The following is a 57671-nucleotide window of genomic DNA, read 5'->3' on the forward strand; positions in this document are numbered from 1 at the left end:
CGCGTCCGGCGATACGACGACGGAGAACATGTTGTTGACGATCGCCTGCCGCCGCTTGGGATGATGCTGCGTGCCGCCGCCCGACAGCGCGCCGGCCAGGAGTTCGCAGGCGAGCGCCAGGCCCCAGCCCTTGTGGTCGCCGAAGGGCAGCAGCGCGCCGCGGGGCTCCTCGAACAGCGCGGCGGGATCGTTGGTGGGCTCGCCCGTCGCGTCGAGCAGGACGCCGTCCGGCGTCGGCACGCCCTTGTTGTAGGCGACCCGAACCTTGCCGACGGCCAGCTTGCTGGTGGCGAAATCGACGATTACGGGCTCCTGCCCGCGGCGGGGCACCCCGATCGAGACCGGATTGGTGCCGATGCGGGCGGCGCGGCCGCCGAACGGCGCGACCGCCGGGTCGCTGATGACGTTGACGAAGTGCAGCGAAACCAGCCCGGCGGCGGCGCATTGCTCGGACCAATGACCGATGCGGCCGATATGGTGGCTGTTGCGCAGCGACAGGATGCAGGAGCCTTTGTCCTTCGCGCGCTCGACCGCGAGCGCGACGGAGTCATGCGCGATGGACTGGCCGAGGCCCATGCCGCCGTCGCAGACGATCATCGCGCCGGTGTCCACCGCCACGGTCGGCGTGGCGTTGAGCTTCATCTCTCCGGCGGCGAAATTCGTGATGTAGGCCGGGATCATCCCGACGCCGTGGGAGTCGTGGCCGCGGAGATTGGCTTCGACCAGATGGTCGGCCACGAGGCGCTGCTCGCGCTCGTTCGAGCCGGCCGAGGCGAACAGCATCCGGACGGCGGCGCGCAGCTTGTCTTCGGAAATCCTGATCTCGTCCGCCATCCGCGCGATCCACCCTGTGCAGCGGCCCTCCGGCAGGGCCAAGGCCCTTGCATGGGCCGTTCGGGCGCACGTTACCGGCGCGGCGTCGGATGGCAAGATTGCGAGCGCGCAAATCGGGGCGCGCGAGCGCCGGGCGGATCTGCACGCCGGGCATTGCTCCGCGAGAGGGGAGCCCCGGGCCCGAGGAGGACGGCGGACCCGGGGCCTGCCGCGGCCGCGTGCGATTCAGAAGCGCGTTCCTGGATCGGTCGGCTGGCCGGGCAAATAGTCCGGTTCGGTCCCGGGAGCGTCGGGCTCGATGACCGGGGGATCCTCCACCGGATAAGGGTCTCGCGGTCCGGTGGGGCCGCGATCGGGCTCGTCCGCATCCGGGGGCGCGGGCGGCGTCTCGCCGGGGATGTAGCCGCCCGGCGTGGGCTGGCGTCCGGGCATGCCGCCCGGAGGCGGAGACGGGACCGGTCCGGGAGTCGGGACGTCGATGGCGGGTTGCGGCATCGCAGGCCTCCTGGTCGCCGTGGGGTCGTCATCATGTCGGGCTGGCTTCGGTCTGGCCGAGCCAGCCCGCATGAGGGTCAATCCCGCGGACCCGGTCCGGTTCCTGGGGTGCGGCGATCCGGGCGCCCCCGCCCCGAGCGCCGGGCCGGATTGCCATTCGGCCCCGGGAGGAGGACAGTCCGCCGAACTCGCGAACGGGATGCCGCGACAGGGAGAATGCGCATGGAGTACCGGTCTTTGGGACGCAGCGGCGTCAAGGTCTCGCCCTTGTGCCTCGGCACGATGATGTTCGGCGGCCCCACCGACGAACCGACGGCCGGCCGCATCATCGGCCGGGCCCGCGAGGCGGGCGTGAACTTCATCGACACCGCCGACATGTACACGGAAGGCCGCTCCGAGGAGGTCGTAGGGCGGGCCATCAAGGCCGACCGCAGCCGCTGGGTGCTGGCCACCAAGGTCGGCAATCCCATGGGGGATGGCCCGAACGGACGCGGTCTGTCCCGCCAATGGGTGACGCAGGCCGCGGAGGCCAGCCTGCGCCGGCTCGGGACGGACGTCATCGACATCTACTACCTGCACAAGGAAGACCACTCCACGCCTCTCGGGGAGACCGTCCGGGCGCTGGCGGACCTCGTGCGGCAGGGAAAGATCCGCTATTTCGGCGTGTCCAACCATCGCGGCTGGCGGGTGGCCGAGATCTGCCGTCTCGCCGACGAGATGGGGATCGACCGGCCGGTGGTCAGCCAGCCCTACTACAACGCCATGAACCGGATGCCCGAGGTGGAGCACCTCCCGGCCTGCGGCCATTTCGGGCTCGGCGTCGTCCCCTACAGCCCGCTCGCGCGCGGCGTGCTCACCGGCAAATACGACCCCAGCCGTCCGCCGCCGGAGGGCACGAGGGCGGGCCGGCAGGACGCCCGCATGATGCAGACCGAGTGGCGCACGGAATCGCTTGAGATCGCGCAGGAGATCAAGAGGCACGCCGAGCAGCGCGGCGCCTCCGCCGCCCATCTGGCCATCGGCTGGGTGCTGAACAACCGCCTGGTCACCGGCGTGATCGGCGGCCCGCGCACCGAGGAGCAGTGGGAGGACTACATCGCCGCCCTCTCCTACCGGTTCACCGCCGAGGACGAGGCGCTGATCGACCGGCTCGTGCCGGCCGGCCACCCGTCCACGCCGGGCTACAACGATCCCGCCTACCCGCTGGAGGGTCGCATCCCGCGCGCCTGACGGGCTTCAGCCCTCGGCGATGGGCTCCCCCCGCGCCCAGCGGGCGAGCCGGTCGCGGAAAGCCGCGGGACTGGGCAGCCGGAGCGGCGCGACCGTGGGCCCTTCGCCGATGCGAATGGCGAGGCCGCCGCGCTCCAGCACGGCTTCGAAGCCGTGCTCGTCCGTGACGTCGTCGCCCACGAAGACGGGCCGCCGTCCCCGATAGGGCTCCGACTCCAGGAACTCGTGCACGGCCCCGGCCTTGCTGGCGAAGGCGGGCAGGATCTCCAGCACGCTCTTGCCCGCCTGGAGCCGCCAGCGCGAGCCGAGGCTCTCCAAGGCGGCGGCGGCTTCCTCCACGACTTCGGATTCGAGATCCGGCGCGAGGCGCCAGTGAAGGGCGACGGAGCGGCCCTTGTCTTCCAGCAGCAGCCCGGGGCGCGGCTCGACGAAGGCGCGGAACCGGTCCACCAGCTCCCGCAATTCCGGCTCATGGTCGGTGGCCCGGGCGGCGAAGACGCCGGAGCGGCGCATCTCGACCCCGTGCAGGCCGGCGGCGTCGAACCGGTGCGGGGCGAGGAACTCGTCCAGGGTGGCGATGGGGCGGCCGCTCACCAGCGCCAGCGCCCCGCCGAAGCGGTCGCGCAGCGTCTCCAGAGTGACGCCGAGCCCGGGCGCCACCACGACGTCCTGCGGACGCGGGGCCAGCTCCACCAGGGTGCCGTCGAAGTCCAGGAACAGCGCGTAGTCGTCGGACGAGCCCTTTGGGAGCTCGGCTGCGGGGCGGGCCGGGGCTGGATCGAGGCTCATCGCGCGCGGGTTCCGGTCGGGCTCAGGGGCGTGCGGCTCGGCCGCTCGGGATGCGGCAAGGCAACGCGCCAGCACGGGCTGTGGTTCGGCGTGGCCAGAGATGCAGCCTCCATGCGCATTCCAGGGTTCGATACAACCGATTGTTGACGAGCTCTCGCTAAGGTTGCCCGCTGGACAGGCGCGGAACGACCATGCACGGGCAATCCCACCCTATCACAACGGCGCCGGGCGGCGCGCGGGCGGGGTCCATCCCCGGGCTCGACGGCCTGCGGGCGATCAGCATCCTGCTGGTCATGATCTCGCACGCGGGGCTGCAGAACCTCGTGCCCGGCGTGTTCGGCGTGACGGTGTTCTTCTGCATCAGCGGCTATCTGATCACGCGCCTCCTGCTCGACGAGTTCGACCGCACCGGCGCGATCGCCATCGGGCCTTTCTACGCGCGGCGGATGCTGCGGCTCTCGCCGCCGCTCGTCGTCTATGTGGCCGTGATGGCGGCCGTATGGTCCGCGACCGGGCATGCTGCCGACCCGCTCGGCGTGGCCGGGGCGCTGTTCTATTTCGCCAACTACCTGGCGATCTTCGCGCCGCATCGCCTGGACGGGATCGGCGGCCATCTCTGGTCGCTGGCCGTTGAGGAGCATTTCTACGCCGCCTATCCGCTGCTTTTGCTGGGCCTGCTGATCCGCGGACGCGGCGTCGTGGCGGTCCTGCTGGCGATATGCGCGGCGTCTCTCGCCTCGCGCTTCGCCGTCTCGATGCTCGCGCCGGGCGTGGCGGTCGACTACACCGGGATGGCGACCGAGTGCCGGATCGAAGGCATCCTGGCGGGCGCGATCGCCGCCCTCGCCACCCGCGGCGCAGCGGGCGCGATGCTGGCGCGCCGCCTCGGGAGCTCGAGGGCCGCGCTGGCCGCGCTGGCGGCGCTGCTGACCACCTTCCTGATCCGCGACCCGCTGTTCCGCCAGACCGTGCGCTACACCATCCAGGAGATGGCCCTCATACCAATCATCCTGGCCGTGGTGGGCGCGCCCGCCGGATCCTGGCTGGCCCGGATCATGAACAGCGCCCCGATGACGCTGACCGGCAAGCTGAGCTATTCGCTCTATCTGTGGCATCTGGCCGCCTACGACGTGGCGCTCTGGCTCGCGCCCGGCGCGGGTGCGCGCCTCGTCGGCGCTTATGCGCTCGGGATCGGACTGGCGTTCCTGACGGCCGCCGCCTCCTACTGGCTGGTCGAGCAGCCCTTCTTCGGCCTGCGTCGGCGGTTCGGGTCGCATGTCCGGCCGGCCGAGCCCGTCGGCGACCTCGCGATGCGGGCCGATCAGCCGGCCAGATCGGCGTAAAGGAGCGCATGCGCGCTCGCCGCGCGGGCGATGTCGTAGCGTTCGGCGGCGCACAGGCCTTCGGCGGCGAGGCTGCGCCGCAGGGAGCCGTCGCCCGCCACCCGCATCAGGGCCCCGGCCAGCGCGGCGGGGTCTTCCGCCGGGACGAGGAGGCCGTTGACGCCGTCGTCGATCAGCCTGGCCGGGCCGCCGACCCGGGCGGCGATCACAGGCACGCCGGCCGCCATGGCCTCGACCAGAGCCAGCCCGAACCCCTCGGCGCGCGACGGCAGGACGCTCACATCCGCCTCGGCGAGCAGGGCCTCGACGTCGAGCCGGTCCTGCACGATGCGGACGACGTCCTCGACGCCGAGGTCCCGCACCAGCCCGTGGAGATGCTCCAGCCACGGGTCGTCCGGCCGGACGGCGACGCCGGCGACGACGCAGGACGTCTCCAGGCCAGCCGCCCGGCAGAGCGCGACCGCCCGGATGAGGATGTCCTGGCCCTTGTCCTGCGCGAACCGGCCCACCTGCAGGATCCTGAGCGGGCCGGAGGCCTCGCGCCGGCGGCCGACGCCGCGAAAGCGCGACAGGTCGACCCCGTTGGGGATGTGGGTCAGGCGCGGCGCGCCGATCTGCGCGCCCTCATCGGCGGTGGCCGGCGAGATCGCCACCGTGGCCCCGACCGCAGCGCGGTAGAGCCATCGCGCCACGGCGCCATACTGCTGGGCGAGACCCTGGCAATGAAGGGTGTAGACGACCTGCAGGCCGGGCCGGACCAGCCGCAGCAGCATCGCCCATTTGCGGCTGCCCTCGTTGTGGGCGTGGACGACGTCGACGCCGTACCGGCGCACGAGGCCGGCGAGTTGGAGGACATAACCGGGATGACGATGGCCCTCGCGGCGCCCGAGGCGGTGGCAGGGCCAGCCGCAGGCCTCGAGCTCGGCCAGCATGCGCCCGTCGATCTCGTCGTTCATGATGCAGACGACATAGCGGGCGCCGGGCGCGGCCCGGGCCGCCGACAGGAGGGAGATCAGCATCCTCTCCGCGCCGCCGATGCGCAGCGACGAGATGAGGTGCATCACCACGGGCGCTGGTCGCGGCTTGGCGGCCTTCGCCTGCGTCGCGAACTCCAGGCCCAGGTTCACGCCTTGCCTCCCATTGCGGCGGCCGGAGCGCCGCCGAGGTCCGGCGACGCGGCCGTGGGCTCCTGGCCGGACTGCTCCCAGGGAGCCATCAGCACGCCCCGTAGCGAGACGCCGAACAGACTGAGCGCCGCCATATAGGCCAGGCCGAACAGAGCTCCGCCGAAACAGAGCTGCGCCGCGTAGTGCCAGGTCGCGAACCAGGTCTCCGCCACGGCGAGCGCCGCGCTGGCGGCGGCCGCGGACGCCAGCACGGCGGCGATCCGGCCCACCGGCAGGCGCATCGGCAGCACGCGGTTGGACAGGACGTAGCTCGACAGCGTCGACAGCGAGGTCGTGATCACGAAGCTCATCCCGGCGCCGTCGATGCCCCAGCGCGAGATCATCAGGATGGAGGTCACGGCCCCGACGACGGCCGGCGCCCCCATCGAGATCAGGTACAGGTCGTTGCGCTTCACGGTGTAGAAGGCGTTGTCGAAGACGAAGAACTTCGCCGAGATCATCACCGCCCCGTAGGTGATGGAGGGCAGCAGCGCCACCGCGTGCTCGCGATAGGCGGGCGGCAGCAGCAGGCCGGCCAGCTGCACGTCCAGCACGGAGATGCAGGCGGCGGCGCCGACGCAGAGCACGCAGGTGGTCACCAGCATGCCGGCCTGGAAGCGGCCCGCGGCGGCGGCGCCCTCGGCCGCGTAGCGGCGCACCAGCATCGGGAAGGTGTAGGAGTTCAGGGGCGCGATGAAGAGCTCGATCGGCTGGCGGCCGATGGCGTAGGCCGCCGCGTAGAGGCCGACCGCCGCAGCCCCGGCGTAATGGTTGATCACCAGGCGGTCGAACCACGTCATCACCCAGGTCAGCAACGCGGTGACGATGAGCGGGAAGCCGAAGCGCAGGGCCGCCATGTAGCCGACTTTCGGCAGCTTCGGCCGGGCCAGGCTGCGCAGGGTGAGCACCAGCTGTACGCCCGCGACGAGGCCGCTGGCCAGCGACAGCGCCAGCGACGGCGCGAAGTAGGAATGCGTCATGTCGGCGGCGGCCACGACCGCGACCAGGATGGCGACCGCCCGGACGCCCTCCACCACCGCGATGGCGGAGTGGCGCTTGGCGAGCTGCAGCAGAACGATGGAGAACCGCACCAGGCCGAGCCCGACCGTGTAGCTGACGAGCGCGACCCAGAACGCGAAGGTTTCGTTTGGCTCCGTCATCCGGGCGACGATCCAGGACAGGCCCACCCCCAGCGTCGTCGCCCCTCCGGAGAGAACGAGCAGCCGCCCCAGCCTGAGCGGCCGCAGGCCGTTCAATCCGGCCTCGGTGCGCAGGGAATAGATGCGGATCCAGTTGGTCAGCGCGGTGTCGAGGATCTCGCCCACGGTCACGACCAGCACGAAGAGCCCATACTGGTCGACGGGCAGCCAGCGGGTCAGCAGGATCAGCAGGATGAACATGGCGAAGCGCGGCGCGAGCGTCGCCGCCAGATAGAAGAAGTAGTCGCCGGACCTCGTTTTCACTGGCTTGCTCATGGCTGAAGTCAGGCGGCGCGTTCGTCCGGCGCGGCGGCGCCCCGCGCCGATGCGTCGGGGGCCGGTCCGCCCGCGCCGAAGCGGCGCGCGATGAGCTCCCTCGCGATCAGGACGGCGTAGATCGCGTTCGTCCGGACATAGCGCCCGGACATCTTGCGCGGCTCCTGCAGGAGCCGGTGCAGCCATTCCAGGCCGAAGCGCTGCATCACCCGCGGGGCGCGGGTGACCCGCCCGGCCACCACGTCGAAGCTGCCTCCCACCCCCATCAGGAAGGGTACGCCGAGGCTTTCGCGCCAACGGCGCATGAAGCGCTCCTTGCGGGGCGTCGGCATGGCGACGAACAAGCAATGCGCCCGGCTTTCCCGGATGAGGCCGCAGATGCGCTCCTCTTCGTCGGGTCCGAAATAGCCGTGATGGGACCCGGCGATCTTGAGGTCCGGAAAGCGGCGCAGGAGCTCCGCCTGGACATCGGCGAGAACGTCCGGCCGGGCGCCCAGCAGGAACGGGCGGAACCCGCGGTCGGCGCATTCGGCCATCAGGCGCAGGAAGAGGTCGATCCCGGCGACCCGCTCCGGCGCGCCCTGCCCCGTCGCCCGCAGCCCGTAGACGATGCCCATGCCGTCGATGCCGACGATGTCGCTGTCGCGGATGTCCTGCGCGAGCTCCGCGTCCGAGCGGGCGTTCACCAGCTTGGCGACGTTCAGGGCCACATGCTGGCAGCGCCGGCCGCTGCGCATGGCGGCGAGCGCGCAAGCGACGGTCTCGTCCATGGTGGCGACGTCCACCGGCGTGTCGAGAAGGCTCGTCCTCATGTCCAGGGCTCCCGGTGGTCAGGCGATTGCGCGCATGGCGCGAACGTTGCGGTCCAGGACCACGAAGGCCCAGATCTTGTCGGCGAAGTCGGCGCGCCCGCTCATATGCAGGTCGACGATGCGCTCCATCGCGCCCGGACGCAGGAACTCGCGCTGCCAGGTGTCGGCGAGCGTGTCGTAGACCACATCCCGCAAGCGGCCGCGGAACCAGCGCCCGAGCGGCAGGTCGAAGCCCACCTTGGGACGGTCGACGCATTCGGCCGGCAGGTAGCGGCGTGCGAGCTGGCGCAGGAGATATTTCTGCTGGCGCCCGCGCAGCAGCATGTCGTCTTCCAGCGAGGCGGCGAAATCCGCGACGCTGCGGGTCACGAAGGGCACCCGCGCCTCGATCGAGGCGTGCATGGTGGCGCGGTCGGCGGCGGTTAGCATGTCGTCGGGCAGGCGCCGGCTCTGGTCGAGGAACAGCGCGCCCTTGAGCGAGGCGACTCCGAAATCCTCCGGCTCGGCGCCGGCGAACATCTCCCGAACGAGGTGAGGCTCGAACGGCATGCTGGTCCCGGGATAGCCCTGCCGGCCGGAGGCCTGGCGCAGGAAATGGGCGACGCGCGTGCGCGGGCCCACCGCCCGGGCGGCGAATTCGGCGAGGCCCGGCGCATGGGCGCCGAGCGCGCTCAGCCGGCGCGCCAGGCGGAAGCGCCAATACTGATTATAGCCGCCGAAGAACTCGTCGGCGCCCTCGCCCGCCAGCACCACCTTGAAGCCGCTGTCGCGGGCGAACTGCGCCACCACGTATTTCAGCACGGAGGCCGGCTCGGCGTTGGCGTCGTCCATCACGGAAGGCCAGGAGTCGAGCAGGCCGAAGACGGTCTCCTCGCTCATGAACTTGACGTAGTGGCGCAAGCCATAGCGCCGGGCCACCGCCTGGGCGTAGGGGCTCTCGTCGAAGCGCCGGTCCTGGAAGCCCGCCGAGAAGCAGGCGAGGTCGGGCACGTATTTCGCCGCGATCGCGGTGACGAGGCCGGAGTCGATCCCGCCCGACAGCAGCGAGGCGACCGGCGTGTCGGCGACGAGGTGGGCCCGCACCGAGGCGTGCAGGATCCCGTCCAGCTCGTCGAGCAGCTCGCCTTCGGGACGGCGCGTCACCGGCCTGGGCCGGGCGTCGGCCCAGCGGCGCATCTCCATGGTGAAGCTGCGCAGGTCGAAGATCGCCATCCAGCCCGGCGGCACCTCGCGGACGTCCTCGAACAGGGTCCGGGGCGCATGGGCGGCGCGGGACGTGTAGTACTCCACATAGGCCTTGCGATCGATCCGCTTGGCCGAGAAGGGCATGAGCGCCTGCATGGTGGACCCGAAAGCGAAGACCTCGGGCGTGTGCAGGACGTAGGCGGGCTTCACGCCGTACCGGTCGCGGGCGACGTAGAGCTTCTGCTGCGCCTTGTTGAGATAGGCGAAGCCGAACATGCCGTCGGCCCCGTTGAGGAACGACGTCCCCTGGGTGTTCAGCCCCTTGAGCAGCACCTCCGTATCGGAGCGCGTCGCATAGGGCAGGTTCGGCTGGCGCAGCTCCTCGAAATTGTAGATCTCGCCGTTATAGGCGATGACGCCTGCGTCATCCTGCATGGGCTGGACGCCGCCCTCGTGGTCGATGATCGAGAGCCGCGTATGGACGAAGTCCACCGGGCCCACGCTCAGCGCACGGGCGTCGTCCGGGCCGCGCCGCCCGAGCGACTTCAACGCCAGCGCGGCGAAACGCTCGCTGACGCTCCGCGAGGGGTCGCGCTGGACCAGTCCTGCAAATCCGCACATGCTGGCGTCGCTTCCTATTCGTCGTTGGAGAGCTTCAGCAGCCCGACCGTGTCGACCACCACCCGCGAGGCGAGCGCGGCGCGGTCGACATTGCGGAACTTGCTGTGGGCGACCAGGATCGCGACGATGTCGGCCTCCGCCACGGCGGCGCCGAACTCCGTCAGCTCCACGTCGGGGCGGCCGGCGAGGGCCTCCGGCAGGGTGGCGATGTTCGGCTCGACGACGAGCAGGCGGCCGATCCGGCGGTCGGCCAGGTTGCGGGCGATCTCGAGGGCGGGGCTTTCGCGCAGGTCGTCCACGTTCGGCTTGTAGGCGAGGCCCAGGATGGCGATCACAGGGTCCCGAAAGCGGCCGGCGAGGCGCCCGATCCGGTTGGCGACCCGCAGCGGCTTGCCGTCGTTGACGGCGCGGGCGGCGGCGATCAGAGGCGTCTCGTCCGGCAGAGCCTGATGCAGGAACCAGGGGTCGATCGGGATGCAGTGCCCGCCCACGCCGGGGCCGGGCGAGAGGATGTCAACCCGCGGATGCAGGTTCGCCATCTTGATCACCGTCCAGGCGTCCACGCCGAGACCTTCGCACAGGATCGAGAGCTCGTTGGCGAAGGCCACGTTGACGTCGCGGAAGGCGTTTTCGGCGAGCTTGGCGCATTCCGCCTCGCGCGAGGTCGCAAGCTTCATCTGGCCCATCGCGAAGGCGGCGTAGACCTCCCGGGCGCGCAGCGCGCTGGCATGGTCCAGTCCGCCGATGATGCGGGCGTTGTCGACGAGCTCGCGCAGGGTCTGGCCGGGCAGGATCCGCTCGGGGCAATAGGCCATCAGGACGTCCGCCTGCTCGGGGAACAGGTCCGGGAACTTCAGGTCGGGCCGCAGGCTGCGTAGCTGCGCCGCCGCACGCTCGGTCGTGCCGACCGGAGACGTGGACTCGATCACGATGAGGTCGCCCCGCTTCAGGACGGGGGCGATGGAGGCCAGGGCGGCCTCGACCGCGCGCATGTCGGCCTTCTTCTCGGGAGTGATCGGCGTCGGCACCGCGATCAGGAAAGCGTCGGCGGGCTGCGGCCGGGTGGAGGCCTCGAGCTTGCCGGCCTGGACCACGGCGGCGAGAATCATGTCGAGGTCCGGCTCGGCGATGTGGGCGCGACCCTCGTTGATGCGCGCCACCGCGTCCTGCTTCAGGTCGACGCCGATCACGCTGAGCCCGCGGGAGGCGAGGAGCGCCGCGGTGGGCAGGCCCACATAGCCGAGACCGACGACGCAGATCCGCTCCAAAGCGCGCTTTCCGGCGGCGCGCGCCGGCTTGGCGGGCGGCCGATCGAGGCTGGCTTCATACACAGGCTGGGGCGCGACGAGGGTGACCATGCTGATCTCCGGAGGGGCGGTGTCCCGCAGCGTGTCGGGACGTCGAAGGCGCGTTCTGAATGGCAAGCCCGGCGCCAGGATCCGGCGTTTCAGGCTGATACAACCCAGAGGTGTATTTTCTCTCAGGCGACGATCAGCCCGCGGATGCGGGATCGCGAGCCGTCGAGAAGTTCGAGCGTGTCCTGCAGCGTCTCGCGCCGGGTGACGCCGGCGGTCACGATCAGGACGACGTCGTCCACGGCGCTGGCCAGGGGCGCCGCCGAGGAGTTGAAGGCGGGTCCGCCCGCATCGATGATGATGCGGTCGAAGCCGCGGGCCGGCGACAGCAGCGTCGCCTGGAGCTGGTCCATCGAGGGCCGGCCCTGCGCCGGGCCGGCGCCGCCGGCGGCCAGGATCCCGATTTCGGTGTCCTCGTCGACCAGGACCGCGCGGTCCAGCGTGCAACGGCGCGCCAGCACGTCGGCCAGGCCGTGCTGCGGCGTTTCGACGAGGGCGTCGGTGAAGCCGCCGCTCGGCTCGGCGTCGACGAGCAGGATGCGTCCCTCGTCCCGCGCCGCCGCGGCGGCCAGGTTGAAGGCGAGCTGGGTGCGCTGGAAGGTCGGCTCGACCGACAGGAAGAGCACGCTGCGGGCGGCCTGGCCGGCGGCCTGCGGGATGGTCTGCCCGGCGACCTGGCGCGAGCCGCGCGGGCGCAGCAGATCCATGATCCTGAAGGCGACGGCGGCGAGCGGCGACGCCGGATCGTCGAAGACGAGGGCCCGCAGCTCCGGCTTGGGGCGACGCGGGCTCGCCTTGGCGGGCGCGATCACGCCCAGCACCGGCAGGCCCGACGCGGAGGCGAACTGCGCCTTGGTGAAGAGGGTGGAGTCGGTCAGCTCCCGGCCCAGCGCCAGGCCGGCGCCGGCGAGAAGGCCGGCCATCGTCGCGCCGGCCAGCACGACCGCGCGGGACAGGCCGCTCGAGGTCTGGCTCGGGACGGCGGGCGAGATGACGCGGGAGTTGGAGGTGTCGATCCCCTGCTGCTCGGAGATCTCCTTGGCGCGCTGCAGGAAGGTCGCGTAGATCGCCCGGCTGGCCTCGGCCTGGCGCTCCAGCTCGCGCATGCGCACCATCGCCTCGCCGCTCTCGTTGCTGAGGCTCTTCAGGCGATCGAGGTTGCGGGAGAGGCTCTCCTCCGCCGAGCGGGAGCGGTCATAGTCGGCCTCCGCGGCGCGGGCCACGCGGGCGAGCTCCTGATCGAGGATCCGCCTGACGTCCCGCAGCTGCGCGGCGGCGGCGAGCGCGTCGGGATGGCGCGGGCCGAGGCGCGTGGCCTGCTCGGCCTCCACCCTGGAGGCGTCCGCCAGGCGCGAGCGCAGCTGGGCCACGACGGCCGACCCCACGGCGTCCGGCAGGTCTCCGAGCGAGAGGGGCGACTTGCGCAGCAGCTGCACCTGGTCGAACCGGGCGCGCGCGTCGGCCGTGCGCGCCCTGGCGGTGACCAGCTGCTTGCTGACCTCGGTGATCTGCTGCTCGGGGATCAGGCTGCCGCTCTGGCCGATCAGGTCGTTGCGCGAGCGGTATTCGGCGACCTTGCGCTCGGCCTCCTGCACGCGGACGCTGAGTTCGTCGATGCGCAGGGCCAGGGCCCGCGACGTGCGCTTGGCGGCTTCCAGCTTGCCGGCCGCCTCCTCCTGCAGATAGACCGTCGCGATGGCGTTGGCGATGCGGGCCGCCTTGGCGGCGTCCAGCGACCAGACCCCCACGTCGACCACGAAGCTGCGCTCGGCGCGCTTGACGGCGACGCGCTTCTCCAGCGCGGTGAGCGCCGTCAGGGCGGGATTGTCGGACGGCTTCTCGCCGGTGAATTCGGGATCCGCGTTCAGGCCCTGCTGCTCCACGACCTTGCCGAGGATGCTGGCCGAGCGCAGGACGCCCAGCGTCGTCTCGGCGTCCGAGGCGCTGAGCTCGGCCGTCTGGACGCGCAGAGTGGCGTCGGGCCGCACGACCTGGAGTTCGCGCGGATCGGCCAGGAGCTGCACGGTGCTGGCGTAGCGCGGCTTCACCATCATGGCCCCGGCGAGCCCTCCGAGCGCGCAGAGCGCGAGCGGGACGAGGAGCCACCACTTGCGGCGACGCAGGACCACGCCGGCGCCGCGCAGATCGATGGTCACCGCCTCGGAGGCCCAGCCGCGCGGACGCTCCGCATCGGTCACGGTCTGCGGGGGGACGGCTTGCCATCGATGGTGCGTGACGATGCTCATGCGCAGTCGGCTCCGGTGTCGATCATGGGCGGCGAAGCCCAGGCCGCCCCGGCAAGACCCTGAAGCGTCCCGGTTTGGGACGTTCGGCGGCCGCGGCGGCGATCCTGGTGGGAAGCCAGCAAGCGATATGCCTATCCAGGGTTGCAATTCGGCCGACTTCAACGGGCCCTTAAGGCGGGCGGCGTAGAAAGGCCGGGAGCAACGGACGGATCACAACGTTGGACCCTTCGACACAGCCGACCGCGCGCCCCCTGCGGGCGCTGGTCGTGACCCCGACCGGGTCGCACGGCCAGGGCGGCATCGATCGTCTCTATTTCTATCTGCGCCAGGCGGTGGCCACGCGGGGGATGGAGGGGGTCGAGATCTCCTATTTCGCGGCGCGCGGCGGCGCGGCGGGATGGCGTTGGCTGCCGTCCTTCCCGCTCCGCCTGATGGCGTTCCTGTGGACGCTGGCGGCGCTTCGGCCCGACATCGTCCACCTGAACCACTCCACCCATGGCAGCGCCTACCGCAAGGCCGTGCTGGCCTGGCTGGCGCGGCTCGCGGGACGCCGGGTCGTCATCCATTTCCACGGCATGGTCACGCCGGAGGACCAGGTGGCGTCGCCGCCCTGGTATCGGGCGCTGGGCCGCATGGCGCGCGGCGCCGACCGGATCGTCGTGCTCGGGCGACACTTCGCGCCCTTCTTCTCGCGGACGCTGGGCGCACGCCCCGACAGGGTTGTGGTGATCCCGAACGGCATTCCGGACTTCGCGCCCGGACCGCCCGCCGAGCGCACCGGATCGGGGCCGCCGCTGATCCTGTTCGCGGGCGAAGTGGGCCCGCGCAAAGGCGCCGACCTGATGATCGCGGCGCTGCAGCGGCTGGACGGCCTGCATGGCGACTGGCGGTGCGTGATGGCCGGCAATGGCGACCTTGCACCCTATCGCGCGCAGGCGACCGCGGCGGGGCTCGACGCCAAGCTGTCCTTCACCGGCTGGGTCGACAGCGAGGCCGTGCACCGGCTGATGCGCGAGGCCGCCATCGTGGCCCTGCCCTCCCGCGTCGAGGGCCTGCCCTTGACCTTGCTGGAGGGCGGTTGCGCGGGCGCCGCCCTGGTGGCGTCGGATGTCGGCGCCATCCCGGACATCGTGATCGAGGGAGTGACCGGAGCGGTCGTCCCCCTCGACCCGGATGCGATCGCGGCGGCGCTGGCCGAGCTGCTCCAGGATCCGGAGCGGCTGCGGCAGGCCCAGCGCGCCTCGCGCCGGATATTCGAAGAGCATTACGAGATCGGACGCTTCGCCGACAGGCTGCGCCAGCTCTATCTGGAGGTCGCGGGCCGCCCCGCCGTCACGAGCTGACGCGCAGGCCCAGCGCACGCAGCTGCACCGGATCGAAGGAGACGGCGTCGTCGGTCTCGACCAGGGCCATGCCGCCATAGCCCGTCACCGCCCAGATCGCCCAGGCGAAGCCGTTGGCCTCCGCCTCGACGCGCACGTCGGTGAGCCAGGCCTCGCGCGCCGCGTCGTCGGAGGCCCGGTAGGGTCCATAGGTGCGCGTGACGCCGAACTCGCCCAACAGGATCCTGGCCGGGTCGACGCCGTGGCGCGACGCCCAGTCGGCGACCGCGCGGAAGTCGCGCCAGACGGCGCGCCGGTCGAAGCCGGAATCCATGTAAGCTGCGGCCGCGGCCTTCGCTCCGCGCAGGGCGACGCCGCGCTGCAGCACGTTGAGGCTCGTATCCTCGGCGACGTTGCGGGCGACGCGGTCGAGCACGGCCGCCCTGTCTCCCCCGCCGGCCGGATAGGGCAGGTTCGAAAGATAGCGCCAATAGCGGGCTTCGCCCTGGTCTCCCTTGACGCCCTGGTGGGTGAACACGTGCGGGGCGTAGTAGTGGAAGGTCCACCACACGTCGCTGCCGCGAAACGGCGCGGGATCGAGCGCGAGCAGGCCGTCCTTGTCGCCGCCCCGGGCGCCGGAGAGGACGATCGGCAGGAGCGGCGCCGCCGCCCTCGCCTTGGCGTGCAGCGTGACCAGCATGGCCTGCCAGCGCGCCGCGGTGGCCCCGTCCCAGCCATATTGCGGCTCGTTCATGAGCTCAAGCGCCAGCCGGGGCGAGCGCATCTCGGCCAGCAGGCCGGCGGTGCGGGCCATCAGCTGCGCATAGGCCAGGAACAATGGGCCGTCGATCGCCTTGGTGATGAGTTCAGGCGCATAGGCCGGGACCTGGCTGACGGGGTGGAAATCGACGATCACCGCGAAGCCATGATCCAACAGGCGGCGCACGGCGGCGCGCAGCATGGCGTCGAGCGCGACGCGTCGCTCGCCCTCGAACTGCAGGAAGGGGCCAGGGTCCACGGTGAGGCGGATGAAGTCGATCCCGGCCTTCGACAGGTTGACCAGGATCGCGTCCGGCGTCTCGTAGGTCTTGCCCGAGAAGGGCGGGAAGGCGAACCGGTCCTTGTCGGCCGGGTCCACCCTGGCCCAGTTCATCATGTTGTGGATGCTGGCGCCGCGGCGAAACAGCGGCGCTCCGGCATAGGCTCTGCCGCCCGCGGCGGCCGCCAGCGCGGCGCCGGCCAGTCCGGCGAGCGCCTGCCTGCGATCGAGCCCGCTCATGCCGGCCATCCGCGGCCGGGCGCGTCGTCGCGCCGGTAGGCGAGGCAGAGAACAACCATCATGACGATCGCCTGATTTTTCGAGGACAGGGTGTTGTTGGAGAGCGCGCAGAGCAGGAAGGCGACGACGCCGAGCGTGGCGCGCCAGTCCGAGCCGGCGGCGAGCCGCCACAGGCTCAGCAGGATCGTGCAGAACAGGGCCGCCGCGCCCAGCGCGCCGAACTGGAAGACGAACATCACCACGGGGCTCTCGATGAACTCGAAGCCGAGCTTCTCGAAGGCGAGCTTCTTGATCCAGAGCGGGTCCGCCCCGAGCAGGATGTCGCGCCAGTCGACGAGGCCGAAGATGCGGTAGATCTCGACGCGCGCATTGGCGCTGTCGTCGACATAGCCGTCGGTGATGAAGCGCTCCAGCAGGCCCAGCTGAGCCATCACGGGCAGCGCGATCGGGACGAGGCAGACCAGGCCCAGCAGGATCAGCCCGCGCGTCTTCAGCCGCTGAGCCGGATCGGGATTGGCGAGCGGCATGGTCAGGGCGCTGACCAGCGCCACCCCGGCCGCCAGGAGCGCGCCGGTCCGGGCGCCGGCCGCGAAGGCGGCCACGACCAGCAGGAGCATGGCGGCGGCCTTGGCCCAGCCGGGCCATCGGGTGGCCATCACGAAGGCGATCGAGCCGGCGTTGAACAGCCCCACCACGAGCGGATGCGAGGTGAGGCCGGTCGGGCGGAAGCCGTTCTCCACATACGGATAGGGCAAGAGCCGCAGGCCGACGGCTTTCTCGGCGATGGCGACGAGCGAACTCAGCGCCATGAAGATCAGCAGGGCGTCGCCGATGCGCCGCCGGCTGCCGGGCGGCAGCACGAACATCAGCGCGCAGGCGAGCGCCGAACTCACATAGGTGTCCACCAGGAACCCGGCCGACACGCTGTTTCCGGCGAGGACCACGACGGCCGTGAGCGCGGCGATCACCGCAAGCAGCCAGCCGAACTGGCGCAGGATCCGCACCTCGGCGGGAAGCAGCGCGATGCGGGTGGTCAGCAGCGCCAACGCCAGCAGTCCGGCTCCCAGATAGGTGCCGACATGGATCTTCTCGAGCACCGAGCCGCCGTCGCTCGAATAGTCGATCACGGCGTTGAGCAGGTTCTCCGACAGCACGAAGCGCGACAGCAGCGCCGCGCCGACGCCCCAGGCCAGCACCGCCGCGACCAGCGGGCGGTCGTCCTCGGCGCGCCACGGCGCCGCGAGGCCGGGCGAGGCGGCGAGCCCCGCGCTCGCCAGCGCCGAGCGGCGCGCTGTCAGGGCCGTGCGGCGGGCCGCGCGGCTCTCAGAACGCATTGCGGTAGGGCCGGAGAGAGAACAGGGTCAGGGCCAGGATCTTGAGGTCGAGCCGCAGGGACCAGATCTCGACATATTCCAGGTCCCGCTCGACGCGGGCGCGCATCTTGTCGAGCGTGTCCGTCTCGCCGCGCAGGCCGTGCACCTGCGCCCAGCCGGTGATGCCGGGCTTGACCGAATGGCGCCGCGCATAGCCGGGCAGCTGCGCCTCGTAGAGGTAATTGTGCGCGACGGCGTGGGGACGCGGGCCAACCAGCGACATCTCCCCGCTGATCACGTTGATGAGCTGCGGCAGCTCGTCGATGCTGAAGCGCCGCAGATGCCGGCCGAGGCGCGTCACGCGCGGATCGTGGCGGGCGGCCTGCGGCCCATGCCCGGCCTCGTCCATGGTGGTCATGGTCCGGAATTTCAGGATGCGGAACGTCGCGTGGTCGAGCCCGTGCCGCCTCTGCCGGAAGAAGATCGGCCCGGGGCTGTCCAGCTTGATCGCAAGGGCGATGACGAGGAAGAGGGGCCAGAGGACGGCGAGCCCGAGCGTCGCGATCGCCAGATCTAGCGCCCGCTTGGCGGCGCGAGCCCCGAAGCGGGACCTGGCCCGCGGCAGATCCCAGTATTTCGCCGGCGTCTCGGCGCTGAAACTGTGCGAACTCCGGACGTATCGCGCCGTCTCCGTCCTGCTTCGGAACGGTGTCGGGCTGAAAACCGGCTGGATCTGCTCGGACATGGGTCATTCCCGTTGTTGCGACGGGAAGGCTGCAACCCGCATGCCTTTTTCAACCTGGGGTTGGTGAACGGCGGGCAGACCCAGGGGCGGCGCCCGGGCCGGGGTAGACCACCGTTCCACTCGCATGGGCGCATTTCTGCTTGAGGCCCGAAGATCAACGGCAGCCTGGTCGAGCATTGCGCGTGTTGTGTTCTTTCTGTTCTTATGGCTAGTCTGCGCCGCCGTCTCGCACCGTGGGCGCGGCGGGGAGTACGTCGAATGAGGATCGCTCTGCGGCTGCCAGGTCGCCTGACCTTGCGCTGGCACGCCGATCTGATCGACCGGCTCGCCGCTCAGGGCCATGAGATCGACGTCCTGCCCGGCACCGGGGCTGACGCCTTGCCGCCGGAGCTGCGGCTCCTGGCCTGGTTCGAGCGCCACGTGTTCGGCAGGGCCCTGGAGAGCCTCGATCCCGCCCCCAGGCCGGGGGCCGCGGCCGCAGGCGGGCACGACCTCGTCGTGGACCTGACGGGCTCAGACGGCCCCGGGGACGGGACCCCCGTGCTGCAGCCCCGCTTCGACGGCTCGGCCGAGTGGAGCCATCTCTATGACGCGCTGCTGCGCGAGCGCCCGCCGACGATCGAGATCGTCAGGGCGCCGGAGGGCCTCGTCGCCCAGCGGGGCGAGGCGGCGGTGTCGCGGCCCGCCTTGCTGTCCACCAGCCTCGACGCCGTGCTGACGCGGACCTCGGTCCTTATCGCGGCCGCGGTGCGGGTGGCGGAGGAAGGCGGCCCGGCCGTCCCATCCCCGGCGTGGCCGGACGCGAAGCCCGGGCGGCCGCTCGCCTTCGCGGCGCGGCATCTCGCGCAGGGCGCCATGCGCAAGCTGCGCCAGCGCGTGGAGCGCCCGGCGCATTGGCGCATCGGCTGGAGGCCCGTCGCGGCCGGCGGCGGCGTGCTGGACAGGCTGGCCTGGCCCGCCGACGGCTATCGCTGGCTCGATACCGGCGCTGCGGATTATGCGGCCGATCCGTTCGTCCTCGACCATGAGGGCGTCGTCCACGTCTTCTGCGAGGTCTTCGCCTATGCGGACCCGATCGGAAAGATCGCCGTGTTCACGATCGGGCCGGACGGGACGCCCGGCGCGCTGCGGACCGTCCTGGAACGGCCCTACCACCTCTCCTACCCGATGGTGTTCCGGCGCGACGGCCAGATCTGGATGATCCCAGAGACCTATCAGAACCGCACCGTTGAGCTCTATCGGGCGGAGCGCTTTCCAGACGTCTGGACCCTGGAAGCGGTGCTGTTCGAGGGTGTCGAGCTTTCGGACGTCACCCTGGCCGAGCATGACGGCAGGTTCTGGCTGTTCGCCAGCGACAGCGCCCGCGGCGCGACCAGCTGGGACTGCCTCAGCCTGTTCATGGCCCAGGACATCCGCGGGCCCTGGCGGCCGCACCCGGCCAATCCCGTGCTGGTGGACGCGCGCGCGGCCCGGCCGGCCGGCTTCATGGAGCGCCGCGGCGGCGCCCTGCTCAGGCCCGCCCAGGACTGCCGCGCCGGCTACGGGGCCGGGCTCTCCATCTGCCGCGTCGACCGGCTGGACCCGGAGGGCTACGCCCAGACCGTGCTGGCCACGCTCAGGCCCATGGGGGCGCGCGACACCGGCGCGCATACGGTGAATGTCGGCGGCGGGTTCGAGGTGATCGACCATTGCGGGCCGATGCGCCGCGTCTGAGCGCGGCGCGGCCCGAGGCGCTCAGACCGCGACGGCGGCCATCAGGCGCTCGCGGCGGATCGAGGGGCGCAGCGCGGCGGGATGGCCGCAACAGATCATCAAGTCCTCGACGATCCGCTCGGCCGCCGCGCCGTCGCCGAACGGGTTGGCGCCCTGCGCCATGGCGGCGTAGCGGCGGCGATCGTCCAGGAGGTCGTGGACATGCGCCACGATGACGTCGGGGTCCGTCGAGACCAGCCGCGCGACCCCGGCCTCGATCGCCTCCATGCGCTCGCTGGTGTCGCGCATCACCAGCACGGGCTTGCCCAAAGCGGGCGCCTCCTCCTGCACGCCGCCGGAGTCCGTCAGGATCAGACTGGCGCGGGTCATGAGATAGACGAAGCTGCGGTAGTCCTGCGGCTCGATCAGGTGGATGTTGTCGATCCCGGACAGGATGTCGAAGACGGGCTGGCGCACATTGGGGTTGAGGTGGACCGGGTACACGATCTGCACGTCCTCGCGGGCCGACAGGGCGCGCAGGGCCTGGCAGATCCGGACGAACCCGTCGCCGAAGCTTTCGCGGCGGTGGCCCGTGACGAGCACCAGGCGCTTGCCGGGGACCAGCCAGGAGAACCGCTCCTCCAGCGCCCGGCGTTGCGGGCCGGGCGCCGTGACGTCCTCGGCCACGAGCAGCAGCGCGTCGATGACGGAGTTGCCGGTGACCAGGATGGACGAGCCCGGATAGCCCTCCGCCAGCAGCGCCCGGCGGGCCTTTTCGGTCGGGGCGTAATGGCGGTCGGTGACGACGGCGGTCACGCGCCGGTTCGCCTCCTCGGGCCACGGGCTGGCCATGTCGCCGGTCCGCAGGCCGGCTTCCACATGGCCGACCCTGCTGCGGTTGAAGAAGGCCGAAAGCGCGGCGGCCGTGCTGGTGGCGGTGTCGCCCTGCACGAGGACGAAGTCGGGGCGGTACGACCGCATGATCGGGTCGAGCCCGGTCAGCACCCGCGCCGAGATGTCGGCCAGCGTCTGCCCGCCGGTCATGATGTCGAGGTCGTCGTCGGGGCGCAGGTTGAAGATCGCGAGCGTCTCGTCGAGCATCTGGCGGTGCTGACCGGTCACGCAGACCCGCGACTCGACGCCGGGAGCGGCCCGCAGGGCCCGCACGATGGGGGCCATCTTGATGGCCTCGGGACGAGTCCCGAACACGGAAAGGATACGCATGCGCCAGCCTCGATCGCGCCGGCCGACAGGGCCGGTTCTCGTTCGAGGCTGCAGCAGCAATCCGCGAGCCAGGATTTTCGCGTGCAACAACTCTAGGTTGTGTCTCGAAAGGCGCTGATCCGCCCCCGCGGCCGCGCCCGGATGGGACGCGGCGTTCCGCTTCGAGACAGGCGGGCCGACATTCCGGCCCCGGATGTCACGCGCTCAGCGCCTCCAGGCCCCGCCAGTCGAACTCCACGCCGTGGCCGGGGCGATCAGGCGCCAGCGCCATCCCGTCCTCGATCCGGAGCGGGTGGGCGATGTAGCGCTCCAGGCCGAAGCCGTGCGCCTCCAGGTAGGAGCGGTTCGGGCAGGCGGCCAGCAGGTGGACGGTGACGTCGTGCGCGCCATGCGACGTCACCGGCAGCCCGAAGGCCTCCGCCAGATGCGCGATCTTCATGAAGGCGGTGACGCCGCCGCAATTCGTCACGTCCGGCTCGGGATAGCTGACCGCGTCGGCGGCGACGTAGTTCCGGAACTCCCACAAGGAGCGGAGATTCTCGCCCGTCGCGATCGGCAGGCCGCCCTCGCGCAGCACGCGCGCGTGGCCGGCGATGTCGTCGGGCGAACAGGGCTCCTCCAGCCAGGTCAGGTCATGGGGCGCGAAGGCCCGGGCGGCGCGGATCGCCTGGTCGGCGGACCATTTCATGTTGGCGTCCACCATCAGCGGGAAGCCGTCGCCCAGCTTCTCGCGCATCGCCGCGACGCGCTGGACGTCTTCCGACAGGCGGGCCCGGCCGACCTTCATCTTGATCGCCCGGAAGCCCTTGGCGAGATTTCCGTCGGTCTGCTCGAGCAGCTTGTCCAGCGGCAGGTCGAGGTCGATCCCGCCGGCGTAGCAGGGCACGCGCGGGTCGAACCCGCCGAGCAGCGCCCAGAGCGGGACGCCGGCCCGCTGGGCCTTGAGGTCCCACAAGGCCATGTCGAAGGCCGAGATGGCCAGCACGGTCGGGCCGCCGCGGCCGCCGTAATGCAGGGCCCACCACAGGTGGTTCCAGAGATGCTCGATCCGGTCCGCGTCCTGGCCGGCCACGATCGGGGCGATCTCGCGCGACAGGACGTCGGCCACAGCGCCGCCGTTGCGTCCGACCGTATAGGTGTAGCCGACCCCCTCATGGCCCTCGGCGTCGGCGACGCGGGCGGTCACGAGTTCGAAGGCGCTCATCTCGCCGTGGGTGGAGTCCGTCAGGACGACCGGGAGCGGGATGCGGTAGAAGCCCGTCACGACGGTGCGGATGGCGGCCATGGTGTTCCTCCGGCTTGGCGCTTCGGCGTTCCGCCTCGCGCTTGGGTTGGGCGGAGACTATCGCCTCGACGCCGGGTGGCAACGTCCCCCACCGCAAGGCTGGACAGCGTCGGGCGGATCGGGTTTGCATGGCCGCGATGTCGCTGCCTCCCCTCACCTTCGTCCTCGGCGGCGCGCGCTCCGGCAAGAGCCGGCGCGCCGAAGAGCTCGTCACGGCTGAACCCGGGCCGTGGCGCTACGTCGCGACCGGCCAGGCCTTCGACGCCGAGATGGAGGAGCGCATCGCCCTCCACAAGGACCGCCGCGGGCCGGGATGGCTGACCCGCGAAGCGCCCGTCGATCTGCCCGGGGCGCTCGAAGAGCTCGGCGCGGAGCCGCAGCCCATCCTGGTCGACTGCCTGACGCTGTGGCTCACGAACCTCATGCTGGGCGAGCACGACATCGCCCACGCCGTCGCCCGGCTCGATCACGCGCTCGACCGAAGCCGCGCGCCCGTCGTGATGGTGAGCAACGAAGTCGGGCTCGGAATCGTGCCGGAGAACCGGCTCGCCCGCGCCTTTCGGGACGAAGCCGGCCGGCTTCACCAGCGCGTGGCGGCGCGGGCGGACCGCGTCCTCTTCATGGTGGCGGGCCTGCCCCTGACCGTGAAGGACGGTCAGCCCGGCTGAGGCTCGGCCTCGCCCGCCTCCGCCGGCGCCCCGGACAGCGCCACGGCGGCATGGCCGGGAATGCGCCAATGCGTGGGGCTCTCGATCACGGGCGTCCCCGCTCCCCCATAGGCCGGCGCGTCGCTCGACCACAGGCAGCGCCACAGGCGGCCCTCCGGCGGCGCCGCGAGCGGCTCGGCCAGCGACGGCCGCACGAGGTCGCGGCCGAAATTGACCAGCAGGAGCCGGTCGTCGCCGTCCTGGCCGAAGAACCGCAACAGGAACGCCTCCGAACCCAGCACCGCGCCGTCGACGCCGAGCGCGCCCTGGCCGGCGAAGACGGGATCCTCTCGCCGCAACCGCAGGAGGTCGCGGTGGAGGGCCAGGGTCGCGCCGTTCCGCTCACATTCGTCCCAGTCGAGCTTGCAGGCCTCGAAGGCGGCGGGGTCCTCCGGGGACAAAAGCGCCAGCCCGGCTTCGGCCGCCACGCTCTGGAACTGGTCGAGAAAGCCGCGCCGGCCCTTGCGGACCAGCTCGGCCAATTCGGGCGTGTGGTCGGCGAAATAGATGAAAGGCCTGGTCGAGCCGAACTCCTGGCCCTGGAACAGCATCGGCGTTCCGGGCATCAGCAAGGTCAACGCCGTCGCGGCCCGCAGCCGGCCGGGGCTGGTGCGCCGGGCCAGACGCTCGCCGGGGGCGTGATTGGCGACCTGGTCGTGGTTCTCCAGGAACACCACGAACTGCGCCGGCCGCACGCCGCCCGCCGGCGCGCCGCGGCGCTTGGCCTGCCAGGCGTAGAACTGGCCCTGGAACAGGAAGCCGTATTTCGCGGCCGAGACGAACTCCTGCGGCGAGCCCTCGTGGTCCTTGAAATAGGCCTCCGCCCGCCCGGTCAGCGCCACGATGGCGGAGTGGTGGAAGTCGTCGTTCCAGAGCGCGTCGAAACCGTAGCCGCCGATGTCGAAGGGACGCATGAGGCGCGCGTGCTGGGGCTCGTTCTCGCCGACGATGATCACGCTCCGGCCCGGCGCGGCCTCGCGGGCGGCCCTGGTGAGGCCGGCGAGGATGTGCTCCGGGCTGTCGTCCATGATGGCCTGGGTGGCGTCGACGCGCAGTCCGTCGAAGTGGAACTCGTCGATCCAGTAGGCCGCGTTGGCGAGGACGAACTCGCGCACCCCGGCGCCGCCCTCGCCGTCGAAATTGACCGACTCGCCCCATTCGTTGGCGTGCTTGTCCGACGTGTAGGGCGCAAAGCAGTTCAGGTAGCAGCCGTCCGGCCCGAAATGGTTGTAGACCACGTCATGGATCACCCCCATGCCGAGGCCATGCGCGGCGTCGATGAAGGCGCGCAGGTCGTCGGGGGATCCATAAAGTCTCGTCGGGGCGAACAGGTCGACGCCGTCATAGCCCCAGCCGAAGCGGCCCGGAAACTCGTTGACCGGCATCATCTCGATGACGGTGACGCCGAGCTCTTTGAGAAAGGGCAGCTTCAGGGCCGCCGCGGCCCAGGAGCCTTCGGGCGTGAAGGTCCCCACATGGAGTTCGTAGAGAACCTGCCCATGCAGCTCCACGCCGGCCCAGCCGGCGTCCTTCCAGCGGTAGCGCGCCGGATCGACGACTTGCGAGGGCCCATGCGGCCCCTCGGGCTGGAACCGCGAGGCAGGGTCGGGATAGCGCTTCTCCCCGTCGATCTCGTAGCGGTAGCGCAGGCCCGCGCCGGCGTCGGCGGCCAGCCCGGAGAAGTAGCCGTCCGGCTCGGTCGTGAGGGGAACCACCGGGCCGTCCTCGACGGCGACCGCGATGGATCGCGCGCGCGGAGCCCAGACGCGGAAGTGCACGCCTGCGTCGACCAGTTCCGCGCCGACAGGAAAACGCCTGCCCGCCGCGGCCTCGCTGCGCCACGTCGTCATGTCCCGATCATCTCCCGCCAAAGGCTGGTGCGCGGGCTGAGAACCCGGAATGCGAAGCACAGGTTCCGAGCCGCCGGGTGGAACCGGACGGGCGGGCGCCGCATTCGCCCCGGACGCTGGACAGTTCACGACGCCAGGACGGCTCGCCCGAGCCCGCCCTGCATCGCCTTCAGGAGAACCGCATGGCTGAGCGGACATGGTGGAAGCGCGGGATCGTCTATCAGATCTATCCGCGCTCCTTCCAGGACATGAACGGCGACGGGGTCGGGGACCTGGAGGGGATCCGGCGCCGCCTCGACCACCTCGCGTGGCTCGGCGTCGATGCGCTCTGGATTTCGCCGATCTATCCGTCCCCCATGGCGGATGGCGGGTACGACGTCTCCGATTACCGCGACATCGATCCGCTCTTCGGCTCGCTGGACGATTTCGACCGGCTGGTGGCCGAGGCGCATGAGCGCGGGCTCAAGCTGATCCTCGACTTCGTGCCGAACCACTCGTCGAGCCAGCACGCCTGGTTCCGGGAGAGCCGCTCGTCGCGGACCAACCCCAAGCGCGACTGGTACATCTGGCGCGATCCGGCCCCGGGCGGCGGGCCGCCCAACAACTGGATCAGCAATTTCGGCGGCAGCGCGTGGACGTTCGACGAGGCCACGGGCCAGTACTACTACCACGCCTTCCTCAAGGAGCAGCCGGACCTGAACTGGCGCAATCCCGAGCTGCGCGAGGCGATGTTCGACACGCTGCGCTTCTGGCTGGAGCGGGGCGTGGACGGCTTCCGGGTCGACGTGATCTGGCATCTGATGAAGGACCCGGAGATGCGGGACAACCCGCCCAATCCGGGCTTCGCGCCCGGCCAGCCGGACATCAACAGGCTGCTGCAGATCCATTCGGCCGACCACCCGGACATCTACGGCGTCATCGCCGGCATGCGGAAGGTCCTGGACGGCTATCCGGACCGGGTGCTGATCGGCGAGATCTATCTGCCCATCGAGCGGCTGGTGACCTATTACGGCCCGGACCTGACCGGCGCGCACCTGCCCTTCAACTTCCAGCTCATCCACACGACGTGGCGCGCGCGCGACATTGAGGCGCTGGTGCGCGAATACGAGGGCAAGCTGCCGGAGGGCGGCTGGCCGAACTGGGTGCTCAGCAACCACGACCAGCCCCGCATCGCGGCCCGGGTCGGGCAGGCGCAGGCCCGCGTCGCCGCCATGCTGCTGCTGACGCTGCGCGGGACGCCGACGCTCTATTACGGCGACGAACTGGGGCTGCCGGCGGTGCACATCCCTCGCGACCGGGTGCAGGATCCCTGGGAGAAGAACGAGCCGGGGATCGGCATCGGCCGCGACCCGTCGCGCACGCCGATGCCGTGGGACCGGTCGCCCAACGCCGGGTTCTCGAGCGTCGAGCCCTGGCTGCCGCTGAACCAGGACTGGCATTCACGCAACGTCGCGGCGATGCGGGACGAACCCGCCTCGATCCTGACCCTGACCCGAGATCTCATCGCGCTGAGGCGAGAGAGGAAATCCCTGATGGTGGGACGTTACGCGCCCGTTCTGGTCACCGACGAGGTGTTCGTCTATCTGCGCGAGGCCGGCGACGAGCGGGTCATGGCCGCGCTGAACCTCACCGGAGATCCCCAGACGGTCCAGCTGCCGGATCACCTGCAGGGCGGCCACGTGCTCGTCTCCACCCTGGCGCAGGTTCCGGCGAACCCGGTGGGCGGCGCGCTCACCTTGCGCGGGCACGAAGGCCTGCTCATCGAGCTGACGCGGCAGGCGGCCTGAGCGGGCCGCTCGGCCGACCGCGGCGGGACGGAACCGCAGGATCGGGGGCCGTGTTGAGACGAGCGGCGGCGAGCGCCGTGACCGGAACACGCCATGGCCACGCCCCAGGATCCGAAGGCTCCCCTCCCGTCCAGCTCCGAATCCGCGGGCGCGCAACTGATGGACGCCAAAGCCACTCCGGTGCTGAAGCATCCGGAGGCCGAGGCCTTCTACATCGAGGCGCTGACCGAACTGACGCAGCTCGGCACGCCCTATCTGCTGGCCGGCACCTATGCGCTGAGCGCCTATACGGGGATCTCGCGCCCCACCAAGGACCTCGACATCTTCTGCAAGGCCGGCGACTACCAGCGCATCCTGGCCCATTTCCAGTCGATCGGCTACGCGGTCGAGATCGAGGACGAGCGCTGGCTCGGCAAGGTCTACAAGGGCCAGCACTTCTTCGACGTGATCTTCGCCTCTTCCAACAGCACCATGCCGGTCGGGGATTCCTGGTTCGAGCACGCCCGTCAGATCGAGGTGATGGGTCTGCCGGTCCGCATCGTGGGGCCGACCGAGCTCGTCTATTCCAAGTGCTTCATCCAGTTGCGGCACCGCTATGACGGGGCCGACGTGGCGCACACCATCCTGAAGGCGCACGACCAGATCGACTGGCGCCGCCTGCTGGCCCACATGGAGGTCCACTGGGAGGTGCTGCTCATCCATCTCCTGAACTTTAGGTGGGTCTACCCGACCGAGCGCGACAAGGTCCCGCGCTGGATCGTCGACGAGCTCCTGGACCGCCTGTCCAACCAGCGCCAGCTGCCGCCGCCGCAGATGAAGGTCTGCCGCGGCCGCATGTTCTCGCGCATCGACTACGAGATCGACGTCAAGGAATGGGGTTTCGCGGATGTCGGAGGAGAAGGCGAGTGGCGCAATGAGTGAGGACGGCGCGGACGGCTCCGTTGAGCGGATCACGGTCGCGGCCGTGGGCGACCTGCATGTCAAGGAGACGGCCCCCGGCGCCTACCGCGACATGTTTGGGGAGATCTCCAAAGCGGCGGACGCGCTGGTCCTCGCCGGGGATCTCACCGACCTCGGCAAGGCGCGCGAGGCCGAACTCCTCGCCGCGGACCTGAAGGCCTGCTCGATCCCCGTCATCGCGGTGCTGGGCAACCACGACCATGAGTGCGGCGACGTGGAGGCCTTGCGGCGCATCCTGCGGGAGGCGGGGGTGATCCTGCTCGAAGGCCAGACCTGCGAGGTCAAGGGCGTCGGCTTCGTGGGGGTGAAAGGCTATGGCGGCGGCTTCGGCCGGCGCATGCTGGGCTCCTTCGGGGAGAGCGCCACCAAGAGCTTCGTCAACGAGGCGATGAACGAGGCGATGCTGCTGGAGAACGGCCTCAGGCAGGTGCGCAGCAAGCGCGCCATGGTGGTGCTGCACTACGCCCCGATCGCCGAGACCGTGGAGGGCGAGCCTGAGGAGATCTACCCCTTCCTCGGCTGCTCGCGGCTGGCTGAGACCATCGACCGGTTCAAGGTGACGTCGGTCGTGCACGGCCACGCCCACCGGGGACGCTACGAAGGCAAGACGCCGGCCGGCATCCCCGTCTTCAACGTGGCGATGCACATCGAGAAGCCGACGGGCAAACCTTACGCGCTGCTGCAGCTCTGACCGTCAGCGCCGCCCGACGCCCGCCCTGGCCAAGGGCGGCCGGTACGGCGCGGCGGCGTAGCCGGAGCCCGCGACGGGGCGGTCCTCGCGGGTCCGGAACGCGGCCGCAAGGTCGTTCAGGGACCGGATCTGGGCGCTGAGCGAGTCGGACGAGGCGGCGCTCTGCTCGGCCAGCGCGGCGTTCTGCTGCGTCATCTCGTCGAGCTGCGACACCGCCTTGGTGATCTCCTCGATGCCGGTGGCCTGCTCCAGCGAGGCGGCGGAGATCTCCGACACCCTGGACGCGACCGTGACGGAGGCCTCGACGATCCGCCCCAGGGCGCCGCCCGCCGCGCGGACCAGCTCGACCCCTTTGGTCACCTCGGCGTTGGACGCGGCGATCAGGCCGGTGATGTCCTTGGCGGCCTCGCTCGACCGTTGCGCCAGGGAGCGCACCTCCGAGGCGACCACGGCGAAGCCCTTGCCCGCCTCTCCCGCCCGGGCCGCCTCGACGGCGGCGTTGAGGGCCAGGAGGTTCGTCTGGAACGCGATGTCCTCGATCACGGTCGTGATGTCGGAGATCTTGCGGCTGGTCTGGTCGATGCTGGACATCGCCTCGACGGCGCGCGACACGATGGCCCCGCCTTCCTGCGCGACGCCGCGCGCCTGCTCGGCGATGGCGCAGACCTTGGCCGAGGATTCCGCGCTGGCGCGGACGGAGGCGGCCAGTTCCTCCACGGTGGACGCGGTCTGCTCGAGCGAGGAGGCCTGGGCCTCGGTCCGGCGCGACAGGTCCTGCGCGCCCTCGTTGATCTCGCGCGCCGCGCCGGTCACCTCGGTCGACATGGCCTGGATCTGGCCCACCGTCTCGGCGAGGCGGGCGACCGTGCGGTTGATGCTTTCGCTGAGTTCGCCCAGTCCGCCGCCGTAGTTCTCGGCGACCACCGCCGTGAGGTCGCCGTTCGCCACGAGCCCGAGAACGGACGCGAAGTCGTTCACGGCCGTCTCCACGCGCGACGACATGGCGTTCAGCCCGGCGCTCATGTCGCGGGCGAAGCCCTGCTTGTCTTCGGTCCTGATCCGCTTGGAGAAGTCGCCTTCGGACGCCGCCGTCGCGATGGCCGAGAGCTCCTGGTCGGCGGCCAGCATCTCGGTGACGTCGTCCCAGATGAGCATGGCGCCGAGGCGCTCGCCGTCCGGGCCGGTGATCGGACTGACGATGATCTCGAAGGTCCGGGCCGACGCCCTGATCCGCTGGCGGTGCACCCCGTTCAGGCCGCCGATCATGTCCCTCACCCGGCTGGGATCGCGGTGGAACACGTCCATGCGCGAGCCCACCACGGCGTCGGGCTCGAAGCCCGGCACCATGGCCCTGAACTCGTCCGCATGGCGGCGCATGAGCCCCAGCACCGAGGCGTTCGCATAGACGATCACGCCCTCATTGTCGGCGGCGATGACGTTGATCGGGCAGTGGTCAAGGGCCGCGCGAACCCGCGCCGCCTCCAGGCTCGCCTGGCGGAACCCCTGGATCTCGCCGGCGAGCTCGCCCAGTTCGTCGCCGATGTGCGCCTGCCTGACGCGGTCCAGTTCGCCGGCGCCCTTGCGGTCGAGCAGGGCCGTGCGGATCGACAGGATTCCGGCGATGACGCCCCGGCGCATCCACGCCAGCATCAGCAGGAGCGACGCCAGGATGAGGCCGCCCGACACGATGCTGGTGGTCTGAAGGGAGTCCTGGCTGGCGTGCGTGTCGCGCTCGGCTCGATCGTTCGCCGCCTGGATCATGTCGCCCATCTTGTCCATGGCGCTCGCCAGATCCTCGAAGGTGAGGTCGAAGCTGGGCAGCTTGGTCTCAGCGGCGGCGGGATCCGCGAAGGCCAGGGCGATGAGCTCCCGGACCTTGCGCGTATATGTCTTGGTCAGCGCCAGGAGAGCCGGCTTGGCCGCCCCCACCTCTTCCGACACGCCCGTGTCGGGGATGTCGGCGATGTTTTTCTCCAGTTCGGCGATCGTCTTGTCCAGGTCCTTGGTGGCCTCGCTCGTCGATGCGCTCCTGCGAGCGCCGTCGTGAAGCGCGATGAAGACCATGCTGCGCAAGGTGTCGTGCTGCATGTCGGCCTGGGTCTGCCGGCGCAGGATGGCCGTCATCGCGCCCATTCTTTCGACCGAGCGTTTGGCTGCCCCGACCGTGACCACGGTGGTGAGGACCGCCGTCAGACACACGGCCGCCATCGCCGAGAAGGCCAGAATGGCCTTGGTGCTCAGCCTGAAACGAGTCTTCATCCTAAGGCCCTGCTGAAATGATCAGCCGGATCTTACCGATTGATGGTTCCCAAAGGCTTAAGCGTCACCCGCCAGAGCTTGAGACGCGATCCAGGATCAGCGTCCCGAGCGGCGGGCAGGTGAGCATCAGCGAGAAGGGCTGGCCGTGGCTCTCCTGCTCGACGGCTTCGATCCCGCCGAGATTGCCGAGCCCGCTGCCGCCATAGATGTCCGCGTCGGTGTTGACCACCTCGCGCCAGAACCCGCCCGCCGGGGCGCCGATGCGGTAGCCCGCTCGCGGCACGGGCGTGAAGTTGCACACGACGATGACGGGCCGGTCCCGGTCCTTGCCGAAGCGCGCGAAGGCGAGCACCGAGTTGTCCCGGTCGTCGGCGACCAGCCAGGAGAAGCCCTGCCCCTCGGCGTCGCCTTCGTGCAGCGCCGGAATGGTGCGGTAGGCCCGGTTGAGGTCGCGCACCAGCGCCTGCACGCCCCGATGGAGCGGATCGGAGATCAGATGCCAATCCAGGCTGGCGTCGTGGTTCCACTCCCGCTCCTGAGCGAACTCCCCGCCCATGAACAGGAGCTTCTTGCCCGGATGTCCCCACATGAAGCCGAAATAGGCGCGCAGATTGGCGAAGCGCTGCCAGCGGTCGCCGGGCATCTTGCCCAGCAGGGAGCCCTTGCCGTGCACCACCTCGTCATGGCTGAGCGGCAGCACGAAGTTCTCCGTGAAGGCGTAGAGCATCCCGAAGGTCAGGTCGTGATGGTGATAGCGGCGGTGGATCGGCTCCTTGGTCATGTAGCGGAGCGTGTCGTGCATCCAGCCCATGTTCCACTTGAAGCCGAAGCCGAGGCCGCCGGTGTAGGTGGGGTGGGACACGCCCGGCCACGCCGTGGACTCCTCGGCGACCGTGATCGCGCCCGGCGCGACCGAGTAGGCGGTCTCATTCATCCGCCTCAGGAAGTCGATCGCCTCGAGGTTCTCGTTCCCGCCATAGCGGTTGGGCACCCACTCGCCCTGCTTGCGCGAATAGTCGAGATACAGCATCGAGGCCACCGCATCGACGCGCAGACCGTCGAGATGGTAGCGCTCCAGCCAGAATCGGGCGTTGGCGACCAGGAAGGACGCGACCTCCTGGCGGCCGAAATTGTAGATGTAGGTGCCCCAGTCCTGGTGAAAGCCCTGGCGCGGATCGGCGTGCTCGTAGAGATGCGTGCCGTCGAAATTGCCCAGGCCGTGCGGATCGTTGGGGAAATGCGCCGGCACCCAGTCCAGCAGGATGCCGAGGCCCGCATTGTGGGCGGCTTCGACGAAGAAGGCGAAATCCTCCGGCGAACCGAACCGGCTGGTCGGCGCGAACAGGGAGACCGGCTGGTAGCCCCATGACCCGTCGAACGGAAACTCCGTGATCGGCAGCAGTTCGATATGGGTGAAACCCATGTCGCGCACATAGGGCACGAGCCGCTCGGCCATCTCGCGATAGGTGAGGAAACGGTCGCCCTCCTCCGGGATCCTGGCCCAGGAGCCCAGATGGCATTCATAGATGGAGATCGGCTTCGACCGGGGGTCGCCGTCCCCGCGCCTGGCCATCCAGTCGGCGTCGGACCACTCCTGGACGGGCTGTCCGTGCAAGAGGGACGCGGTGGCGGGCGGACGTTCCGCCGCGAAGGCGACGGGATCCGCCTTGAGCGGCAGCAGGCCGCCATTGTGGGAGCGGATCTCGAACTTGTAGCGGCCGCCGGCCGGAACCTCGGGCAGGAACAGCTCCCAGATCCCCGCCTGGTGGCGCAGGCGCATGGGGTGACGGCGGCCATCCCAGCCGTTGAAGTCGCCCACGACGCTGACCCGGCTGGCGTTGGGCGCCCACACCGCCACGGCGAAGCCCTCGACGCCGCCGATCGTGCGCCGGTGCGCGCCGAGCGCCCGGTAGACCGTGTCGCTGCCCGGGCTTGCGATGTGGATCAGCTCCTCCTCGCCCAGCACGTTCATGAAGGAATAGGGGTCGTACGCGACCGAGGTGGAGTCGGCGGTCTCGATGCGCAGCCTGTAGCCGGGCCGCCCGCCCGACTCGAAGCGGCCGGTGAAGAAGCCGGCGGGATGGCGACGCTGCATGGCGGCCAGCTCTGTCTCGCCGTCGACGCCGACGATCCAGACTCGCAGCGCCTGCGGCAACATGGCGCGGACCTCCCATAGGCCGGGCGCGACCTCGTGGGGTCCGAGCACGGCGAACGGGTCTCCATGGGAGGCGTGCGCGACCGCCGCGATCGCCTCGGCGGAGAGATCCCGCGGGGCGGAGCCGCCGCCGGCCTGTCCGGTCGCCGCGGGCTGCAGGACGCTGGCCGCCTCCCGGCCCGACGCGGCGCCGCCCCGATCATTCGGATGGGACCGCATGGCGGCGGTCTGATCGGCGCCATCCTTGTCGTTCGTGTTTCGGCCCGACATCAGCGCACCACCTCGCCATTCAGGATACCCAGGACTCCGCGGACCGGGATCTCGATCCAGTCGGGCCTGTTGTCGGCCTCGTAGCCGATCTCGTAGAGCGCCTTGGAGAGCAGCTGCAGACGCAGCAGCGAGGTCCGGGTCGCGTCGTCCCCCACCCACGCCGCGCCGCCCTGGGCGATCTCGGCGTAGGCGGCCAGGAAGACGCGCTCGACCAGGATCAGCACGTCCTTGGCGGCGACCTCGACGCGCCCCGCCCCGTCCGGCAGCCTGGCCCGGATGTCGCGCACCGCCGTCTCCACCGCATAGGCGAAGGACCGCAGCATCCCGGCGACGTCGCGCAGGGGCGTCGACTTCATCCGGCGTTCGTGCGGCGGGCGCGACGGCTCGCCCTCGAAATCGACGATCAGCACGTCGTCGCGCACGATCAGCACCTGGCCGAGGTGATAGTCGCCATGGACGCGCGTCTTCGTCGCGTTCACGGGCTCGCGCGTCAGCTTTCCGATCAGGTCGTAGACGTCCTGCCGCCGCTCGCGCAGGTCGGCGATGGCGTGCGCGGCGCGCTCGTCGGGCGCGACGGTCCGGTCCAGCCCCGCGAAGGCCCGGTCCGCCAAAGCGCGGGCGTCGCGCGCGACCTCCTCGACATCCGCCAGGGTGAGCGGCTCGGCCGCGAAGGCCGGGTTGGAGGTGGGCGTGGCGAAGGCGAGGTGCATCTCGGCCGTGCGCCGGCCGAGGATGCGGGTGTAGGGCATGTAGGCCGCGAAGGTCTCATCGATGGGATCGGCGACCTCGGGAGCGACCAGCGCCAGGGTCTCGAATTCGCGCGTCAGCGCGTTCAGGGTCCAGGACCACGCGTCGCCCTGGTTGCGGACGAAGCGCTGGGCGATGGCGAGCGCCGTGCTCGAGCCGTCCGGCGCGACGGACTCCAGCGACCCCAGATAGGGCGGCGTCGCCGTGAACCCGGCCTCCTCGGTCAGGAAGCGGGCCACCTCGACCTCGGGATGCACCCCCGATTCGATGCGGCGGTAGAGCTTCAGCAGAAGGGAGTCGCCGAAGGCGATCGACGAATTGCTCTGCTCGGCCCCCAGCCGGCGCACCTCGAGCGACGACAGATCCTCCATCTCGGTCAGGGCGGGCGTCCCGGCGAAGCGGAGCGTCGCGCCTTCGCGCGTGCCGAGCGTCTCGTTGCGCCGCATGGCCTCGACCAGAGCGAGCGCGAAGTCGGGCGTGGCGTCCGCATCAACGGCGAGCCCGGTGCGGGCGCCCCGGCGCACGCGCGCCACCGCGTAGCCGAGGAGGCCCTCGTCCTCCCGGTTCTCCTGGATCGCCAGCGGGGTGAAGTAATCCTGCCGCTCGCCGTCGGAGAGTTCGACCGACAGGCGCGGCAGCAGGTAGCTGCGGCCCTGAGCGGTGAACAGGGCGTTGTCCTTGACCTCCACGCGCGCGATGCGGCGGCCCTTGCCGGCGAACCAGCGGCGGCTCGGCAGGAAGGACGGCGCGACCGTGCGCTCGAAGCCGGCGCGCTCGCGCCCGGCCAGCAGGCTATCGGCGTCGCCCGTCAGCACCAGCGTGAAGAGCTCCGGGACGGGCTTGGGTCCGAAGCGGGTTTCGGCGCTCTCGGCCGAGGCGCGGATCTCGAACCAATAGAACCCGTAGGCCGGCAGCGTCAGCAGGTAAGGCAGGTCGCCGATCGGCGGGAACACCGATCCGGAGGTCATCTCCACCGGCGACGCGCCCTTGAACTCCGCCATGTCGAGTTCGACGGCCTGCGGCGCGCGCGAGACGTTGACGACGCACAGCACGCGCTCGTCGCCGAACTCGCGCAGATAGGCCAGCACCCGGCGGTTGGACGGGTAGAGGAAGCGCAGAGATCCGCGACCGAACACCTTGTGCGAGCGCCGCACCGCGATCATCCGGCGGGCCCAGTTCAGCAGGCTCGCCGGGGTCCCGAGCTGCGCCTCGACATTGACGGCCTGGTATCCGTGGAGCGGGTCCTGGACGGCTGGCAGGAACAGGCGGGCCGGGTCGGCGCGGCTGAAGCCGCCATTGCGGTCCGGAGACCACTGCATCGGCGTGCGCACGCCGTCACGATCGCCGAGATAGATGTTGTCGCCCATCCCGATCTCGTCGCCGTAATAGAGAACCGGCGTCCCCGGCATCGACAGCAGCAGCGAGTTCATCAGCTCGATCTTGCGCCTGTCGTTCTCCAGGAGCGGCGAGAGGCGCCGCCGGATGCCGAGATTGATCCGGGCGCGGCGCTCGGAGGCGTAGAAGCTCCACAGATAGTCGCGCTCCTGGTCGGTCACCATTTCGAGCGTCAGCTCGTCGTGGTTGCGCAGGAAGATGGCCCATTGCGCGCCTTCCGGGATCTCCGGCGTCTGGCGCATGATGTCGGTCACCGGATGCCGGTCTTCCTGGGCGATCGCCATGTACATGCGCGGCATAAGCGGGAAGTGGAACGCCATGTGGCATTCGTCGCCGTCGCCGAAATACTGGGCGGTCTCCTCCGGCCACTGGTTGGCCTCGGCCAGCAGCATGCGGTCCGGATAGCTCTCGTCCAGGGCGGCGCGGATCTTCTTGATGACCGTATGGGTCTCGGGAAGGTTCTCGCAATTGGTGCCGTCGCGCTCGATCAGATACGGGATGGCGTCGAGCCGCAGGCCGTCCACGCCCATGTCGAGCCAGAACCTCATCACGTCGATGACGGCCTCCAGCACGCGCGGATTGTCGAAGTTGAGGTCCGGCTGGTGGCTGTAGAAGCGGTGCCAGTAATACGCCTTGGCGACCGGATCCCAGGTCCAGTTGGAGGGCTCGGTGTCGAGGAAGATGATGCGGGTGTCGACATATTTCCGGTCCGTGTCGGACCAGACGTAGAAGTCGCGGGCGTTCGACCCCGGACGGGCGCGCCGGGCGCGCTGGAACCAGGGGTGCTGGTCCGAGGTGTGGTTGATCACCAGCTCGGTGATGACCCGCAGGCCCCGGTCGTGGGCGGCGCGCACGAAGCGACGGAAGTCGCGCATCGTCCCGTAGGACGGGTTCACGTCGCGGTATTCGGAGATGTCGTAGCCGTCGTCCTTCAGGGGCGACGGATAGAACGGCATGACCCAGAGCGCCGTGACCCCGAGATCCTTGACGTAGTCGAGGCGCCGGGTCAGGCCCTCGAAGTCGCCGACGCCGTCGTCATTGGCGTCGAAGAACGACTTCACATGCACCTGGTAGATGATGGCGTCCTTGTACCACTGGGGGTCGCTGCGATCGATCATTCCGGCCCCTCTCAGCCCTGCTTCTTCAGACGCCAGATCACGACCGAGCGGTCGACAGGATCCAGCGCGATCTGATGTGACTTGCCGTGCAGCCTGAACCGGTAGCCCAGGAGCAGGTCCTCGACATCCAGCGCGCCGGAATCAGGCAGGCCGAACTCCCAGAGCGGGATCTCGTAGACGCAGTCCTGGCGGGCGTGCGGGTCGAGATTGACCATCACGAAGACGCATTCGGACTTGTCGGCCGCCCATTTGGCGTAGGCGATGATGTTGTCGTTCCACGCGTTCAGGAACGTGACGTTGCGGAAGTCCCGCATGGCCGCGTGCTCGCGGCGGATGCGGTTCAGCGCCCTGATATGGTCCTTGAGGTGCCCGGGCTTGTCGAAGTCCCAGGCCCTGATCTCGTATTTCTCGCTGTCGAGATACTCTTCCTTGCCCGGCAGGGCGGCGGCTTCGGCGATTTCGAAGCCGTTATAGACGCCCCAGACGCTGGAGAGCGTGGCGGCGAGCGTCGAGCGCACGATGAATCCCGCCCGGCCGCTGGTCTGAAGGTAGACCGGGTTGATGTCCGGCGTGTTGGCGAAGAAGTTCGGGCGGTAATATTCGCCCATCTCGCCGGCCAGCTCGAGCGCGTAGTCCGTCAGCTCCCACTTCAGATTGCGCCAGGTGAAGTACGTGTAGGACTGCTGGAAGCCGATCTTGGCCAGCTTCTTCATCATCTTGGGCCGGGTGAACGCCTCGGCCAGGAACAGCACGTCAGGATGCCGCTCATTGATGTCCCGGATCACCCATTCCCAGAACGGAATCGGCTTGGTGTGCGGGTTGTCGACGCGGAAGATCTTCACGCCGTGCCCGATCCAGTACAGGAAAGCGTCGCGCAGCGCGTACCAGAGGTCCGGAAAGGCGTCCCCATAAAAGTGGACGTTGACGATGTCCTCGTATTTCTTCGGCGGGTTCTCGGCGAACCGGATGGTCCCGTCCGGGCGCCACTCGAACCACTCCGGATGCTCCTTGATCCAGGGATGGTCGGGCGAGCACTGGACCGCGAAGTCGAGCGCGATCTCCAGGCCATGGTCGCGTGCGGCGGCGACGAGCCGGTCGAAGTCGTCGATCGTGCCGAGTTCGGGATGGATGGCGGTGTGGCCGCCCTCCTCCGAGCCGATGGCGTAGACGCTGCCCGGATCGTTGCGGCCGGCCGTCAGCGCGTTGTTGCGCCCCTTGCGGTTGGTGCGCCCGATCGGATGGATCGGGGTGAAGTAGAGCACGTCGAAGCCCAGGTCGCGCACATAGGGAAGGCGCGCGATCACGTCGTCGAAGGTGCCGTGGCGGACCGGATCGCCCGACTGGGAGCGCGGGAAGAGCTCGTACCAGGCCGAGAAGCGCGCGGCCTCGCGGTCCGCGACCACCGGCAGGACGCGGGGGTAGCGGGACAGGTTGGCGCGCTCGCCGAGCCGGTCCATGAACGCCGCCGTCTCGTCCGAGAACAACACGTCGAGCCGGGCCGGGTCGCGCTCGGGATGGGCGTCCAGCGCCTGCACGAGCCGGGCGTGGGTCTGGGCGTCGGGGCCGCCGGCCTCGACGGCGCGGAGCAGCTTTTCTCCCTCGAACAGCTCGAGCGAGACGTCCTGGCCGGCGTCCCGCTTCTTGGCGACGTCCCGCGCCCAGGACGCGTAAGGATCGCGCCAGCCCTCGATGGTGAACAGCCAGCGCGTGTTCTGGTCGAGGAGGAAGCTCCCGCTCCAGCGGTCGTTGTCGACGAAGGTCATCGGCGTGCGGCGCCACCGCGTCTCGTCATGGGGGCGGTAGAGCAGTTCGGCCCGCACGACGTCGTGGCCGTCGCTGAAAATGTCGGCCTCGACGGTGAACAGGTCGCCCACCACGCGCTTGGCGGCGCTCGCGCCGGCGTCGATCTCGGGCGAAACGCCCTCGATGACGACGCGCCCTTCCCCGCGGGGAGGCGCGCCGGCGATGGATTTCGGGGAGCGGACCGCGCGCGGAGGCGTGGATCGCGTCTGACTACGAGGTGGGTTCATGTGATGCTCTCAGAACGGCAATCGGAAAGCGCGAGAAGAGTTCCGCCATCGGCGCAGGCTCGCCTGAGGCGCGCAGCCGCTCGCCGGTGACGACGTCGCGCCATGTCCCTTCGGGAAGCGTGATCGTGGTCCCGGCCCAGGCTGCGCGGCGCGGGAGCAGCCCCTCCCCGTCCAGCAGCTTCGCCGCCAGACGCGGCAGCACGACGACGACGGCCTCAGACCCTGCGCTGCGTGCGAAGGCGAGCACATGGGCGGCGCGCGCGCCTTCGGCCCGGAGCGGCCGGTAGTCGCCGGATCCGTACAGTTCGGGCGAAGCGGCGCGGTCCGCCAGCAGGGCGCGGGTCAGCGCCTGCTTGACGCGGCCGTCCGGCCACGAGGCCAGCAGCTCCTGCGGCTTCGCCGCGCCGCCCAGGGCCTTGGACCGGGCCCGATAGTCCACGGGACGGCGGTTGTCGGGATCGACGAGCGAGAGGTCCCAGAACTCGGTCCCCTGGTAGAAGTCCGGCACGCCCGGCATGGCGCATTTCAGGGCCGTTCGGGCCAGCGACGTCAGCGCGCCGCGCTGGGCGAGCCGCCTGGCGAGCGGCCGCAACGCCGCAAGCGCCTGGCCTTTCGGCGACAGGATGGCCGAGATCCACTCCCTGGCGGCCGCCTCATAGGCCGCGTCGGGCTCCAGCCAGCTCGAGCGGCGCTTGGACTCGCGAAGCGCCTTTTCGACATAGCCGTGCAGGCGCTCCCGGAAGGACGCGAGCGCCTTGCGGTCGTCGCCGTCCAGAAGCTCGACGGGCCAGGCGCCCAGGATCGTCTGCAGGATCATCCAGCGGTCATTGGCGTCCGGCGTCTGGCCCTTCGGCCCGCTCGTGACGGCGGAGGCCGTCAGCCGCTCGGTCTCGGCGAGCGCCTCGGCCCAGGCCTGCGGCTCTTCGGCCAGCGCGATCAGGCGCGCGCGGGCGTCCTCGCCGCGCTTGGTGTCGTGGGTCGCCGTCGCCGTCATGGCGTTCGGCCAGTCGCGGGCGCGTTCCTGCATCGCCTCATGGAACGCGTCCACCGACAGGCCGAAATGGGAGGGATCGCCTCCCACCTCGTTCAGGGCGAGCAGCCGGACGTGGCGATAGAACAGCGTATCCTCCAGGCCCTTGGCCATCACCGGGCCGGTGAGCTGCTGGAAGCGGCGCCGGATGCGGGCCGCGACCGCCGGATTTCGCCGGGGCGTCCGCCCGTCGTCGAGCAGGACGGAACGGACGAACGCGCAGGCGGCCTCTCCGGCCGGGCCGAGGCGCGATTTCGCCTCCTCGACCACCCGGTCCAGCAGCGCCACGTCCTCCGCCGCCGGATCGCCCTCCCCCAGATAGGTCCGGTAGACCGGGAAGGCCGCCACCATGGCGACGACCGCGCGGCGCAGCCGGGCGGCCACGAGATCGCGGGTGTTCCGGTCGGCGGCGGCCAGGGCGGCGAGATCCAGCACGATGGCTTCCCGTTCGCTGGCGAAGCTCGTCTCCAAAAGCTCGGTCTTGGCCGCGTTGAGTTGCTCGCCGGGGGGCCGCGGGTCGGCGCGGACATCGTCGTAGAGCGCGTCCAGCGCCGCCTCGGCCGCCGGGTCGACGAACACGCCGTCGAGCGGGCCCATGACGTCGTATCCCGTCGTGCCGGCGAGCGGCCAAGGGCGCAGCCGCTCGCCGGGCTCCAGGATCTTCTCGGCGACGATGAAGACGCGGTCGCCGACCGCCCTGCGAAGGTCCCGCAGATAGGCTTCGGGGTCGGCGAGGCCGTCGATATGGTCGATCCGCAGCCCCTGGATGCGGCCTTCCCGCACGAGCCTGACGATCAGCGCATGGGCGCGATCGAACACCGCCGGAATCTCGACCCGCAAGCCGGCCAGCGTGTTGACGTCGAAAAAGCGGCGGTAGTTCAGGTCGCTCGAGGCGAGGCGCCATTCGGCGAGCCGCCAGGCCTGGGCCTCCAGCAGGCGGTGCAGCGCTTCGAACCCGCCGCTGTCCCCGGGAGAGCCGCTGAACGCCTCCATCGCGGCGTCGACGGCCTTGCGCAAGCCGCGGGAGCGCCCGATCTGCTCGACCAGGCCGCCGGCCAGCAACGCGGCGCGCTCGTACACGGCCTCGCCCTGCGCGGCGTCGCGCGCCAGGCTGCGCAGCCCGTCCGCGACCCCGAGCAGCGCCGCGCGGTCGGCCGAACCCGGGCGCATCCCGGCCGCCGCCTGGTCTAGGATCACCGGCCATGTCAGCGGCCCGACCGGGATCCGCTCGTCATGGAAGGCGACGCAGAACCCGCCCATGGCGGGCTCGAAGACGAGGCGGAGTTCGCCGGCCTCCAGGGACTCCCCGTAAGGCCGGCCGAGCACAGGCAGAAGGATCTTGCCGTCGAGGCCGGGACGGTCCCAGTCCACGTCGAAAGCCTGCGAGTCTGGGGAGATCGGCCCCCAGGCCAGCATCGAGCGCCAGAGCGGGTTGTCCTTGCCCACGCCCATGTGGTTCGGGACGATGTCGACGACGAGGCCGAGGCCGTTCGCCCTGAGGGCGTCCGAGAAGCGGCGGAACCCCTCCTCGCCCCCGAGCTCCGGATTGATCAGCCCGTGATCGACGATGTCGTAGCCGTGGGTGGACCCCGGCCGCGCCTTCTGGATCGGCGACGCATAGGCGTGGCTGATCCCGAGCCGGATGAGGTCCGGCGCGACCTTGACGGCGTCGTCGAACGTGAACCCGGCGTGGAACTGAAATCGATAGGTGGCGCGCGGCGTGGCGGAGGCCGTCGCGGAGGCGGCGAGGCCCTCCCCCCTTCCCTCCTGTTTCAGCTCCTGCGCCAGCCGGGCCAGCGGGCCGTCTGGGGCGACGATCTCGGCGATGGTCTTGGACGTGCGGCGCCGCCAGTTGGGATAGCCGCCGACCAGCCCCGGCATGTTGGCCTGGTTCACGTCGCCGGCCACGTCCTCGACCTGCAGGGCCAGGAGGGACGACGGCGTCCGGGCCAGGAAGCGCGACGCGGCCGCCACGGGCGGAGCCGCCGGGGGCGCTTCCGTCCGGGCCAGCCCCTCGGCCGCGAGCGAGGCGAGGAAGCGCTCGCGTTCGGTGACGCGAAGGTCGCGGTCCTTGGCCGCCCGGTCCGCGTCATAGATGCCGAAGGCCTCGCGCAAATCGACGTCGAGCCCCCGCCACCATCCGGCGAAGGTGGGCAGGTCATGCGTCGACAAGGCCGCCATGGCGGCCCTGGGATAGGCTGCGGGCGGCTTAAAGCCTGCTTCGTCCTGCTCGAAGAAGAAGATCCGGTAGCTCAGGACGCCGGAAGCCATGATGGCGTCCGAGAACCCCTCCGGGGCGGTGCCGAGATCCTCGGCGATGACCAGGCACTGCGCCCGGTGGCTCTCGATGCGCAGCGACGCCAGAAGGGCCTCGAACGGATAGTCCAGATAGGCCCCGTCGGCCGCGCCGGCGCCGGGCGGGATCAGGAACAGGCGCGCAAGCTGGAACGCGTGGTCGATCCTGACCGCGCCGGCGTGGCGGGCGTTTGCGGCGACCAGCGCGCGGAAGCCCGCCAGGCCCTGCTCGGCCAGGGTGATCGGGTTGAAGGCCGGCAGGCCCCAGTTCTGGCCCTGCGGGCCGAGGAGGTCGGGCGGCGCGCCCACGGCGAAATCCGGCACGAAGCGGTCCGGCGCGGACCAGAGCTCCGAGCCGCCCCGGTCGGGGCCCACCGCGAGGTCTCGGTAGAGGCCGAGCCCCATGCCGGAGGCGCGCGCCGCCTCGGCGGCGGCGCCGAGCTGGCGATCGGCGAGCCATTGCAGCCATTGATGATGGGCGATGCGGTCCTGGTTCTCACGCCGGAAGGCCTCGACGGCGGCGCTTCGCACGTCCCGCAGGTCGTCCGGCCAGGCGCCGGGCCAGGCCGCGCCCTGGCTTCGCTGCTGCTCGCTGAGGGCCTCGAAGGCCGCATGGAGCGCCAGCGGCTCGCCGCCCTGCTCCCGGAACCGCTGGAAGTCGGCGTCCCGCAGCCAGCCCGACCCGTCGCCCCACAGCGCCTCGAGCGCGGCGCGCCGCGGCGCCCAGACCTGCTCGTAGTCCACAAGGCTGGCCGAACGCAGGCGTTCCAATGACGGATCGGGCGCGGGGCGGCCCCGCCTCCCGGGCGCCTGGACGGCCTGCGGATCGATGTAGAGCGTCTCCAGGAACAGCCGCGACGACGGCGAGTAGGGGGAGAACTTCGTCCGGTCGGACGGAAAAAGGGCATGGACCGGGCTCAGCCCCAGGAACGAGGCGCCGTGGCGGCCGGCGCCGGCGGCGAGCTCCGCCACCGCCGTGTAGTCGCCCACGCCTCCGTCGCGCTCGGTGCGCAGGCCGTAGAGCTGGGCGGTCAGTCCCCACCAGCGCTCGCCTTTCTCCAGGGCGTCCGGGCGCCAACAGCTTTCGGGCGCGGCGATCAGGGTGGCGACGTGGCGTTCGCCTCCTGCTGCGATCTCCAGCCGGTGATATCCCATCGGCAGCGGCGGCAGCGCAAGGGCGCCGCCCGCCTCCGGGTCCATGCGGCCCTCCTGGGCGCCGCCGGCCTCCAGGAGGAGCGTCCAGGTCGCGCCCGGCAGAGGCGTACGAAGCGTCAGCGTCCAGGCGCGATCCATCGGCGCGACGACCAGCGCCGGCACGGGACCGGCCCGCAGCTCGCGGACCCGGCGCGCGCTTTCGCGCACTTGCGACGGCGATCCGACCGGCAGCCCCAGCGCCTCGAGCAAGGCGCGGCGGGTCTCCAGCGGCGTCTCGACCGGCGCCCCATAGGCGTCCGAATAGCCTTGGGCGACGCCCGCGAGCGTCGCCAGCTTGGCGACCTCCGCGTCGAATCCCTGGGCCGAAGGAGCGGTCCCGGCCGAGCGCCGGGCGGCTTTTTCCGCTGATTTCGCCTTTGCGGCGGATCGCGTCGAGGAGCGGGCGGGACCCTTCACGGGCGAACTCCAATCAGAACTTCGGCGGGCGGCGGCGCGGGGCGGGTCACGCCGCCGCGGACGCCGCCACGTGCTGGAAAATGACGAAGGAGCGGGCCAGGAGCTCGCAGGCGCCGCCGGGTTCGAGAACCGGCGGTGCACCACGCACGAGACCGTCCGGAAGTTCCGTGCCGAACACCTTCACCCACCGCCCGCCGCGCAGGTTCGGGGTGAGGGTGAAGCTCACGTCCTCCGGCGATGCGTTGAAGATCATGAGCAGCCGTTGCCCGGGATCGGCGTTGCCGATCTGGACGCCCAGCGTGCGACGCATGGGTTCGGCCCAGTCCTGGCGCGTCATCTCGCGCCCCTCCGGGGCGAGCCAAAAGACGTCGCGAAGGCCCGTCTCGCGGTTCAGGGAGCCGGTCGGGTAGCTGCGGGGCCGGAAGGCGTCGTGACGCTTGCGGAACGCCACGATGGCCGCGACGAAGTCCGGCAAGGCCGGATCGGCCGCCTCGCCGGCGCGCCAGTCGAACCAGCTCGTCTCGTTGTCCTGGCAATAGGGATTGTTGTTGCCGCCCTGCGTGCGCGAGAGTTCGTCGCCCATCAGCAGCATCGGGGCGCCGAGCGACACCATCACGGTGGCGAGCAGATTGCGCTTCTGGCGCGCCCTCAGGACGGCGATGTCGGGATCGTCGGTGGGACCCTCGACGCCGCAGTTCCAGGACAGGTTGTGCGGATGGCCGTCTTGCCCGCCTTCCTGGTTCGCCTCGTTGTGGCGCTCGTTGTAGCTGACGAGGTCCTCCAGGGTGAAGCCGTCATGCGACGCCACGAACTGGATCGAGGCCCAGGGCTGGCGGCCATTGTGCTCGAAGATCTCGCGCGACCCCATGATGACGCGCGCCAGGGCCGGCAGCTGGCCGGGGTCGCCGCGCCAGTAGGACCGCACCGTGTCGCGGAACTGGTCGTTCCACTCCGACCAGCCCGGGGGGAAGCCGCCGAGCCGGTAGCCGCCCTCGCCAAGGTCCCAGGGTTCGGCGATCAGCTTGACCCGGTTGAGCACCGGGTCCTGGTTGACGGCGCGCAGGAAGCCGGCGCGCTCCCACACGTCGTAGCTGTCGCGGGCCAGCGTGGAGGCGAGGTCGAAGCGGAAGCCGTCGACGTGATAGGCCTCGACCCAGTGCCGCAGGCTGTCCAGCACCATCTGGAGGACGCGCGGATGGCCGAGGTCGAGCGTGTTGCCGGTCCCGGTGGCGTCCCAGCAGAAGCGCGGATTGTCGGGGACGAGCTTGTAGTAGCTGGCGTTGTCGATGCCGCGCCAGGACAGCGTCGGACCCAGATGGCTGCCCTCGGCGGTGTGGTTGTAGACCACGTCCAGCAGCACCTCGATCCCGGCTGCGTGAAGCGCCGCGATGGCGGCCTTCAGGCCGTATACGCCGTCCTCGCCCATATAGCGCGGCTCGGGCGCGAAATAGGACAGGGTGGAATAGCCCCAATAGTTTCGCAGCCCCTTCTCGACCAGGAACCGGTCGTCCGAAAAAGCCTGGATCGGCATCAGCTCGACCGCCGTGATCCCGAGCCGGACGAGGTGGTCGATCACCGCCGGATGGGCCAGCGCGTCATAGGTGCCCCGAAGGGAGGGCTGAATGTCGGGATGAAGCTGGGTCAGGCTCTTGACGTGGGCCTCGTAGATCACGGTGTCGCGCATCGGCGTGCGCGGGGGCCGGTCGTCGCCCCAGGTCGCCGCCGGGTCCTCGACGACGCATTTGGGCATCATGGGGGCGCTGTCTCGCCGGTCCATCGTGAGGTCGCCGCGGTGCGCCCCGGCCCGGTAGCCGAACAGGGCGTCATGCCAGCGGATCCGTCCCGAGAGCAGGCGGGCGTAGGGGTCCAGCAGCAGCTTGTGAGGGTTGAATCGATGGCCGGCCTGGGGATCGTAGCGGCCGTATACGCGATAGCCGTAGAGCTGGCCCGGCCGCAGGCCCTGGACATAGACGTGGAACACCTGGTCGGTGCGGGACGGCATGCGGATGCGGCGCGCCTCGCGGCGGCCGGTGGCGTCGAACAGGCAGAGATCCACGGCGGTCGCATGGGCCGAGAACAGGGCGAAGTTCACGCCCGTTCCGTCCCACGTCGCCCCGAGGGGCATGGGGAGCCCCTCCTCGATCCGAACCATCCACCCCCCTGAAGCGCGACCCGATCGTACAAGGAACGATCGAGAGCCGGATCAGTTGCGTCGATAGCCTGTCCAGGACGGTCCGAATTGCGCGGCCGCGCTGGGAAGCGCGGTGTCCAGCGTTTCGGCCCGCTCCACCGGAGCCTGAAGGACGTGGGTCGGCTCCTCGGCGAGCGCGGCCAGGAACGCGGCGCACCAGTGATCGACCGTGTTGGCGCGCAGCTTCTCCATCATGGCGGCCCACCGCTCCTTGCGCTCCTCGAGCGGCATCTGCAGCGCGCGCACGATGGCGTTGGCCGTGGCCTCCGTGTCGTAGGGGTTCACCAGCAGGGCCGAATCTAGCTCCGCGGCCGCTCCGGCGAAGCGCGACAGCACCAGCACGCCGGGGTCGGTGGCGCGCTGGGACGCCACATATTCCTTCGCGACCAGGTTCATGCCGTCGCGCAGCGGCGTCACCATGCCGACGCGGGCGGAGCGATACAGGCCGGCCAGCGACGTGCGGCTCACCGCCTTGTTGATGTAGCGCACCGGGGTCCAGTCGACGTCGCCGAACTTGCCGTTGGTCCAGCCGGCCTGCTCGGCGACCTCGTGCTGCATCTTGAGATATTCGGGCACTTCCGAGCGCGATTTCGGCGTGATCTGCAGGAACGTCACCTTGTTGCGCATCTGCGGGAAGCGCTCCAGCATGCAGGAGAACGCCTCGATGCGCTGGCGGATGCCCTTGGAGTAGTCGAGACGGTCGACCCCGATGATGAGGTGCTTGTCCTCCATGCTGACCCGCATGCGGCGCACCAGTGAGTTCGACTTCGCCTCGCGGGCCTCCTGCCGGAACAGGTCCGTCTCGATCCCGATCGGGAAGGCCCCGACCCGGAAGACGCGCCCGTCCGCCTCCCAGCGGTCGTCGGCGACCTTGCGCGCCATGTTCTCCTGCTCGAGGCAGCGGGTGAAGTTCTCCGCGTCGCGCCGGGTCTGGAATCCGACGAGGTCGTAGCGCGTCAATCCGCTGAGCACGGTCTGGTACGCCGGAAGCGCGCTGGAGACGTCGTAGGGCGCCCAGGGGATGTGCAGGAAGAAGCCCATCCGGTTCTCGAAGCCCATCTGGCGCAGATAGGCGGCGAGCGGAATGAAATGGTAGTCGTGGATCCAGACCACGTCGTCGGGCTTGAGCAAGGTCGCGAGGCGGCGGGCGAAGGATTCGTTCACCCGGAAATAGCCGGCCGTGTCGTTGCTGGCGATCTCGGTGAGGTCCAGCCGGTAGTGGCACACGGGCCAGAGCGCGCGGTTGGCGAAGCCGGCATAGTATTCGTCCACGTCGCGTTGCGTCAGGTCCATCACGGCGTAGCTGACGCGCCCGAAATCATGGACCTGGAGCGGCCGCTCCTCCTCCGACACGTTGCCGGACCAGCCGAACCAGAAGCCGCCATTCTGCTGCAGGGCGGCGTTGAGCGCGACCGCGAGGCCGCCCGCGGCCGGGGAACCGGAATCCGACGGAACGGGAACGCGGTTCGACACGACGACCAACCGTCCGCCTCCCGATGTCTGCTGTCGTTTGGGAAACAGAGGCTCGGGAGAGGTCACCGGTTCAAAACGCACCATCGGTCGGCCGTGATCTGCGGAGGTCATGCTCGCACAACGTCTTTCCAAGAGGTTCGTTGCAGTCTGGTCCGGGGACGAACGCCATTCGCGGCGTCTACGACACAAGTTGTGCAACCGATTGCGGCCATTCTGGAGCGGAGCCGCGATCGGGTCGGCGTCGCACCGCGTCTCACGGCGGCGGAACCGCAAGCTTCGCCCCGCATTCGCCAGCCGTGACGGCGATCATGGCGCACCCGGTCCCGAGGCGGAACACCTGATGACGGAAGACATGCTGGACGTCCTGGTCGTGGGCGGCGGTCCCGCGGGCCTCAGCGCCGCGCTGGTGCTCGGGCGCTGCCGACGCAGGGTGCTGCTGTGCGACTCGGGCGAGCCGCGAAACCAGGCGTCCGCCCATGTCAGCGGCTATCTGAGCCGGGACGGCTGCCGCCCGGCCGACCTCCGGGCCGTGGGCCGGCGCCAGCTGGAGCCCTATGACAGCGTCACGGTCCGGGACATGGCCGTGGAGGACGTGGTCCGCGAAGATTCGGACTTCCGGGCGACGCTGGCGGACGGCTCCACCGTCCGGGCGAAGCGGATCCTCCTGGCGACCGGGCTTAAGGACACGTTCCCGGCGCTGGACGGCGCCGAACGCCTGTTCGGAAAGGGCGTCTGGACCTGCCCCTATTGCGACGGCTGGGAGCTGCGCGAGCAGCCCCTCGCAGTCTACGGCGCCGGGCCGGAGATCGTCGGCTTCGCCCTGGAGCTTCGCCTGTGGAGCGCCGACATCGCGCTGCTGACCGACGGCCCCTCCGGGATCGGGCCCGGCGACCTCGACCTTCTGGAGCGGGCCGGCGTCCGCGTCATCGAGGAAGCCGTCGAGACCCTCGAAGGCGAGAGCGAGCTGGAGCGGGTGCGCTTCCGCAGCGGCGAGACGCTGGACCGCAAGGCGCTGTTCTTCCTGGCCGACGCGCATCAGCGATCGGCGCTGGTGGAGCGTCTCGGCTGCGAGCTCGGCCGCAAGGGCACCGCCGAGACGTCCGACTACGAGAAGACCAACGTGCCCGGCGTCTTCGTGGCCGGCGACGCGTCGCGGCGGGTCCAGTTCGCCATCGTGGCCGCCGCGGAAGGCGCGATGGCGGCCTTCGCGATCAACACCGAGCTGCTGCACGAGGAACGGGCCGCCCTGAGCCGGGCGCGCTAGCCGGAACCGCTCGCGAGGGCGGTCGTTCTCAGGGCGCGCATGGAGGACCGACATCATGGCGACAGCCGACCCGACCCACCCCACACAGAAGCCGAGCGCTCCCACCACCTCCCAGGTGCGGCACGCGATCGACAGCGGCCAGACCGGCGACAAGGTCGCGGTGAGCGACCCCGCCGCGGCGCCGCTGGGCGCGGACGACGAAGCCGCAGGCCGGCCCCCGTCCGCGGCCGAGCGCGCCAAGGCGCATCGCGACGAGACCCAGGGCCGCTGGCGGATGTGGCGGCGGCACGACCAGGAGCATCGCCGCGAGAAATGGGTGACGCCGGCCTTCATGGCGATGCTGGCCCTGATGGCGCTGGCCGTGGTGGTGGGCGTCTACAGCCTCGCCTGAAAGTGCCGGCCCAGAGGCCTTCGGGCCGGCGCTTGCCGGCGGCCCCCCTGCGGCCCCATCCTCCTCGCGTCCGTCGCCCTCTCACCCCCGAACGGAGACCTACATGCCCGTCACGGTGCTCGGCATCTCTGGAAGCCTGCGCAAGGACTCCTACAACAGCGCCGCCCTGCGGGCCGCGGCGGAGATCGCCCCGGAAGGACTGACCATCCAGACCGCCGGGATCGGCGACCTGCCGCTCTACAATGACGACATCCGCCAGTCCGGCTACCCGGCCCCGGTGCAGGCCCTGCGCGACGCCGTGAAGCAGGCGGACGGTCTTCTGATCGTCACGCCCGAGTATAATTATTCGATCTCCGGCGTGCTCAAGAACGCCATCGACTGGGTGTCCCGGCCTCCCGAGCAGCCTTTCGACGGCAAGCCGGTCGCCATCATGAGCGTCAGCCCCGGACTCTTCGGCGGCGCCCGGGCGCAATATCACCTTCGCCAGATGTTCGTGTACCTGAACGGCGACGTCCTGAACCGGCCGGAGGTGATGATCGGGACCTGCGCCTCCAAGTTCGACAAGGAGGGCCGCCTGACGGACGAGACCACGCGCGACTTCGTCCGCAAGCTCCTGCAGGCCCTCAAGGCCAGGGTCGAGCAGCGGCGCTGACGAGGGAAACCACGATGGCGGCGCGGGCGGCTGTGGTCGCAATGGCGGCGGCTTGGACCCTCGCGCTGGCCTGTCCGGCGGCGTCGGAGGGCCCGGCGGCGCCGCAAGCTGAGCCCGCGGCGGCGAGGGAGCCCGCGAAAGCGGAGGCCCCGTCTCCGGCGGCCGACGCGATCTGCCTTCTGATCGAGGCGGCGGCGGGCTCGCACGGGCTTCCGGTGCCGTTCTTCACGCGGCTGATCGGCCAGGAGAGCAGCTTTCGGGCCGATGTCGAAGGCCCGGTGACGCGCTCCGGCGACCGGGCGCAGGGCATCGCGCAGTTCATGCCCAAGACAGCGGCGGAGCGCGGCCTCCTCGACCCCTTCGATCCCGTGCAGGCGCTGCCGCGCTCGGCGGACTTCCTGCGCGAGCTGAAGGACCGCTTCGGCAATTGGGGCCTCGCGGCCGCGGCCTACAACGCCGGACCGAACCGGGTCCAGGCCTGGCTCGACGGGACGGGAGGACTGCCCTTCGAGACGCGCAACTACGTCGAGCGCATCACCGGCCATCCGGCCGAGGACTGGGCCGCCGCCCGCAAGGGCGACATGAAGACGCCTGACGCGGCGCCGACGCCCAACGAGAGCTGCGAGACGGTGCGCGCGATGCTGCGCACCCGGCCCAACACCTATGTGGCCGCGCTGCAGCGGCGGGTGCTGGAGGGCGCGGCCCGGCCCTGGGGCGTGCAGCTGAGCGCAGGCTTCTCGCGCGCCCAGGCGCTGACCATCTTCTCGCGCGCCGAGAAGCGCTTCGCCTCGATCCTGGCCGGGAAGGACACGCTGATCCTGAGGTCGTCCCTGCGCAGCCGCGGCACGCGCGCCTTCTACCAGGTGAGGGTCGGGGAGTCGTCGCGCCAGGCGGCGGACGCCCTGTGCGAGCGGCTGCGCGGGGCCGGCGGGGCCTGTATGGTGCTGCGGAACGCCCTGGTCAGGCGCTCGCGCTCGGCGTCGTCCGGCTGATCGGGCTCGGACCGGCGACGAGCCGCCGCCTTGCGCGACGGGCGCCGGGCGCCCATTGTCGCTTCGGCGATCAGCATCGGGAGACGAGGATGAGCGGGACGGCGGCGACTGGCGGAACACAGGGCGACAACCCGCTCCTGCAGGCCTGGACCACGCCCTTTCGGCTTCCGCCCTTCGACCTGATCCGGGCCGAGCATTTCAGGCCGGCCTTCGATGCGGCGCTGGCCCGCAACAAGGCCGAGATCGAGGCGATCGCCAACGATCCGGCCGAGCCCAGCTTCGCCAACACCATCGAAGCGCTGGAGCGTTCGGGAGAATTGCTCGACCGCGTGGGCGGCGTTTTCTGGAACCTCACCGGCGCGCACACCAATCCCGAGTTGCAGGGCGTCGAGCGCGAGATGTCGCCCAGGCTGGCCAAGCACTACAGCGACATCGCGATGAACGCGGCCCTGTTCGGCCGCATCGAGGCTCTGCACGCCCGCATCGACGAGCTCGGCCTCACCGACGAGCAGCGCCGGGTGCTGGAGCTCTCCCACAAGCAGTTCGTGCGCGCCGGCGCGCAGCTGCAGGGCCCGGCCCGGGCGCGCCTCGCCGACATCGTGGAGCGCCTCGCCACGCTGGGCACGCAGTTCAGCCAGAACGTGCTGGCCGACGAATCCGGGTATCGGCTGCCGCTGGAGACGGAGGAGGACAGGGCCGGCCTGCCGGATTGGCTGATCGCCTCCGCCCTGCGGGCGGGCGAGGAGGCCGGCCGCCCCGGCGTGCCGGTCATCACCCTGTCGCGCTCCAGCATCGAGCCCTTCCTGCAGTTCTCCACCAACCGCGCCCTGCGCGAGAAGGCGTTCGAGGCCTGGACGCGCCGTGGCGAGATGGGCGGGGCCACCGACAACCGCGCGATCGTGGCCGAGACCCTGAAGCTGCGCGCCGAGCGTGCGCGGCTGCTGGGCTACCCGACCTTCGCCGCCTACAAGCTCGACAACACCATGGCGAAAACGCCGGGCGCCGTGCAGGACCTGCTCGACCGGGTCTGGGTCCACGCCAAGGGCCGCGCCGCCGAGGAGCGGTCCGACCTGGAGGACATGGTGCGCCAGGAGGGCGGCAACTTCGCCATCGGGCCGCATGACTGGCGCCACTACGCCGCCAAGGCGCGCAAGGCCAAGCACGACCTCGACGAGGCCGAGCTCAAGCCCTACCTGCAGCTGGAGAAGATGATCGAGGCCGCCTTCGACACCGCGACGCGGTTGTTCGGCGTCCGCTTCGTCGCCCTCCCGGACGCGCCGGTGTACCATCCGGACGTCCGCGCCTGGGAGGTGCTGGACGAGGCCGGCCAGCATGTGGCGGTGTTCCTGGGCGACTACTTCGCCAGGCCCTCGAAGCGCTCGGGCGCCTGGATGAGCGCCTATCGGGGGCAGGAGAAGCTCACCGGAGACGTGCGCCCGATCATCGTCAACGTGATGAACTTTTCGAAGGGCGCGGAGGGCGAGCCGACTCTGCTCAGCTTCGATGATGCGCGCACCCTGTTTCACGAGTTCGGCCACGGCCTGCACGGCATGCTGTCCGACGTCACCTACCCGTCCATCTCGGGCACCAGCGTGTCGCGGGACTTCGTGGAGTTCCCGTCGCAGCTCTACGAGCACTGGCTGATGCAGCCGGAGGTCCTGCGGCGCTTCGCCCTTCACGCCGAGACGGGCGAGCCCATGCCGGAGGCCCTGCTGCAGCGGGTGCTGGCGGCGCGCAACTTCAACCAGGGCTTCGCGACGGTGGAATATACGTCCTCGGCGCTGGTCGACCTCGCTTTCCACTCGCTCGAGAACGCCGACGACATCGACCCCATCGCGTTCGAGCGGAGCGTGCTGGAGCGCCTCGGCATGCCGAGCGAGATCGTGATGCGCCACCGCACGCCGCATTTCTCCCACGTCTTCTCGGGGGACGGCTATTCGTCCGGCTACTACTCCTATCTCTGGTCGGAGGTTCTGGACGCCGACGGCTTCGCGGCCTTCGAGGAGGCAGGCGACGTCTTCGCGCCCGGCGTGGCCGAGCGGCTCAAGCAATTCGTCTACTCGGCCGGCGGGCGCCAGGATCCGGCCGACGCCTACCGGGCTTTCCGCGGCCGCGATCCCGAGGTCCAGGCCCTGCTGCGCAAGCGCGGGTTCCTGGGCGACGGCGACGCGCCGGCGCCGGCGGGGGATGCGTAGGGCGCGTCCTACTCGGCCGCCATGGGCAGGCGGTCCATGCTCTGGGCGGTCGCGGGGCCCGGAACGGGCGAGGCCTGCTCCGGCTCGTCCCGCTCGCCGACGAAGCGGCCGAGCGCCCAGCGGAAGAAGCGGCCGACGTCGTCCATCACCAGATAGACGGCGGGCACGAAGACCAGCGACAGCAGCGTCGACACGACGAGGCCGCCGATGACCGCAATCGCCATGGGCGAGCGGAACTCGCCGCCGTCTCCGATCCCGAGCGCGCTCGGGACCATGCCGGCCGCCATCGCGATGGTGGTCATCACGATGGGCCGCGCGCGCTTGCGGCCCGCGTCCACGATGGCGTGCACGCGGTCGACGCCCTTGCGGCGCTCCTCGATGGCGAAGTCGACCAGCATGATGGCGTTCTTGGTGACGATGCCCATCAGCATCAGCAGGCCGATGACGACCGGCATGCTGATCGGCCGGTGGGTGAGCAGCAGCGCCAGCACGACGCCGCCGAAGGACAGCGGCAGCGAGAACAGGATGGTGACCGGCTGCAGGAATCCGCCGAACAGGATCACCAGCACGCCGAAGACCATCATCAGGCCCGCCCCCATGGCGAGCGCGAAGCCCTGGAACACCTCCTCCATGACCTCCGCGTCGCCGGAGGTGCGGATGCTGACCCCGGGAGGCAGCGCCTGGGCGGTCGGCAGCTTCATGATGCTCTCGATGACCTCGCCCAGCGCGTCGGTGCCGTAGAGGTCCGCCTCCAGGGCGACCTTCCTGACGCGGTCGTAACGGTCGATGCTGGTCGGGCCCTGCCCGAAGCCGATCTCCGCGACGGTCGCGAGAGGCACGGAGCCGCCCCTTGCGGTCGGCGCCCTCAGGGCCTCGATCATGCCCTGGTCGGCCCGGTAGCGCTCGTCGAGCTGCACCCGGATCGGGACCTGCCGGTCGCCGGCGTTGAACTTGGCGAGGTTGGCCGAGATGTCGCCCAGGGTCGCCACCCGCACCGTCTCGGCGATGGTGTCGGTGGAGACGCCCAGATCGGCGGCCAGGTCGGTGCGCGGGCGGATGCGGATCTCGGGCCTGTCCAGCGCCGCGGTCGAAACCACGCCCTGAAGCGTCGGCAGCTGGCGCATCTCGCTCTGCATGCGGGCGGCGACGTCGTTCACCACCTTGACGTCGTCGCCGGTCACCAGCAGCGACAGGCCGCGCTGGCCGTTCTCGTTGAGCAGCCAGAAGCGGATGTCCGGGATCTTCGCCAGGCTCTGCAGGATCTCGCGCTCGAGACCCTTCTGGTTGATCGTCCTGTCGTCCTTGTGGACGTAGTTGACCACGAGCGTCGCCTTGCGCACCTCGCCGCCGCCCTGCGGCAGGCGGCCGCCGTCGACGAAGACGCTTTGCACCTCGGGCCGCTCGCGCAGCATGCGGGTGACCGAATCGGTGACGGCCCGCGTGTCGGCGAGGCGCGAGCCGGGCGGCAGCTCGACCACATAGAGAGACCGGGCCGAATCCTCCCCCGGCAGGAAGCCGGAGGGAAGCAGGCCGGTGCTGTAGATCGAGGCCGCGAAGAACAGGACGCCGAGGCCGACGGTGGCGAAGCGGTGGCGGGCCGACCACGAGACCAGCCTCGTGTAGCCGCGCATCACCGCGCCCTCGGCCTCGTGCGCGTCCGGCTTGGCGCGCATGAAATAGGCCGCCAGCATCGGCGTCAGCAGGCGCGCCACCAGGAGCGAGATGAACACCGCGACCGCGACGGTGAGGCCGAACTGCTTGAAATACTGGCCCGCGATGCCGCCCATGAAGCTGACCGGGGCGAACACCGCCATGATCGTGAAGGTGATGGCGATGACGGCGAGGCCGATCTCGTCGGCCGCCTCGATGGCGGCCCGATAGGCCGTCTTGCCCATCCGCATGTGCCTGACGATGTTCTCGATCTCGACGATGGCGTCGTCCACCAGGATGCCGGTGACCAGCGTGATGGCCAGAAGGCTGACGAGGTTCAGAGAGAAGCCCATCGCGTCCATGGCCCAGAAGGTCGGGATGATGGACAGCGGCAGCGCGATGGCGGCGACGAGCGTAGCGCGCCAGTCCCGCAGGAAGATGAGCACGACCAGCACCGCCAGCACCGCGCCTTCCAGCAGGGTGTCCATGGCGGAATGGTAGTTGCCGAGCGTGTAGGTGACGTAGCTGTCGATGAGGGTCAGCTTCACGTCAGGGCGCCGGGCCTGGAGCTGGTCGATGCGCTTGGCCACCGCGGCCGAGAGGTCGGCGTCGCTCGCGCCCTTGGCGCGCGACACCGCGAAGCCCACCACCGGCTCGCCGTTGAAGCGCGCGAAGGTGCGGCTTTCGGCGGCCGAATCCGTCACGGTCCCGAGTTCGTCCAGGCGCACCTTGCGGCCGCCGGGCAGCGCGATGCTGATGGCCGCCAGCTCCTGCACGGTGGCGGCGCCCGCCAGCGTCCGGATGGACTGCTCGCGCGCGCCGACCTCGCCCCGGCCGCCGGCCAGGTCGACATGGGTGGCGCGCAGCTGCCTGTTGACGTCCGCCGCGGTGACGCCGAGCGACAGCAGCCGGTCGGGATCGAGGGCGACGCGGATCTCGCGGTCCACGCCGCCGATGCGCTCGACCTTGGAGACGCCCTTCACCGCCTGCAGCTCGCGGGCGACGACGTCGTCCACGTACCAGGACACGTCCTCGGTGGAGAGCGCGGGCGCGGATGCCGCATAGGTGACGATCGGCAGGCCGGCGATGTCGATGCGCTGGGTGATCGGCTCGTCGATGCTGCGCGGCAGGTCCGCCCGGATGCGGGCGATGGCGTCTTTCACGTCGTTCAGGGCGCGGTCGCTGTTCACCTCCAGGCGAAACTCGACCGTGGTGGTCGAATTGCCGTCCGTCACGGACGAGATGATGTGCTTGACGCCGTTCACGCCCGAGATGGCGTTCTCGACCTTCTTGGTGACCTGCGTCTCCAGCTCGGACGGAGCCGCGCCGGACTGGGTCACCGACACCGAGATGATCGGGATGTCGATGTTGGGGAAGCGCGTGATCGGCAGCTTCATGAAGCTGACCACGCCCAGGATCATCATCACGATGAACAGGGCGATGGAGGGGATCGGCTTGCGGATCGCCCAGGCGGAGACGTTGAGGGCCATCACTGGGCTCCGGACGAGGCGGGGACAGGCGCGTCGGCGGCCGCGACGGGCCGGACGACCCGCACCGCGTCGCCCTGGCGCAGGAAGCCGGCGGCGCGGGCCACCACGGGCTCGCCCTCGGCCAGCCCCGAGGAGATCTCCGCGTATCCGCCGGCCACGATGCCGGTCTTCACGGGGCGGACCTCGACCTTGTCGTCGCGCACGACATGGACCGAGACGCCGTCCTGGCCGAAGATCAGCGCCGATGTCGGCACCGCGACGGCGTCGCGGCGGGCCAGCACGATCTCGCCGCGCGCAAAGGCGCCGACCCGCAGGTCCGGGCTTTGCGGAAGGCGGATGCGCACGCGCCCGACCCGCGACACGCGGTCCACCTCGGCCGGCAGCAGGCGCACCGTTCCCTGGATGAATTCTCCGTCCCGCACCTTGATGGACGCCGGAGCGCCGACCTTCAGCTGCGCCAGATGGATCTCCAGCACCTCCGCCTCGAGCTCCACATCGTTGTTGGCGATGATGCGGAACAGCGGCTCGCCGGCCAGGGCGCTGAGGCCGCCGAGCTTGACGGTGCGGCGGCTGACCACGCCCGCCGCGGGGGCGCGGATCTCGGTCCGGGCGAGCTTGACCTCGAGCTCCTTGCGCTGGGCCGCGGTCTGCGCGCGGTCGGCCTGGGCCACCGCGAGCCCGTCGCGGGCCGCGGCGAGGCGGCCATCGGCGACGCGGGCGGCCGATAGGCGCTGGTCGAGGATCTCCTGCGTGACGTTGCCGGACTTCAGAAGCGACTGGGCGCGCCCGAGCGCCGCCTGCGCCTCGACCTGCGCGGCCTCGGCCTGGACGATCTGGCTGCGCGCCTGGGCGATCGCGGCTTCGGCGCGCGCCGAGGCCGCGTCGTTCTGGGCGAGTTGCGTGTCGATCGTGTCGCGCGAGAGCCGGGCCAGGACCTGACCGGCCTTCACGGCGTCGCCCTCGTCGGCGAGGAGCTCGATCACCCGCAGGCCGTCGGTCTCGGCCGACACCAGCACCTCGTCGCGCGCGGCGAGCGTGCCGGACACGACGACGCGCTCGGCCATCTCGCGGCGGGTCGCCTGGGCGACCGTCACGGCGGGGATCGCCAGGGACGTCGCGGGAGCGGCGGCCTGCACCGCGGGCGCGGCCTGCGCCGCAAGCGCCGGCGCGGCGGGCGACAGGGCCAGGACGGACGCCAGGGCGGCGTAACGGGAACGGACGACGGGCGTCATGATGGGGCCTCGGAAGAAGCGGTCGAAGAAGGGTCGCGGGGGGATGTCTCGAGGGCCGGCCGGACTTGCCCGGTGAAGACGGCCCGGAACACCGCCATGGCGTTGGCGAGTTCGCGCTCACCGTCGAAATTCGGGTCCAAGGCGCGGCGCTTGAAGAGGCCGTCCGCCATCGTGAACAGCACCGTGCAGGCGAAGCGCGCGTCGACTTCGGCCGGAAGTTGTCCGGAGCCCTTGGCGGCCTCCACCATGGCGGCCAGCAACGTGCTGAGTTCGCCGTCGATGGCCCCACAGGCGGCGCCCACGGTGGGATTGCGGGTCGCCTCCGACCAGATCTCCAGCAGGACGACGGACTTCTCCCGCGGGGCGTCGACGATGTGCTTGCGGCCGAGATGCTCCAGCGCCTCGAAGAAGCCCATGGCGGCCCCGGCGCGGGTGAAGTCGGCCGCGACCTCCTGGCGGTCGCGCTCGGACAGGCCAGCCACGATGGCGTCCTTGGAGCGGAAATAGCGGTAGAGGTTGCCGGCGCTCATCTGCGCCTCGGCCGCCACGTCCTGCATGGTGGTGCGGTGGAAGCCGGCGCGCGCGAAGCAGCGCTCGGCCGCATCGAGGATGCGGACGTGCCGATCGGGGGAGGCGACGTCTTCGAGGATCATGAGCCTGCAACTGAGAATGAACGTTCATTCTCAGTACCCGGATCCTTGACGCGCGTCAAGTTGGTAGGGCGGGACCACCAATCCGGGCTTCCAATCGTCCGGCGTTCCACTAACCTGCGCTGCATTGAGAGGTCCGCAATGGGCCCCGCCCGCCCGCTCCGGCGGTGCGGAA

Annotated in this window: 38 protein-coding genes (1 of these 38 only partly in view); 13 read left to right on the top strand and 25 right to left on the bottom strand. The window is 70.5% G+C overall.

The genetic code is table 11. From position 1 onward, the window contains the following. Nucleotides 1-834: the 5' portion of a malate/lactate/ureidoglycolate dehydrogenase gene (locus tag ACYVO7_RS01025; RefSeq protein WP_460447995.1), read on the bottom strand. 240 nt of this gene lie to the left of the window's left edge; the window shows 834 of its 1074 coding nt (coding positions 1-834); it begins with the start codon at nucleotides 832-834; its stop codon lies beyond the left edge, outside the window. A 225-nt stretch (nucleotides 835-1059) separates the two neighbouring features. Beyond that, a complete protein-coding gene (locus ACYVO7_RS01030) occupies nucleotides 1060-1266 on the bottom strand; it encodes a hypothetical protein (RefSeq protein ID WP_460448530.1) in 207 nt (68 codons plus the stop codon). A 285-nt stretch (nucleotides 1267-1551) separates the two neighbouring features. On the opposite strand from ACYVO7_RS01030, the gene ACYVO7_RS01035 reads away from it, so the two are divergent. Beyond that, on the top strand, nucleotides 1552-2559 hold the full coding sequence (locus tag ACYVO7_RS01035) for an aldo/keto reductase (protein WP_460447996.1): 1008 nt from the start codon (nucleotides 1552-1554) through the stop codon (nucleotides 2557-2559). A gap of 6 nt (nucleotides 2560-2565) precedes the next feature. Here ACYVO7_RS01035 and otsB read toward each other — a convergent pair whose 3' ends face one another. Beyond that, nucleotides 2566-3348: a trehalose-phosphatase gene (gene otsB, locus ACYVO7_RS01040; RefSeq protein ID WP_460447997.1), complete on the bottom strand. Its 783-nt coding sequence runs from the start codon at nucleotides 3346-3348 to the stop codon at nucleotides 2566-2568. 191 nt (nucleotides 3349-3539) lie between these two features. On the opposite strand from otsB, the gene ACYVO7_RS01045 reads away from it, so the two are divergent. Next, entirely contained in the window at nucleotides 3540-4691 is a 1152-nt protein-coding gene (locus tag ACYVO7_RS01045) for an acyltransferase family protein (RefSeq protein WP_460447998.1), read from the top strand. Here the strand turns inward: ACYVO7_RS01045 and ACYVO7_RS01050 are convergent. The 6 genes from ACYVO7_RS01050 to ACYVO7_RS01075 form a co-directional block, all read right to left on the bottom strand. After that, nucleotides 4670-5818, bottom strand: coding sequence for a glycosyltransferase (locus ACYVO7_RS01050; protein ID WP_460447999.1), 1149 nt, complete (start codon nucleotides 5816-5818; stop codon nucleotides 4670-4672). The genes ACYVO7_RS01045 and ACYVO7_RS01050 overlap by 22 nt on opposite strands. Further along, nucleotides 5815-7320, bottom strand: coding sequence for a lipopolysaccharide biosynthesis protein (locus ACYVO7_RS01055; protein ID WP_460448000.1), 1506 nt, complete (start codon nucleotides 7318-7320; stop codon nucleotides 5815-5817). The genes ACYVO7_RS01050 and ACYVO7_RS01055 overlap by 4 nt, the downstream gene beginning before the upstream one ends. A 20-nt stretch (nucleotides 7321-7340) precedes the next feature. Then, entirely contained in the window at nucleotides 7341-8144 is an 804-nt protein-coding gene (locus ACYVO7_RS01060; protein ID WP_460448001.1) for a WecB/TagA/CpsF family glycosyltransferase, read from the bottom strand. Between the two features lie 18 nt (nucleotides 8145-8162). Then, nucleotides 8163-9950 (bottom strand): asparagine synthase (glutamine-hydrolyzing), encoded by a 1788-nt coding sequence (gene asnB / locus ACYVO7_RS01065; RefSeq protein ID WP_460448002.1) that lies wholly within the window; start codon nucleotides 9948-9950, stop codon nucleotides 8163-8165. Nucleotides 9951-9964: 14 nt separating this feature from the next. Then, on the bottom strand, nucleotides 9965-11308 hold the full coding sequence (gene wecC, locus ACYVO7_RS01070) for a UDP-N-acetyl-D-mannosamine dehydrogenase (RefSeq protein WP_460448003.1): 1344 nt from the start codon (nucleotides 11306-11308) through the stop codon (nucleotides 9965-9967). 122 nt (nucleotides 11309-11430) lie between these two features. Beyond that, nucleotides 11431-13551 carry a GumC family protein gene (locus ACYVO7_RS01075; RefSeq protein WP_460448004.1) on the bottom strand — a complete coding sequence of 707 codons (2121 nt, stop codon included), beginning with the start codon at nucleotides 13549-13551 and terminating at the stop codon, nucleotides 11431-11433. 218 nt (nucleotides 13552-13769) lie between these two features. On the opposite strand from ACYVO7_RS01075, the gene ACYVO7_RS01080 reads away from it, so the two are divergent. Next, nucleotides 13770-14894, top strand: a complete 1125-nt coding sequence (locus tag ACYVO7_RS01080) for a glycosyltransferase family 4 protein (protein WP_460448005.1) — start codon at nucleotides 13770-13772, stop codon at nucleotides 14892-14894. Here the strand turns inward: ACYVO7_RS01080 and ACYVO7_RS01085 are convergent. From ACYVO7_RS01085 to ACYVO7_RS01095, 3 genes are read right to left on the bottom strand one after another with little or no spacing between them, the layout of a single operon-like run. Next, the gene (locus tag ACYVO7_RS01085; protein WP_460448006.1) at nucleotides 14884-16152 is read right to left on the bottom strand and encodes a glycoside hydrolase family 5 protein; all 1269 of its coding nucleotides are present in this window, start codon (nucleotides 16150-16152) and stop codon (nucleotides 14884-14886) included. The genes ACYVO7_RS01080 and ACYVO7_RS01085 overlap by 11 nt on opposite strands. Then, complete coding sequence (locus ACYVO7_RS01090) at nucleotides 16149-17486, bottom strand: VpsF family polysaccharide biosynthesis protein (protein WP_460448007.1); 1338 nt, start codon at nucleotides 17484-17486, stop codon at nucleotides 16149-16151. The genes ACYVO7_RS01085 and ACYVO7_RS01090 overlap by 4 nt, the downstream gene beginning before the upstream one ends. Continuing rightward, nucleotides 17476-18210 (bottom strand): exopolysaccharide biosynthesis polyprenyl glycosylphosphotransferase, encoded by a 735-nt coding sequence (locus ACYVO7_RS01095; RefSeq protein WP_460448008.1) that lies wholly within the window; start codon nucleotides 18208-18210, stop codon nucleotides 17476-17478. Before ACYVO7_RS01095 ends, ACYVO7_RS01090 begins: the two co-directional genes overlap by 11 nt. Nucleotides 18211-18468: 258 nt before the next feature. On the opposite strand from ACYVO7_RS01095, the gene ACYVO7_RS01100 reads away from it, so the two are divergent. Further along, nucleotides 18469-19923 carry a glucosamine inositolphosphorylceramide transferase family protein gene (locus ACYVO7_RS01100; RefSeq protein ID WP_460448009.1) on the top strand — a complete coding sequence of 485 codons (1455 nt, stop codon included), beginning with the start codon at nucleotides 18469-18471 and terminating at the stop codon, nucleotides 19921-19923. 21 nt (nucleotides 19924-19944) lie between these two features. On the opposite strand, the gene wecB is transcribed toward ACYVO7_RS01100, so the two are convergent. Further along, nucleotides 19945-21126: a non-hydrolyzing UDP-N-acetylglucosamine 2-epimerase gene (wecB, locus tag ACYVO7_RS01105; RefSeq protein ID WP_460448010.1), complete on the bottom strand. Its 1182-nt coding sequence runs from the start codon at nucleotides 21124-21126 to the stop codon at nucleotides 19945-19947. 196 nt (nucleotides 21127-21322) lie between these two features. Next, a complete protein-coding gene (locus ACYVO7_RS01110; RefSeq protein WP_460448011.1) occupies nucleotides 21323-22411 on the bottom strand; it encodes a mandelate racemase/muconate lactonizing enzyme family protein in 1089 nt (362 codons plus the stop codon). A gap of 128 nt (nucleotides 22412-22539) precedes the next feature. Here ACYVO7_RS01110 and cobU point away from each other — a divergent pair, with 128 nt between their 5' ends. Next, nucleotides 22540-23079, top strand: a complete 540-nt coding sequence (cobU, locus tag ACYVO7_RS01115; RefSeq protein ID WP_460448012.1) for a bifunctional adenosylcobinamide kinase/adenosylcobinamide-phosphate guanylyltransferase — start codon at nucleotides 22540-22542, stop codon at nucleotides 23077-23079. Here cobU and treZ read toward each other — a convergent pair. Next, nucleotides 23067-24968 (bottom strand): malto-oligosyltrehalose trehalohydrolase, encoded by a 1902-nt coding sequence (gene treZ, locus ACYVO7_RS01120; RefSeq protein WP_460448013.1) that lies wholly within the window; start codon nucleotides 24966-24968, stop codon nucleotides 23067-23069. The genes cobU and treZ overlap by 13 nt on opposite strands. A 182-nt stretch (nucleotides 24969-25150) precedes the next feature. On the opposite strand from treZ, the gene ACYVO7_RS01125 reads away from it, so the two are divergent. From ACYVO7_RS01125 to ACYVO7_RS01135, 3 genes are all read left to right on the top strand, one after another. After that, nucleotides 25151-26755, top strand: a complete 1605-nt coding sequence (locus ACYVO7_RS01125; protein ID WP_460448014.1) for an alpha-amylase family glycosyl hydrolase — start codon at nucleotides 25151-25153, stop codon at nucleotides 26753-26755. A 159-nt stretch (nucleotides 26756-26914) separates the two neighbouring features. Continuing rightward, nucleotides 26915-27676, top strand: coding sequence for a nucleotidyltransferase family protein (locus ACYVO7_RS01130; RefSeq protein ID WP_406856303.1), 762 nt, complete (start codon nucleotides 26915-26917; stop codon nucleotides 27674-27676). Next, nucleotides 27669-28406, top strand: a complete 738-nt coding sequence (locus tag ACYVO7_RS01135; RefSeq protein ID WP_460448015.1) for a metallophosphoesterase family protein — start codon at nucleotides 27669-27671, stop codon at nucleotides 28404-28406. Before ACYVO7_RS01130 ends, ACYVO7_RS01135 begins: the two co-directional genes overlap by 8 nt. Before the next feature lie 3 nt (nucleotides 28407-28409). Here the strand turns inward: ACYVO7_RS01135 and ACYVO7_RS01140 are convergent, their stop codons facing one another. From ACYVO7_RS01140 to otsA, 7 genes are all read right to left on the bottom strand, one after another. Next, nucleotides 28410-30665 (bottom strand): methyl-accepting chemotaxis protein, encoded by a 2256-nt coding sequence (locus tag ACYVO7_RS01140; protein ID WP_460448016.1) that lies wholly within the window; start codon nucleotides 30663-30665, stop codon nucleotides 28410-28412. Nucleotides 30666-30729: 64 nt separating this feature from the next. Next, a complete protein-coding gene (gene glgB / locus ACYVO7_RS01145) occupies nucleotides 30730-33039 on the bottom strand; it encodes a 1,4-alpha-glucan branching protein GlgB (RefSeq protein ID WP_460448017.1) in 2310 nt (769 codons plus the stop codon). Nucleotides 33040-33089: 50 nt separating this feature from the next. Beyond that, nucleotides 33090-36350: a maltose alpha-D-glucosyltransferase gene (gene treS, locus ACYVO7_RS01150; protein WP_460448018.1), complete on the bottom strand. Its 3261-nt coding sequence runs from the start codon at nucleotides 36348-36350 to the stop codon at nucleotides 33090-33092. Nucleotides 36351-36361: 11 nt separating this feature from the next. After that, entirely contained in the window at nucleotides 36362-38380 is a 2019-nt protein-coding gene (locus ACYVO7_RS01155; protein ID WP_460448019.1) for an alpha-1,4-glucan--maltose-1-phosphate maltosyltransferase, read from the bottom strand. Further along, on the bottom strand, nucleotides 38364-43193 hold the full coding sequence (gene treY / locus ACYVO7_RS01160; protein WP_460448531.1) for a malto-oligosyltrehalose synthase: 4830 nt from the start codon (nucleotides 43191-43193) through the stop codon (nucleotides 38364-38366). Before treY ends, ACYVO7_RS01155 begins: the two co-directional genes overlap by 17 nt. Nucleotides 43194-43362: 169 nt before the next feature. Next, nucleotides 43363-45468, bottom strand: coding sequence for a glycogen debranching protein GlgX (gene glgX / locus ACYVO7_RS01165; RefSeq protein WP_460448020.1), 2106 nt, complete (start codon nucleotides 45466-45468; stop codon nucleotides 43363-43365). 51 nt (nucleotides 45469-45519) lie between these two features. Beyond that, nucleotides 45520-46980, bottom strand: a complete 1461-nt coding sequence (gene otsA / locus ACYVO7_RS01170) for an alpha,alpha-trehalose-phosphate synthase (UDP-forming) (protein ID WP_460448021.1) — start codon at nucleotides 46978-46980, stop codon at nucleotides 45520-45522. Nucleotides 46981-47320: 340 nt separating this feature from the next. Here otsA and ACYVO7_RS01175 point away from each other — a divergent pair, with 340 nt between their 5' ends. The 5 genes from ACYVO7_RS01175 (at nucleotide 47321) to ACYVO7_RS01195 (ending at nucleotide 52474) form a co-directional block, all read left to right on the top strand. Beyond that, on the top strand, nucleotides 47321-48244 hold the full coding sequence (locus ACYVO7_RS01175) for an NAD(P)/FAD-dependent oxidoreductase (RefSeq protein ID WP_460448022.1): 924 nt from the start codon (nucleotides 47321-47323) through the stop codon (nucleotides 48242-48244). 55 nt (nucleotides 48245-48299) lie between these two features. After that, complete coding sequence (locus tag ACYVO7_RS01180) at nucleotides 48300-48635, top strand: hypothetical protein (RefSeq protein WP_460448023.1); 336 nt, start codon at nucleotides 48300-48302, stop codon at nucleotides 48633-48635. 103 nt (nucleotides 48636-48738) lie between these two features. Next, nucleotides 48739-49287 carry an NADPH-dependent FMN reductase gene (locus ACYVO7_RS01185; RefSeq protein WP_460448024.1) on the top strand — a complete coding sequence of 183 codons (549 nt, stop codon included), beginning with the start codon at nucleotides 48739-48741 and terminating at the stop codon, nucleotides 49285-49287. A gap of 14 nt (nucleotides 49288-49301) precedes the next feature. Next, entirely contained in the window at nucleotides 49302-50279 is a 978-nt protein-coding gene (locus ACYVO7_RS01190) for a transglycosylase SLT domain-containing protein (RefSeq protein ID WP_460448025.1), read from the top strand. 89 nt (nucleotides 50280-50368) lie between these two features. Next, on the top strand, nucleotides 50369-52474 hold the full coding sequence (locus ACYVO7_RS01195; RefSeq protein WP_460448026.1) for a M3 family metallopeptidase: 2106 nt from the start codon (nucleotides 50369-50371) through the stop codon (nucleotides 52472-52474). A gap of 8 nt (nucleotides 52475-52482) precedes the next feature. Here ACYVO7_RS01195 and ACYVO7_RS01200 read toward each other — a convergent pair whose 3' ends face one another. Genes ACYVO7_RS01200 through ACYVO7_RS01210 form a run of 3 tightly spaced genes read right to left on the bottom strand, consistent with a single transcriptional unit; the run spans nucleotide 52483 to nucleotide 57499 of the window. Next, on the bottom strand, nucleotides 52483-55614 hold the full coding sequence (locus ACYVO7_RS01200) for an efflux RND transporter permease subunit (protein ID WP_460448027.1): 3132 nt from the start codon (nucleotides 55612-55614) through the stop codon (nucleotides 52483-52485). Continuing rightward, nucleotides 55614-56846: an efflux RND transporter periplasmic adaptor subunit gene (locus ACYVO7_RS01205; RefSeq protein WP_460448028.1), complete on the bottom strand. Its 1233-nt coding sequence runs from the start codon at nucleotides 56844-56846 to the stop codon at nucleotides 55614-55616. Before ACYVO7_RS01205 ends, ACYVO7_RS01200 begins: the two co-directional genes overlap by 1 nt. Continuing rightward, nucleotides 56843-57499 carry a TetR/AcrR family transcriptional regulator gene (locus ACYVO7_RS01210; protein ID WP_460448029.1) on the bottom strand — a complete coding sequence of 219 codons (657 nt, stop codon included), beginning with the start codon at nucleotides 57497-57499 and terminating at the stop codon, nucleotides 56843-56845. Before ACYVO7_RS01210 ends, ACYVO7_RS01205 begins: the two co-directional genes overlap by 4 nt. Between the last annotated feature and the right edge of the window lie 172 nt (nucleotides 57500-57671).

The sequence above is a fragment of the Alsobacter sp. SYSU BS001988 genome, assembly GCF_054796215.1.

What these genes read in the sequence shown, in the direction of transcription:
- ACYVO7_RS01030 (WP_460448530.1), bottom strand. Translation starts at nt 1,266, where the DNA reads ATGCCCGGACGCCAGCCCACGCCGGGCGGCTACATCCCCGGCGAGACG.
- ACYVO7_RS01035 (WP_460447996.1), top strand. Translation starts at nt 1,552, where the DNA reads ATGGAGTACCGGTCTTTGGGACGCAGCGGCGTCAAGGTCTCGCCCTTG.
- otsB (WP_460447997.1), bottom strand. Translation starts at nt 3,348, where the DNA reads ATGAGCCTCGATCCAGCCCCGGCCCGCCCCGCAGCCGAGCTCCCAAAG.
- ACYVO7_RS01045 (WP_460447998.1), top strand. Translation starts at nt 3,540, where the DNA reads ATGCACGGGCAATCCCACCCTATCACAACGGCGCCGGGCGGCGCGCGG.
- ACYVO7_RS01060 (WP_460448001.1), bottom strand. Translation starts at nt 8,144, where the DNA reads ATGAGGACGAGCCTTCTCGACACGCCGGTGGACGTCGCCACCATGGAC.
- asnB (WP_460448002.1), bottom strand. Translation starts at nt 9,950, where the DNA reads ATGTGCGGATTTGCAGGACTGGTCCAGCGCGACCCCTCGCGGAGCGTC.
- wecC (WP_460448003.1), bottom strand. Translation starts at nt 11,308, where the DNA reads ATGGTCACCCTCGTCGCGCCCCAGCCTGTGTATGAAGCCAGCCTCGAT.
- ACYVO7_RS01075 (WP_460448004.1), bottom strand. Translation starts at nt 13,551, where the DNA reads ATGAGCATCGTCACGCACCATCGATGGCAAGCCGTCCCCCCGCAGACC.
- ACYVO7_RS01085 (WP_460448006.1), bottom strand. Translation starts at nt 16,152, where the DNA reads ATGAGCGGGCTCGATCGCAGGCAGGCGCTCGCCGGACTGGCCGGCGCC.
- ACYVO7_RS01090 (WP_460448007.1), bottom strand. Translation starts at nt 17,486, where the DNA reads ATGCGTTCTGAGAGCCGCGCGGCCCGCCGCACGGCCCTGACAGCGCGC.
- ACYVO7_RS01095 (WP_460448008.1), bottom strand. Translation starts at nt 18,210, where the DNA reads ATGTCCGAGCAGATCCAGCCGGTTTTCAGCCCGACACCGTTCCGAAGC.
- ACYVO7_RS01100 (WP_460448009.1), top strand. Translation starts at nt 18,469, where the DNA reads ATGAGGATCGCTCTGCGGCTGCCAGGTCGCCTGACCTTGCGCTGGCAC.
- wecB (WP_460448010.1), bottom strand. Translation starts at nt 21,126, where the DNA reads ATGCGTATCCTTTCCGTGTTCGGGACTCGTCCCGAGGCCATCAAGATG.
- ACYVO7_RS01110 (WP_460448011.1), bottom strand. Translation starts at nt 22,411, where the DNA reads ATGGCCGCCATCCGCACCGTCGTGACGGGCTTCTACCGCATCCCGCTC.
- cobU (WP_460448012.1), top strand. Translation starts at nt 22,540, where the DNA reads ATGGCCGCGATGTCGCTGCCTCCCCTCACCTTCGTCCTCGGCGGCGCG.
- treZ (WP_460448013.1), bottom strand. Translation starts at nt 24,968, where the DNA reads ATGACGACGTGGCGCAGCGAGGCCGCGGCGGGCAGGCGTTTTCCTGTC.
- ACYVO7_RS01125 (WP_460448014.1), top strand. Translation starts at nt 25,151, where the DNA reads ATGGCTGAGCGGACATGGTGGAAGCGCGGGATCGTCTATCAGATCTAT.
- ACYVO7_RS01130 (WP_406856303.1), top strand. Translation starts at nt 26,915, where the DNA reads ATGGACGCCAAAGCCACTCCGGTGCTGAAGCATCCGGAGGCCGAGGCC.
- ACYVO7_RS01135 (WP_460448015.1), top strand. Translation starts at nt 27,669, where the DNA reads ATGAGTGAGGACGGCGCGGACGGCTCCGTTGAGCGGATCACGGTCGCG.
- ACYVO7_RS01140 (WP_460448016.1), bottom strand. Translation starts at nt 30,665, where the DNA reads ATGAAGACTCGTTTCAGGCTGAGCACCAAGGCCATTCTGGCCTTCTCG.
- glgB (WP_460448017.1), bottom strand. Translation starts at nt 33,039, where the DNA reads ATGCGGTCCCATCCGAATGATCGGGGCGGCGCCGCGTCGGGCCGGGAG.
- treS (WP_460448018.1), bottom strand. Translation starts at nt 36,350, where the DNA reads ATGATCGATCGCAGCGACCCCCAGTGGTACAAGGACGCCATCATCTAC.
- ACYVO7_RS01155 (WP_460448019.1), bottom strand. Translation starts at nt 38,380, where the DNA reads ATGAACCCACCTCGTAGTCAGACGCGATCCACGCCTCCGCGCGCGGTC.
- glgX (WP_460448020.1), bottom strand. Translation starts at nt 45,468, where the DNA reads ATGGTTCGGATCGAGGAGGGGCTCCCCATGCCCCTCGGGGCGACGTGG.
- ACYVO7_RS01175 (WP_460448022.1), top strand. Translation starts at nt 47,321, where the DNA reads ATGACGGAAGACATGCTGGACGTCCTGGTCGTGGGCGGCGGTCCCGCG.
- ACYVO7_RS01180 (WP_460448023.1), top strand. Translation starts at nt 48,300, where the DNA reads ATGGCGACAGCCGACCCGACCCACCCCACACAGAAGCCGAGCGCTCCC.
- ACYVO7_RS01185 (WP_460448024.1), top strand. Translation starts at nt 48,739, where the DNA reads ATGCCCGTCACGGTGCTCGGCATCTCTGGAAGCCTGCGCAAGGACTCC.
- ACYVO7_RS01190 (WP_460448025.1), top strand. Translation starts at nt 49,302, where the DNA reads ATGGCGGCGCGGGCGGCTGTGGTCGCAATGGCGGCGGCTTGGACCCTC.
- ACYVO7_RS01195 (WP_460448026.1), top strand. Translation starts at nt 50,369, where the DNA reads ATGAGCGGGACGGCGGCGACTGGCGGAACACAGGGCGACAACCCGCTC.
- ACYVO7_RS01200 (WP_460448027.1), bottom strand. Translation starts at nt 55,614, where the DNA reads ATGGCCCTCAACGTCTCCGCCTGGGCGATCCGCAAGCCGATCCCCTCC.
- ACYVO7_RS01205 (WP_460448028.1), bottom strand. Translation starts at nt 56,846, where the DNA reads ATGACGCCCGTCGTCCGTTCCCGTTACGCCGCCCTGGCGTCCGTCCTG.
- ACYVO7_RS01210 (WP_460448029.1), bottom strand. Translation starts at nt 57,499, where the DNA reads ATGATCCTCGAAGACGTCGCCTCCCCCGATCGGCACGTCCGCATCCTC.